General features: G+C 30.4%; 53 protein-coding genes and 1 other RNA gene (2 of these 54 cut by a window edge). 20 read left to right on the plus strand and 34 right to left on the minus strand.

Annotation, left to right across the window (positions count from 1 at the left end):
• Together recN and H0I29_RS12415 are read left to right on the plus strand one after the other, a co-directional pair.
• Nucleotides 1–320, plus strand: partial view of a DNA repair protein RecN gene (recN, locus tag H0I29_RS12410; protein WP_218752589.1) — the 3' portion only. The gene continues 1,333 nt to the left of window position 1, outside the view; 320 of the gene's 1,653 nt are visible here — the last part of the coding sequence; its start codon lies beyond the left edge, outside the window; the stop codon is at nt 318–320.
• Between the two features lie 86 nt (nt 321–406).
• Nucleotides 407–1,213 carry an enoyl-ACP reductase gene (locus tag H0I29_RS12415; RefSeq protein ID WP_218732989.1) on the plus strand — a complete coding sequence of 269 codons (807 nt, stop codon included), beginning with the start codon at nt 407–409 and terminating at the stop codon, nt 1,211–1,213.
• Nucleotides 1,214–1,456: 243 nt separating this feature from the next.
• Here the strand turns inward: H0I29_RS12415 and H0I29_RS12420 are convergent, their stop codons facing one another.
• Entirely contained in the window at nt 1,457–3,775 is a 2,319-nt protein-coding gene (locus tag H0I29_RS12420) for a DUF1566 domain-containing protein (protein ID WP_218752590.1), read from the minus strand.
• A 549-nt stretch (nt 3,776–4,324) separates the two neighbouring features.
• On the opposite strand from H0I29_RS12420, the gene leuC reads away from it, so the two are divergent.
• From leuC to leuB, 4 genes are all read left to right on the plus strand, one after another.
• Nucleotides 4,325–5,731, plus strand: a complete 1,407-nt coding sequence (leuC, locus tag H0I29_RS12425) for a 3-isopropylmalate dehydratase large subunit (protein WP_218752591.1) — start codon at nt 4,325–4,327, stop codon at nt 5,729–5,731.
• A gap of 11 nt (nt 5,732–5,742) precedes the next feature.
• Nucleotides 5,743–6,342: a 3-isopropylmalate dehydratase small subunit gene (leuD, locus tag H0I29_RS12430; RefSeq protein WP_218752592.1), complete on the plus strand. Its 600-nt coding sequence runs from the start codon at nt 5,743–5,745 to the stop codon at nt 6,340–6,342.
• A 20-nt stretch (nt 6,343–6,362) separates the two neighbouring features.
• Nucleotides 6,363–7,883 carry an alpha-isopropylmalate synthase regulatory domain-containing protein gene (locus tag H0I29_RS12435; RefSeq protein WP_218752594.1) on the plus strand — a complete coding sequence of 507 codons (1,521 nt, stop codon included), beginning with the start codon at nt 6,363–6,365 and terminating at the stop codon, nt 7,881–7,883.
• A gap of 112 nt (nt 7,884–7,995) precedes the next feature.
• Entirely contained in the window at nt 7,996–9,051 is a 1,056-nt protein-coding gene (gene leuB / locus H0I29_RS12440; RefSeq protein ID WP_218732994.1) for a 3-isopropylmalate dehydrogenase, read from the plus strand.
• Between the two features lie 152 nt (nt 9,052–9,203).
• Here leuB and H0I29_RS12445 read toward each other — a convergent pair whose 3' ends face one another.
• The 7 genes from H0I29_RS12445 to H0I29_RS12475 form a co-directional block, all read right to left on the minus strand.
• The gene (locus tag H0I29_RS12445; protein WP_218752596.1) at nt 9,204–11,417 is read right to left on the minus strand and encodes a DNA mismatch repair protein MutS; all 2,214 of its coding nucleotides are present in this window, start codon (nt 11,415–11,417) and stop codon (nt 9,204–9,206) included.
• Nucleotides 11,418–11,429: 12 nt separating this feature from the next.
• Entirely contained in the window at nt 11,430–12,173 is a 744-nt protein-coding gene (locus H0I29_RS12450) for a LytTR family DNA-binding domain-containing protein (RefSeq protein ID WP_218752598.1), read from the minus strand.
• A gap of 1 nt (nt 12,174) precedes the next feature.
• Complete coding sequence (locus H0I29_RS12455; RefSeq protein ID WP_218752600.1) at nt 12,175–15,021, minus strand: histidine kinase; 2,847 nt, start codon at nt 15,019–15,021, stop codon at nt 12,175–12,177.
• A 103-nt stretch (nt 15,022–15,124) separates the two neighbouring features.
• Nucleotides 15,125–16,054 (minus strand): CPBP family glutamic-type intramembrane protease, encoded by a 930-nt coding sequence (locus tag H0I29_RS12460; RefSeq protein ID WP_218752602.1) that lies wholly within the window; start codon nt 16,052–16,054, stop codon nt 15,125–15,127.
• A 59-nt stretch (nt 16,055–16,113) separates the two neighbouring features.
• Nucleotides 16,114–16,701 carry a hypothetical protein gene (locus H0I29_RS12465; RefSeq protein WP_218752604.1) on the minus strand — a complete coding sequence of 196 codons (588 nt, stop codon included), beginning with the start codon at nt 16,699–16,701 and terminating at the stop codon, nt 16,114–16,116.
• A 10-nt stretch (nt 16,702–16,711) separates the two neighbouring features.
• Nucleotides 16,712–17,461: a prolipoprotein diacylglyceryl transferase gene (locus H0I29_RS12470; RefSeq protein ID WP_218733000.1), complete on the minus strand. Its 750-nt coding sequence runs from the start codon at nt 17,459–17,461 to the stop codon at nt 16,712–16,714.
• A 249-nt stretch (nt 17,462–17,710) separates the two neighbouring features.
• Entirely contained in the window at nt 17,711–21,142 is a 3,432-nt protein-coding gene (locus H0I29_RS12475) for a T9SS type A sorting domain-containing protein (RefSeq protein WP_218752606.1), read from the minus strand.
• 194 nt (nt 21,143–21,336) lie between these two features.
• Here H0I29_RS12475 and ung point away from each other — a divergent pair, with 194 nt between their 5' ends.
• A complete protein-coding gene (gene ung / locus H0I29_RS12480) occupies nt 21,337–21,999 on the plus strand; it encodes a uracil-DNA glycosylase (RefSeq protein ID WP_218752608.1) in 663 nt (220 codons plus the stop codon).
• Here ung and H0I29_RS12485 read toward each other — a convergent pair.
• The 11 genes from H0I29_RS12485 to H0I29_RS12535 form a co-directional block, all read right to left on the minus strand.
• Nucleotides 21,983–22,996, minus strand: coding sequence for a glycosyltransferase family protein (locus H0I29_RS12485; RefSeq protein ID WP_218752610.1), 1,014 nt, complete (start codon nt 22,994–22,996; stop codon nt 21,983–21,985). The genes ung and H0I29_RS12485 overlap by 17 nt on opposite strands.
• 6 nt (nt 22,997–23,002) lie before the next feature.
• Nucleotides 23,003–23,881, minus strand: coding sequence for a UDP-2,3-diacylglucosamine diphosphatase (locus tag H0I29_RS12490; RefSeq protein WP_218752611.1), 879 nt, complete (start codon nt 23,879–23,881; stop codon nt 23,003–23,005).
• A 283-nt stretch (nt 23,882–24,164) separates the two neighbouring features.
• Complete coding sequence (locus tag H0I29_RS12495; protein WP_218733005.1) at nt 24,165–24,305, minus strand: hypothetical protein; 141 nt, start codon at nt 24,303–24,305, stop codon at nt 24,165–24,167.
• A gap of 18 nt (nt 24,306–24,323) precedes the next feature.
• The gene (locus tag H0I29_RS12500; RefSeq protein ID WP_218733006.1) at nt 24,324–25,184 is read right to left on the minus strand and encodes a substrate-binding domain-containing protein; all 861 of its coding nucleotides are present in this window, start codon (nt 25,182–25,184) and stop codon (nt 24,324–24,326) included.
• Nucleotides 25,185–26,054 (minus strand): nucleoside phosphorylase, encoded by an 870-nt coding sequence (locus H0I29_RS12505; RefSeq protein ID WP_218752612.1) that lies wholly within the window; start codon nt 26,052–26,054, stop codon nt 25,185–25,187. It abuts the gene before it with no gap.
• Nucleotides 26,055–26,999 (minus strand): DUF1835 domain-containing protein, encoded by a 945-nt coding sequence (locus tag H0I29_RS12510; protein WP_218752613.1) that lies wholly within the window; start codon nt 26,997–26,999, stop codon nt 26,055–26,057. It abuts the gene before it with no gap.
• A 50-nt stretch (nt 27,000–27,049) separates the two neighbouring features.
• On the minus strand, nt 27,050–27,373 hold the full coding sequence (locus H0I29_RS12515) for a translation initiation factor (protein WP_165730137.1): 324 nt from the start codon (nt 27,371–27,373) through the stop codon (nt 27,050–27,052).
• Nucleotides 27,374–27,450: 77 nt separating this feature from the next.
• The gene (locus H0I29_RS12520) at nt 27,451–28,398 is read right to left on the minus strand and encodes an isopenicillin N synthase family oxygenase (RefSeq protein ID WP_218752614.1); all 948 of its coding nucleotides are present in this window, start codon (nt 28,396–28,398) and stop codon (nt 27,451–27,453) included.
• Between the two features lie 61 nt (nt 28,399–28,459).
• On the minus strand, nt 28,460–29,167 hold the full coding sequence (locus H0I29_RS12525) for a DUF6048 family protein (protein ID WP_218733010.1): 708 nt from the start codon (nt 29,165–29,167) through the stop codon (nt 28,460–28,462).
• Complete coding sequence (locus H0I29_RS12530) at nt 29,148–29,621, minus strand: DUF6452 family protein (protein WP_254712623.1); 474 nt, start codon at nt 29,619–29,621, stop codon at nt 29,148–29,150. Before H0I29_RS12530 ends, H0I29_RS12525 begins: the two co-directional genes overlap by 20 nt.
• Entirely contained in the window at nt 29,611–29,901 is a 291-nt protein-coding gene (locus tag H0I29_RS12535) for a 4a-hydroxytetrahydrobiopterin dehydratase (protein ID WP_218752615.1), read from the minus strand. The genes H0I29_RS12530 and H0I29_RS12535 overlap by 11 nt, the downstream gene beginning before the upstream one ends.
• Nucleotides 29,902–30,328: 427 nt before the next feature.
• Between H0I29_RS12535 and H0I29_RS12540 the strand changes: the two genes are divergently transcribed.
• On the plus strand, nt 30,329–32,911 hold the full coding sequence (locus H0I29_RS12540; protein ID WP_218752616.1) for a sulfatase-like hydrolase/transferase: 2,583 nt from the start codon (nt 30,329–30,331) through the stop codon (nt 32,909–32,911).
• The gene (locus H0I29_RS12545; RefSeq protein ID WP_218752617.1) at nt 32,908–33,369 is read left to right on the plus strand and encodes a DUF6702 family protein; all 462 of its coding nucleotides are present in this window, start codon (nt 32,908–32,910) and stop codon (nt 33,367–33,369) included. The genes H0I29_RS12540 and H0I29_RS12545 overlap by 4 nt, the downstream gene beginning before the upstream one ends.
• 86 nt (nt 33,370–33,455) lie before the next feature.
• Here the strand turns inward: H0I29_RS12545 and rlmD are convergent, their stop codons facing one another.
• The 3 genes from rlmD to H0I29_RS12560 form a co-directional block, all read right to left on the minus strand.
• Nucleotides 33,456–34,910: a 23S rRNA (uracil(1939)-C(5))-methyltransferase RlmD gene (rlmD, locus tag H0I29_RS12550; RefSeq protein ID WP_218752618.1), complete on the minus strand. Its 1,455-nt coding sequence runs from the start codon at nt 34,908–34,910 to the stop codon at nt 33,456–33,458.
• Nucleotides 34,911–35,010: 100 nt separating this feature from the next.
• Nucleotides 35,011–35,706, minus strand: a complete 696-nt coding sequence (locus H0I29_RS12555) for an OmpA family protein (RefSeq protein WP_218733013.1) — start codon at nt 35,704–35,706, stop codon at nt 35,011–35,013.
• Between the two features lie 16 nt (nt 35,707–35,722).
• Complete coding sequence (locus H0I29_RS12560; protein ID WP_218752619.1) at nt 35,723–36,199, minus strand: lipocalin family protein; 477 nt, start codon at nt 36,197–36,199, stop codon at nt 35,723–35,725.
• Nucleotides 36,200–36,487: 288 nt separating this feature from the next.
• Here H0I29_RS12560 and H0I29_RS12565 point away from each other — a divergent pair, with 288 nt between their 5' ends.
• Nucleotides 36,488–36,646, plus strand: a complete 159-nt coding sequence (locus H0I29_RS12565) for a YqaE/Pmp3 family membrane protein (protein WP_082864245.1) — start codon at nt 36,488–36,490, stop codon at nt 36,644–36,646.
• Nucleotides 36,647–36,785: 139 nt separating this feature from the next.
• Here H0I29_RS12565 and H0I29_RS12570 read toward each other — a convergent pair whose 3' ends face one another.
• Genes H0I29_RS12570 through H0I29_RS12580 form a run of 3 tightly spaced genes read right to left on the minus strand, consistent with a single transcriptional unit; the run spans nt 36,786 to nt 38,138 of the window.
• Nucleotides 36,786–37,124 (minus strand): tRNA-binding protein, encoded by a 339-nt coding sequence (locus tag H0I29_RS12570; protein WP_218733015.1) that lies wholly within the window; start codon nt 37,122–37,124, stop codon nt 36,786–36,788.
• Nucleotides 37,125–37,127: 3 nt separating this feature from the next.
• On the minus strand, nt 37,128–37,592 hold the full coding sequence (locus H0I29_RS12575) for a DUF962 domain-containing protein (protein ID WP_218752620.1): 465 nt from the start codon (nt 37,590–37,592) through the stop codon (nt 37,128–37,130).
• A 9-nt stretch (nt 37,593–37,601) separates the two neighbouring features.
• Nucleotides 37,602–38,138: a YfiT family bacillithiol transferase gene (locus tag H0I29_RS12580; RefSeq protein ID WP_218752621.1), complete on the minus strand. Its 537-nt coding sequence runs from the start codon at nt 38,136–38,138 to the stop codon at nt 37,602–37,604.
• 682 nt (nt 38,139–38,820) lie between these two features.
• On the opposite strand from H0I29_RS12580, the gene H0I29_RS12585 reads away from it, so the two are divergent.
• Nucleotides 38,821–39,783 carry a glycosyltransferase family 2 protein gene (locus tag H0I29_RS12585; protein ID WP_218752622.1) on the plus strand — a complete coding sequence of 321 codons (963 nt, stop codon included), beginning with the start codon at nt 38,821–38,823 and terminating at the stop codon, nt 39,781–39,783.
• Between the two features lie 55 nt (nt 39,784–39,838).
• Here the strand turns inward: H0I29_RS12585 and mazG are convergent, their stop codons facing one another.
• The 4 genes from mazG to ruvX form a co-directional block, all read right to left on the minus strand.
• Nucleotides 39,839–40,618: a nucleoside triphosphate pyrophosphohydrolase gene (gene mazG / locus H0I29_RS12590; protein WP_218733019.1), complete on the minus strand. Its 780-nt coding sequence runs from the start codon at nt 40,616–40,618 to the stop codon at nt 39,839–39,841.
• A gap of 66 nt (nt 40,619–40,684) precedes the next feature.
• Nucleotides 40,685–41,104 (minus strand): DUF5606 domain-containing protein, encoded by a 420-nt coding sequence (locus H0I29_RS12595; RefSeq protein ID WP_218752623.1) that lies wholly within the window; start codon nt 41,102–41,104, stop codon nt 40,685–40,687.
• 102 nt (nt 41,105–41,206) lie between these two features.
• Nucleotides 41,207–41,797 (minus strand): peptide deformylase, encoded by a 591-nt coding sequence (gene def, locus H0I29_RS12600; protein WP_218733021.1) that lies wholly within the window; start codon nt 41,795–41,797, stop codon nt 41,207–41,209.
• A 251-nt stretch (nt 41,798–42,048) separates the two neighbouring features.
• Complete coding sequence (gene ruvX / locus H0I29_RS12605) at nt 42,049–42,459, minus strand: Holliday junction resolvase RuvX (RefSeq protein ID WP_165730167.1); 411 nt, start codon at nt 42,457–42,459, stop codon at nt 42,049–42,051.
• A gap of 380 nt (nt 42,460–42,839) precedes the next feature.
• On the opposite strand from ruvX, the gene H0I29_RS12610 reads away from it, so the two are divergent.
• The 3 genes from H0I29_RS12610 to H0I29_RS12620 are packed head-to-tail and all read left to right on the plus strand — an operon-like array spanning nt 42,840 to nt 45,381.
• Nucleotides 42,840–43,655 (plus strand): 2,3,4,5-tetrahydropyridine-2,6-dicarboxylate N-succinyltransferase, encoded by an 816-nt coding sequence (locus H0I29_RS12610; protein WP_218733023.1) that lies wholly within the window; start codon nt 42,840–42,842, stop codon nt 43,653–43,655.
• 12 nt (nt 43,656–43,667) lie between these two features.
• Complete coding sequence (locus tag H0I29_RS12615; protein WP_218752625.1) at nt 43,668–44,432, plus strand: glycosyltransferase family 2 protein; 765 nt, start codon at nt 43,668–43,670, stop codon at nt 44,430–44,432.
• The gene (locus H0I29_RS12620) at nt 44,419–45,381 is read left to right on the plus strand and encodes a stealth family protein (protein WP_218752627.1); all 963 of its coding nucleotides are present in this window, start codon (nt 44,419–44,421) and stop codon (nt 45,379–45,381) included. The genes H0I29_RS12615 and H0I29_RS12620 overlap by 14 nt, the downstream gene beginning before the upstream one ends.
• Nucleotides 45,382–45,413: 32 nt before the next feature.
• On the opposite strand, the gene H0I29_RS12625 is transcribed toward H0I29_RS12620, so the two are convergent.
• The gene (locus tag H0I29_RS12625) at nt 45,414–47,432 is read right to left on the minus strand and encodes an LTA synthase family protein (RefSeq protein ID WP_218752629.1); all 2,019 of its coding nucleotides are present in this window, start codon (nt 47,430–47,432) and stop codon (nt 45,414–45,416) included.
• Nucleotides 47,433–47,794: 362 nt separating this feature from the next.
• Here H0I29_RS12625 and H0I29_RS12630 point away from each other — a divergent pair, with 362 nt between their 5' ends.
• Together H0I29_RS12630 and H0I29_RS12635 are read left to right on the plus strand one after the other, a co-directional pair.
• The gene (locus H0I29_RS12630; protein WP_218752630.1) at nt 47,795–49,213 is read left to right on the plus strand and encodes a CCA tRNA nucleotidyltransferase; all 1,419 of its coding nucleotides are present in this window, start codon (nt 47,795–47,797) and stop codon (nt 49,211–49,213) included.
• 7 nt (nt 49,214–49,220) lie between these two features.
• Nucleotides 49,221–50,018: a glycosyltransferase gene (locus H0I29_RS12635; RefSeq protein WP_218752631.1), complete on the plus strand. Its 798-nt coding sequence runs from the start codon at nt 49,221–49,223 to the stop codon at nt 50,016–50,018.
• 6 nt (nt 50,019–50,024) lie between these two features.
• Here the strand turns inward: H0I29_RS12635 and H0I29_RS12640 are convergent, their stop codons facing one another.
• The 4 genes from H0I29_RS12640 to H0I29_RS12655 form a co-directional block, all read right to left on the minus strand.
• Nucleotides 50,025–51,854 (minus strand): ABC transporter ATP-binding protein, encoded by a 1,830-nt coding sequence (locus H0I29_RS12640; RefSeq protein WP_218752632.1) that lies wholly within the window; start codon nt 51,852–51,854, stop codon nt 50,025–50,027.
• The gene (locus tag H0I29_RS12645) at nt 51,854–53,569 is read right to left on the minus strand and encodes a phospho-sugar mutase (RefSeq protein ID WP_218752633.1); all 1,716 of its coding nucleotides are present in this window, start codon (nt 53,567–53,569) and stop codon (nt 51,854–51,856) included. The genes H0I29_RS12640 and H0I29_RS12645 overlap by 1 nt, the downstream gene beginning before the upstream one ends.
• Nucleotides 53,570–53,611: 42 nt before the next feature.
• Entirely contained in the window at nt 53,612–54,568 is a 957-nt protein-coding gene (locus H0I29_RS12650) for a glycosyltransferase family 2 protein (protein WP_218752634.1), read from the minus strand.
• A 64-nt stretch (nt 54,569–54,632) separates the two neighbouring features.
• Nucleotides 54,633–55,154 carry a DUF4199 domain-containing protein gene (locus H0I29_RS12655; protein ID WP_218733032.1) on the minus strand — a complete coding sequence of 174 codons (522 nt, stop codon included), beginning with the start codon at nt 55,152–55,154 and terminating at the stop codon, nt 54,633–54,635.
• Nucleotides 55,155–55,329: 175 nt separating this feature from the next.
• Here H0I29_RS12655 and ffs point away from each other — a divergent pair.
• The 4 genes from ffs to menD form a co-directional block, all read left to right on the plus strand.
• Nucleotides 55,330–55,428: signal recognition particle sRNA small type (ffs, locus tag H0I29_RS12660), an RNA gene on the plus strand.
• A gap of 157 nt (nt 55,429–55,585) precedes the next feature.
• The gene (locus tag H0I29_RS12665) at nt 55,586–56,389 is read left to right on the plus strand and encodes an SDR family oxidoreductase (RefSeq protein WP_218752635.1); all 804 of its coding nucleotides are present in this window, start codon (nt 55,586–55,588) and stop codon (nt 56,387–56,389) included.
• A 293-nt stretch (nt 56,390–56,682) separates the two neighbouring features.
• Nucleotides 56,683–57,336, plus strand: coding sequence for a fructose-6-phosphate aldolase (gene fsa, locus H0I29_RS12670; RefSeq protein WP_165730188.1), 654 nt, complete (start codon nt 56,683–56,685; stop codon nt 57,334–57,336).
• A gap of 119 nt (nt 57,337–57,455) precedes the next feature.
• A protein-coding gene (gene menD / locus H0I29_RS12675; protein WP_218752637.1) for a 2-succinyl-5-enolpyruvyl-6-hydroxy-3-cyclohexene-1-carboxylic-acid synthase crosses the window boundary here: on the plus strand, nt 57,456–57,671 show its 5' end (the start). It continues 1,443 nt past the right edge of the window; only the first 216 of its 1,659 coding nucleotides appear in the window; the start codon lies at nt 57,456–57,458; the stop codon falls past the right edge of the window.

The raw sequence follows: 57,671 nt of genomic DNA on the forward strand, positions 1-57,671 counted from the left end.
TATCAGAAAACACACAATTACCAACCATAATTTTTGATGAAATTGATACTGGAGTTTCTGGTGAAGTTTCAAATAAAATAGCCGCAATTATGCAAAAAATGAGTGCTAATATGCAAGTAATTGCCATTACGCATTTACCGCAAATTGCTGCAAAAGGAGCAAATCATTACAAAGTGTATAAACAGGAGGTAAAAGGAGTAACCACAACTAATTTAAAACTTTTATCTACTGATGAAAGAGTTAAAGAAATTGCAGAAATGCTAAGTGGTAAAGATATTTCCGACTCTGCTCTTACCCACGCAAAAGAATTATTGAATTAGTTTATTTAAAACTTAAAAGTTAGAGTGTCATTTTAGAATGAGTTTTTTAACCATTCAGAAATTTCATAAAACAAAAATATAATAGCATGTACAATTTACTAAAAGGAAAAAAAGGAATCATTTTTGGTGCTTTAAACGAAAATTCTATCGCTTGGAAAACAGCACAAAGAGCACATGAAGAAGGAGCAGAATTTGTGTTAACGAACGCACCTGCTTCTATTAGAATGGGTGAATTAGATGTTTTAGCAAAGAACACAAATTCTCAAATTATTCCTGCAGATGCAACTTCAATTGAAGATTTAGAAAATTTGATAGAAAAATCTATGGAGATTCTAGGCGGTAAAATAGACTTTGTTTTGCACTCTATTGGTATGTCTGTAAATGTTAGAAAAAAGAAAGCGTACACAGATCCAAATTACGATTTCACTCAAAAAGGGTGGGATGTTTCTGCGGTTTCGTTTCACAAAGTTTTAAATGTTTTGTATCATAAAAAAGCCATGAAAGAATGGGGTTCTATCGTTGCATTAACCTATATGGCAGCGCAAAGAGTCTTTCCAGATTATAATGATATGGCAGATAATAAAGCTTATTTAGAGTCTATTGCACGTAGTTTTGGCTACTATTTCGGTCGTGATTTTAAAGTTCGAGTAAACACCATTTCTCAATCTCCAACACCAACAACTGCCGGAAATGGGGTAAAAGGTTTCGATGGATTTATCAATTTTTCAGAAAAAATGAGTCCGTTAGGAAATGCTTCTGCAGCCGATTGTGCAGATTATACCATTTCGCTATTTTCAGATTTAACAAAGAAAGTAACGTTGCAAAATTTATTTCATGATGGTGGATTTTCTAACATGGGGGTAAGTGATGCTGTTATGGACAAATTTGAGTAAACATATTGTCAATCTAAATCTACTCTAGATTGACAGTATATAAAGTGTTTTTATTTGAAGCTATTTCCTGCTTTCCGCACTCGCTTTTTTTAGTTTGTTCTCGATACAAATTTTTCATTCTTCAAAATTCACTCGATTCCAAACTAAAAAAGAGCTCAAACAACTGCTACAATCAGGGCTAAAATTGTTTGACAATACATAGAAAACGTAGTGTTAAATAGTCCTTTTTTTGAGCGAATCGTTTTATCTATTTCCTCTTTTGCTCATTTCATCTTCAGTAAGATAACCATCTCCGTTTTTGTCCCTTTGATCAAAATTTTCTTTCAATTTCCCTTTAACTTCAGACTTACTTAGTTTATGATCTTTATTCGAATCCATTTTTGTTAACAGTTCAGAAAAAGATGGAGGTGTATTGTTGCTGTTATTGTTTCTTTGAGTAGGTTTTTGTCTATTTTGTGTGGTAGTTTTTTTTGTTTGTGGCGTTGTAATTTTGGTATTTATTTTAGTGGTAGGTGTTATATCTCTAACGGCTCTTACGTAATTATAAACGTATCTTACATCACCTTGAGGACCAAAATATTCAGGGTAATTTTCTTTAAAACCGCTCTTAGGATCACTTCTTTGTGCACCTGCACCGTGTACATCCATTATTTCATTTCTCATTTTTCCTTGAGATTCTCCAAAAGCAATATACACAGCTCCTGCATTGGGGTTTTTACCATCTAAATGTGTGGTGCTTGTCCAAAAATAAGGATATTGTTTTTTACCATTTGGGTCTTTAATTTCGGTAGTTTCAAAAAGAGGGTTAATAGCCGCAGAATTGGTAGTTTGTGGTGAACGATTATAATCTACAATACTTTGTAATTCTTTAGCATTGGGCAAACGCCAATCAGCATAATTAGTGAGGTTTAAATTTTCCGCATAACTTAAAGCATCTTCCCAATTTCTATCAATACCATCATCGGCTTTTTGCCACATTAAACCCGTAGCATAATCACTTACAGTACCATCTTTATTGTCTATAAAATTATTTTTTCCATAATCGGTATTTCCACGTACCAAACGAAAATACATTTTGTTATCAGTACCCGTTCTAGGTTGGTCTTTCGGATAGCCTTTTATTCTACCATCAACAAAATTAACACCAAATATAGTTTCATTATTTTTCATGGTGCGTCCAACATATTCAGTAGATGACCAAGTTTGTGCATCAATTTCTCGCTCGTTATTTTGAGTGTTTCCTAAAGGCTGTTTAAAATAATTGGTGTCTATAAATAGTTCTATAGCAGTAGCTCCTTTTACTTTTCCTGTAAATAATATCAACGAATACAACTCTTTAAGAGTAGGAACTCTCCAATCATTATAACCACCCAATTTAGAGTTCTTCGCTTTTAAAACAGCTTCGTTAAGCGTCATTTTAGTTCCCATATCTTGTTCCCAAACTAATCCTGTAACAGTATCTGTTATCGTACCATCTCCGTTATTAATATATGAAGGCTGATTGCCGTTATAGTTGGCATCTTGTCCGTAGAAAGAAACTCCTTTTGTAGGTGTAGTAATTTCGGCACTGTCAGAATAAGAATCCTTTATACCGGTGTCTACAATTGGGTAGCTTACTTTTAAATTAGAAGGCTGGTTTACAGTACTGTTTTCTGTGTAAGGTAAAACCATCAAGTCTTTTCCGTAGAGCACGTTGCCCGAATAGTTTTCACGTATGGCTGCCGTTGTAGCTTCTTCATCTACATCTGTAAAGTTAAAATGGGTCAAGACTAAATTTTTTACGTTCGCTTCTTTTGCCATTTGTGAGCTTTCAGACAAGTTAACGTGTGCGTGTTCTTTTGTATTATTGGTTTTACGGTTTCTGTTGTTGTTACTTTTACCCGTTTTTATTTTTGAACCTAAGGCAATGGCTCCACCAGAATCCATTATTAAATAATCGGCATTTTTAGCCAAAATTGGTAAGGTTTTAGAATAGGTTAAATCTCCAGAAATTACAATGGATTCGTTGCCAACATCAAAACGATAGGCGAGTGTAGCAATGGCATGTTTTACTGGTGTGTAAGAAATTTTAATGTCTCCAATAGTAAAAGTGTTGTTTCCTGTTAAGTTTTTAGCGGTGTAATTCGCAGTGGCATCACTTAGAGTTCTTCCAGATTTTGATAATCGATACGCAATGTCTTCTTCATAACTTTCTAAGATATTATCAATAATTAAAGTGGTTTGTTTTGGACCTGCAATAATGGTTTTATTTCGTCCAAGAAGCGATTGTATAAAAATAGGGGTAAATTCCTCATTATGGTCTAAATGATGATGTGTGAAAAGTAAGCCATCTAAGTCCTTAATTTTTGTATTTATCTTGTTTAGATTGGCTTGGGTTCCATTTCCCATATCTACCAAAATCTGTGTGTTTTTGTAGCTGATTAATACTGAAGGACCAGAGCGTTCTGTATTAAATTTTGGCGATCCAGAGCCAATAATTGTTGCCGTTAAATGGTCGTTGTTTTCTTGAGCGAATAGTTGTATTCCTATAAAAAATAGCAGGAAAGCGAAGTGTCTTTTCATTGTATACCTTTTGTTTCTTTGACACGTACTTTTCTTAATGGTTTAATTGAAAGTAATAAAAATAGTGATATTTAAAATGATTAGGAGGTTTTACGGTCTGAACATGATAATGGAATAAAAAGTAGCATTATAGAAGAATAAAATAAGCCTAGATTTTTTTGTTTATTTTTTCATCAATGGAATAAAGAAAATAGTAAAAGAGAAGATTTCTCGTCATTCATACGTTGTTCTCTCGAAATGACAATAGGTCTTATTTTACGCGTAGTTTGTTATGCTGAAAGAGTCATGAGTAGAGGTTTATTTTAAGATTTTAATAAACATTTTAGCACTTTTATAGAATTAAAATTAAAGAGCTTTTATAAAAAATGAATACCCTATAAAATAAATAGACATCGTATTTTTAAATAGGTTAATTGACTGTTTATCAGTGATGTGAGGAAAGGTTTAACAGTTGGGTATAATGTTTGAAAATATTTACAAGAGCTTAAAGCAGAATATATTCTTATTTTTGGTAGCTGATTATCATTTAAATAATTAAAGAACAAACAAATGGCAAATACATTATTTGACAAAGTATGGGATTCACACGTTGTTCGTCAAGTTAAAGACGGACCAGATGTGTTTTTTATAGATCGTCATTTTATTCACGAAGTTACTAGTCCTGTAGCTTTCTTAGGATTAGAAAGTAGAGGAAACAGTGTTGTATATCCTGAGCGTACATTCGCAACGGCAGATCACAACACCCCAACCATAAATCAACATTTACCTGTAGAAGATCCTTTATCTGCAAATCAGTTAGATGCTTTAGAAAGAAATGCAAAAAAGCATGGTATTTCTCACTGGGGATTAGGAGATCTTAATAACGGAATTGTACACGTTGTAGGTCCTGAAAACGGAATTACGTTACCTGGAGCAACTATTGTTTGTGGAGACTCTCATACATCTACACATGGTGCTTTTGGTGCTATTGCCTTTGGTATTGGTACTTCGGAAGTAGAAATGGTATTGTCTACACAATGTATTATGCAGCCAAAACCTAAAGCGATGCGTATTAACGTAAACGGTAAATTAGGTTTAGGAGTTACTGCAAAAGATGTTGCTTTATACATTATTGCAAAACAAACTACTTCTGGTGCAACAGGTTATTTTGTTGAATATGCAGGAGATGTTTTTGAAGATATGTCTATGGAAGGTCGTATGACTGTGTGTAACTTATCTATTGAGATGGGAGCACGTGGAGGTATGATTGCTCCGGATGCTAAAACATACGAGTATTTAAAAGGGCGTGCTCAAACTCCTAAGGGAGCAGATTGGGACAAGGCTATGAAATATTGGGAAACTTTATATACAGAAGAAGGAGCAGAATTTGATGTTGAGCTTAATTATGATGCAGCTGATATTGAGCCAATGATTACGTATGGTACAAACCCAGGAATGGGTATGGGCGTTACTAAATCAATTCCTACTGCAGAAAGTTTAGAAGGTGGTGTAGAAACTTATAAAAAATCATTAGGATATATGTCTTTTAACGAAGGTGATTCTATGATTGGTAAAGAAATTGACTTTGTATTTTTAGGTTCTTGTACAAACGGGCGTATAGAAGACTTTAGAGGATTCTGTTCTATTGTAAAAGGAAGACAAAAAGCACCTAATGTTACGGCTTGGTTAGTACCAGGATCACATAAAGTAGTAGATCAAATTAAAGCAGAAGGTTTAGATAAAATTATTACAGACGCAGGTTTTGTTTTAAGAGAACCAGGTTGTTCGGCTTGTTTGGCAATGAATGATGATAAAGTTCCTTCAGGAAAATTATCTGTTTCAACATCAAACAGAAACTTCGAAGGAAGACAAGGACCAGGATCTAGAACTTTATTAGCTTCTCCTTTAGTTGCTGCAGCATCTGCAGTAAATGGAGTTGTAACGGATCCAAGAACAATTTTAAACGCTAACGCTTAATAAAGAAAAATATGGCTTACGATAAATTTGACGTACTAACAAGTACAGCATATCCTTTACCTACAGAAAATGTAGATACAGATCAAATAATTCCTGCTCGTTTCTTAAAAGCAACTGAGCGTGTAGATTTTGATGTCAATTTTTTCCGTGATTGGAGATTTGAACAAGACGGAACACCTAAAGCAGATTTTCCTTTAAACAAAGAAATTTATGCAGGTTCTAAAATATTAGTAGGAGGTAGAAACTTTGGTTCTGGTTCTTCTAGAGAGCATGCAGCTTGGTCTGTGTACGATTTTGGTTTACGTTGTGTAATTTCATCTGCATTTGCAGATATCTTTAAAAACAACTGTTTAAATGTAGGGGTTTTACCTGTGCAAGTTTCTGCAGCATTTGCAGATACATTATTTGCTGCAATTATGGCAGATCCTAAAACAGAAATTAAAGTAGATTTACCTAACCAAACAGTAACTTTAGTTGCAACTGGTGAATCTGAATCTTTTGTAATTAATACCTACAAAAAAGACAATATGTTAAACGGTTTTGATGATATTGATTACTTAAAAAACATCGAAAACGAAATTTCTGCTTTTGCTGAAACAAGACCATTTTAAGAATACTTTTTAGGTTGAATATGGCTAAAAGAAAGATTGAAATAATGGATACGACACTACGTGATGGAGAACAAACATCAGGAGTGTCGTTTTCAGTTTCCGAAAAATTAACAATCGCAAAATTACTTTTAGAAGAATTAAAAGTAGATCGTTTAGAAATAGCATCTGCAAGAGTTTCTGAAGGGGAATTAGAAGCTGTTAAAAAAATAACTTCTTGGGCTTCTGAACAAAATTGTTTAGATAAAATAGAAGTATTAACTTTTGTTGATGGAGGAAAATCTATCGATTGGATGGTAGATGCTGGAGCTAAAGTTCAGAATTTATTAACCAAAGGATCTTTAAACCACTTAACACATCAACTTAAAAAAACGCCAGCACAACATTTTGCAGATATTAAAGCAAATATTGAGGCGGCTGCTACGCATAACATTAAAACCAATGTCTATTTAGAAGATTGGTCTAACGGAATGCGTACTTCTAAAGAATACGTTTTTGAATATTTAGATTTCTTAACAGTTCAAAATATAGAACGTGTTTTATTACCAGATACTTTAGGAGTTTTAACACACGATGAAACTTTTAAATTCATTGCTGAAGTTAGAGAAAAATACCCAACAACTCATTTCGATTTTCATGGTCATAATGATTATGATTTAGGAGTTGCCAATGTTATGGAAGCTATAAAAGCAGGTGCCAATGGTTTGCATTTAACCATAAATGGGATGGGAGAACGTGCAGGAAATGCACCAATGGCAAGTGTTATTGCTGTAATTAATGATTTTTTAAAGGATGTAAAAATCACTGTTAATGAAAAAGCATTAAATAAAGTTAGTAAGCTTGTAGAAACTTTTTCTGGTTTTCGTATTCCTGTAAACAAACCTGTTGTAGGTGCAAATGTTTTTACGCAAACTGCCGGAATTCATGCAGATGGAGACAATAAAAACAACCTGTATTTTAATGATTTAATGCCAGAACGTTTTGGTAGAAAACGAAAATATGCATTAGGAAAAACATCTGGAAAGGCAAATATTCAGAAGAACTTACAAGATTTAGGTCTGAGTTTAAATGATGAAGAGCTAAGGAAAGTTACCCAAAGAATTATTGAATTAGGCGACAAAAAAGAAGTCGTTTCTCAAGAAGATTTACCTTATATTATTTCTGATGTTTTAGACAGTAATGCTATAGAAAAGCGCGTTGTTGTAGAAAATTATGTTTTAGGACATGCAAAAGGAATGAAACCATCTACCACTTTACAATTAAGAGTAGAAGGCGTACAATATGAAGCACATGCACAAGGAGACGGGCAGTTTGATGCCTTTATGAATGCTTTGCGTAAATTGTATAAAAAACATAGTAAAAGGGATTTACCAGCTTTAATTGATTATGCGGTAAGAATTCCTCCGGGAAGTAATTCTGATGCTTTGTGTGAAACAATTATCACTTGGAAATTAGAAGAAAAAGAATTTATTACTCGTGGGTTAGATTCAGATCAAACAGTATCTGCAATTAAAGCCACTGAGAAAATGTTGAATATTATTTAAAAAATGCCATTTGCTATTAGCTGTTTGCTATTAGCTAAAAAAATAAATTAATTAAATTATCTGCTGTTTATTGAGCCAACGGCCAATAGCGAACAGCTAAAAGCTTAAACACATGAAATTAAATATCGCATTATTAGCAGGAGACGGAATAGGACCTGAAGTAATTGATCAAGCAGTAAAAGTATCTGATGCAATTGCTAAGAAATTTAACCACGAAATTACTTGGAATCCAGCTTTAACCGGTGCTGCTGCTATTGATGCAGTTGGAGAACCTTATCCAGATGCAACACATGATATTTGTGTCGCTTCAGATGCTGTTTTATTTGGTGCAATTGGGCATCCTAAGTATGATAATGATCCTTCTGCAACGGTTCGTCCAGAACAAGGTTTGTTAAAAATGCGTAAAAAATTAGGTTTGTTTGCCAATGTAAGACCAACGTTTACGTTTCCTTCTTTGTTAGATAAATCTCCTTTAAAAAGAGAAAGAATAGAAGGAACTGATTTGGTTTTTTTACGTGAATTAACTGGAGGGATTTACTTTGGTGAAAAAGGTAGAAGAGACGAGGGAGAAACTGCATTTGATAATTGTGTGTACACAAGAGCTGAGGTTCAAAGATTGGCTGTAAAAGGTTTTGAATTGGCAATGACTCGTTCTAAGAAATTATGTTGTGTAGATAAAGCAAACGTTTTAGAAACATCTCGTTTATGGAGAGAAACGGTACAGGCTATGGAAAAAGATTATCCAGAAGTTGAAGTTTCTTATGAATTTGTAGATGCAGTTGCAATGCGTTTGGTACAATGGCCAAATAGTTATGACGTACTAATTACTGAAAACTTATTTGGAGACATTTTAACGGATGAAGCTTCTGTAATTTCTGGTTCTATGGGATTAATGCCAAGTGCATCTGTAGGAACTGAAAATGCTTTATTTGAGCCAATCCACGGTTCTTATCCGCAAGCAACAGGTTTAAATATAGCAAACCCAATGGCTACTGTTTTATCTGCAGCAATGATGTTTGAAAACTTTGGTTTACAAGAAGAAGGGAAAGCAATTAGAGCGGCTGTTAATAAAGCTTTAGAAGCAGGTTTTGTAACAGAAGATTTAGCAGACGGAGGAAAATCTTATGGAACACAAGAAGTAGGAGACTGGTTAGCTAAAAATATTTAGGATTATTTATATCCGTTAGAGCACAGTTGAGAATTTATTGAGGTTTTAAAACTTTAAACAAGTTATTCTTCTTTACGCAACGAGACAAAAAGTACATATATATATAAAGGTTCGCAATTTGCGAACCTTTTTTAGTTTTAAAATGTATGTTATTATTTTGTTTTTTTAGCTCGTTTTACTAACTCTAGTTTGTCTGTAGTTGTTTTTGTGGTAAAGAAACCATAATTAATAGTTACTTTTTTCTTATCAATTTTATCGATTGTACCTACAGAGTTCGAGCCAATAACTTTTACACTATCATCAATTTGATAAATGTACTCAGATTTTTCTTTGGCTATTTTAGCTTCTTCTATTTTCTTTTCTTTTCTAACTTCTACAACTTTTTGTAATACTTCTTTTTCTACTTTTTTAATAATTTCTTGCTGTTGTTTTTCTGCAACTTTAGCTTTTTGTTTTTGCGCTTTGGTTTTAGGTGCCAAAGGTTTTTTCATTACTTGTTTTACCTTTAAATCTGCAACCCATTTATTAAAATTAGTATTTAATTCCTTTTTATTATTGGTTTGAAAGTATTTATTAAGCAGTTCATTTGTTTTTCTACCTAAAGAAAGCATTCTTTGATTTTGATCATATAATTCTTGAAAACCAGATAATTTATCTTGAACACGTTGTTCTTTTTCCTGTAAATTATCTAAATGTTCTTGCCCTTTAAATTTTTGTTGTTCTAAATTATCAGAATGTTTTTGCAATCTATTACGTTCTTTTTGAAGCTTAGAAATCGTTTTATCTAAACGTACTTTCTCTGTCTCAACACGTTTTTTAGCTTTATTTATAATACTAAACGGAATTCCGTTTTTCTGAGCAACTTCAAACGTAAAAGAACTACCTGCTTGCCCTATAAATAACCTATAAAGCGGTTCTAAAGTACGTTCATCAAACTGCATATTTGCATTGGTAACATTCTCTAATTCGTTGGCTAAAACTTTTAAGTTGGAGTAGTGGGTAGTTATAATTCCGAATGCTTTTTTATAATAAAACTCTTCTAAGAAAATTTCAGCCAAAGCACCACCTAATTCAGGATCTGAACCAGTACCAAATTCATCAATTAAAAATAAGGTGTTTGCGCCACATTTACGTAAAAAATTACGCATGTTTTTTAAACGATAACTATACGTACTAAGTTGATTTTCTATGGATTGATTGTCTCCGATATCAGTTAGAACGGTATCGAAAATATACGTTTGACTGCGCTCATCAACAGGAATTAAAATACCACTTTGCAGCATTATTTGCAATAAACCAATGGTTTTTAAAGTGATACTTTTTCCACCAGCATTAGGACCCGAAATAACAATAATTTGCTGTTTTTCGTTCAGTTCTATACTTTGAGAAATGGTAGGTAAATCTTGTTTTTTATTTTTTCTCCATAATATGGGATGATATGCGTTCTTAAAATAGATCTTTTTTTCTCTAGAAATTTTAGGCAAAACGGCATTCATTTCTACGGCGTATTTTGCTTTTGCTCCAACTACATCAATATGGATTAAAAAAGAAAGGTATTCTTCTAATAAATAAACATAAGGACGAACAGTAGCAGATAATGCACGTAAAATCTTTACAATTTCTTGCTTTTCATCATAAATTAAATTTTGATATTCTCTAGAGTATGCAAGTGTTGCTTGTGGCGCAATATAAACAATGTTACCAGATTTTGAAGAACCTAATAAACTACCAGCAACCTTTTTTCTATGCATTGCAGAAACTGCTAATACACGCTGATTGTCTACAACAGTTTCTTTGATATCATCTAAATGACCCGCAGAAATTGCTCTAGATAAAGCACTAGAAAAACTCGCACCAATTTTTCCACGTACATTATTAATGTCTTTTCTTATTTGTCTTAAAGCGTCTGAAGCGTTATTTTTTACTTCACCAGAAATATCAATAATTTTTTTGATTTCATCATCTATAAAAGTGGTGAATTCAATTTCTTGTGAAAGCTCGAAAAAAGTAGGGAATTGCACATTAAATTTCTTGAAAAACTTAATCAATTCGTTTACAGTTAAAGAAGTAGTGGCAATTTTTAAAAATGCATCGGTTTCTACAAAGCTATTTTCTATAGCCAAACGTTTTACATTTTCTGTAATATTATCGAAACTATGGTTAGGAATTCTATTTTCACTTTCAAAAGAAGAAACGTATTCGTTTACCAAATACAACTCTTTAAAAAGTGCTTTTTTATTAATGATAGGTTCAATTTCAGTAACCTGTTCTTTACCCAAACCAGAAATACAATGTTCTGCAACATGTTGTAAAACTGTAGAAAATTCTAAATCTTGTAATGTCTTGGATGATATATTATTGTTCAAAAAAAGTCGATTTTATTGCGAACACAAATCTATAAATTCTTTTCGTTTGGTTTTAGAAACTGGCACTCTTTTTTTGTTCTCTAATACAATATATCCTTCATTCTCAAAATGACGCACTTTTTCTAGGTTTATAATGTGAGATTTATGGCATTTGTAGAAGAAGTTATTCATCATCTTTTCATACTTCCCTATATTATAAGAGCTTACGATTTCTGTGTTGTCTATAAGATGAATCTTGGTATAACCGTCAAATCCTTCTATATGTATCACTTCTTTTTGAGGAATAAAAGAAACACCTTTAATAGTTGGTATAATTAATTTGTTTGAGTTAGAATTTGTTTCTGCAATAAACTGTAAAAGGTTTGTATTTTTTTCGTTCTCGTGTTTTAAATTGATACTTTCTTTTGCTTTATGAACAGCTTTTATTAAATCATCATCATCTATTGGTTTTAAGATATAACCAATAGCACATTTTTTAAAAGCTTCTATAGCATATTCGCTAAAGGCGGTGACAAAAATTACTTGAAAATTGATTTCTCTTAATTCAGATAACAATTCAAAACCATCAATTCGGGGCATTTCTACATCCAAAAATAAAATATCAGGTTGTTGTTTTTTGATGTTGGAAATTGCTTCTTCTGGTTTTTGGTAGGTACCAATGATGGTTATATCTGGAAACAAATTGGCCATCTTTTTCTCCAATCCTTTTAGGTTAGAAATTTCATCATCAACAATAATAGCAGTGATTGTATTCATCTTATTTGCTTTTAATTATAAAAGTAGATATGTTTCCTTTTTCGTCGTTTTTAGGGTGTAATTCTTCTGTAAAATACAAGATTTTCCATTCTTCTAAGTTGTTTAAATACGTTAAACGTTGTTGTAAAACGCTAGAAGATTTTATTTTTTTACTTTTCGATTTAGTGTTTACAAATCCAACACCATCATCAATAATTAAAACTTTATAAGTAAAAGCATCTACTTTTTTAAGGTTGATGGTAACGGTTCCTGTATCAAATTTATTAAAAATTCCATGGTTTACAGCATTTTCTACAATAGGTTGTAACAACATCGTTGGTATTTTAGTTTTTCTGAGATCAATAGCATCATCAATATTAATTTGATATTCTAGTTTTTCTCTAAAGCGTAGTTTTTCTATTTCTAAATAATTGCTGAGCAGTTTTATTTCTTCTGTTAATGTGATAGTCGTTTCTTTAGAAAGTTCGAAAAAACGTCTAATTAGTTTCGAAAATTTAACCAAATATTTTTCTGAGGCTTCAAAATTATTTTCATTAATAAAATATTGAATAGCTGCTAAAGAGTTGAAAACAAAATGCGGATTCATTTGCGAGCGAAGTGCTTTTAATTGAATCTCAGAAAGTTGTTTTTCTTGAAAAAGCTTTTTACTTTTTTGCTGTTGGTTTCGTTTACTTAAATACCAAACAGCTCTAAAAAACAAAGTTGTTAAAGTTAAAAGAACGATGGCTTTAAACCAAAATGTTTGATGCCATAAAGGAGTGATTGTAAATTCAATTTTTTGTTTAAAATCTTGTGATTCAATTTTTAAAATATAGGTATTGGGCTGTAAATCATTAAAATTAATATTGGTTGTTTCTGTCGTTTTCCAATCACTTTGCAGTGGTTCTAATTTGTAATTATAAGTAAAGTGAGTATTGTTCTCAGAAAAATCTATCCTAGAAACGGCAATACTAATGTTGTTGTTCTCTAAGTATTTAAAAGTATTATTATTTTCAGTTATTGTTTGGTTGTTGTACGTTAATTTATCGATATAAATATCTAATAACTGATTGACGTTTTCTTGTTTTTTGGGCAAAATAGCAATTCCATTATTTGTACTTACAATAAGCTCATTTTTATGAATAAAAATATCATTAACTTGTTGAGAAGGAATGCCGTTGGCGATTGTTAATTGTTTTTCTAAAGTATATTTATGATCATTTAAAACATATTTAAAAATACCGGAGTTACTTGCCAACCAAATATTTTTATTCTCCACAAAAGCATTATTCACAATTAAAAATTCTGATTTTGGTAATTGATATATGTTATTCAAATCGGTAATAAAGGATCCAAAGCCATCTGTATTTAATAATATATGGGTTTTAGATACTTTTGTAACACTTAAAATAGATTTAGAAAATATTTGTTTATTAAAAGTAACTTCACTTATTTCTTCATTTTTAATTTGCTTTAAACCATTTGTGGTTGCAACCAATAATCGATCATTAAAAACCATTAAATTGGTAATTCCTAGTTGGGGATAAACTTTAAGAATTTTCAGGTTGTTTGTATCAATTTTATTAATTCCTACAGTAAAATCGCCATATAAATACTTGTTAAAATAAATTAAGTTTCTAGCAGTTTGATTTTTATAATAAGGGAATTCTGTAAAATTAAACTCCTCGGTGTCTTTAGTGTTTTTTTTACGTATAATTTTGTTTTCCGAAATATAGAACGCTGTTTGTAAGGAGTCTATATAATTAGAACTAAAAATGTAATTATTTTGTTTAATAAACGGTATAAAATCTTTTTTGTCAGTTTGATATTTGAAAAAACCTTTGTTATAAATATTTGCAATTATGGTATCGTTTATTTTGTTGGTTTTAAGAATCTTTTCGTGTTGAAAAGCATATTTAATATTTCTTTTAGATTTACTAAGTTTGTATACACCATTTAAAAAAGTAGCAATCCAAACCGTTTCTTTTTTATCAATCATTGCAAAATGTGCATCTAATTTTTTAGGAATTAAAACTGTTTTTGTAATGTGATAATTAGCATCTAAAACACCTACAAATCCTCTTCCTGTAATCTGAATTTGATTGTTAATGAGATGTATTCTGGTGTGTTGAGATTTATTGATACCTACTTCATCTTCAAAATTGCGTTTATATAGTTTTAACGTATTTAAGTTTAATATTGAATAATATTTATCTGCTGTCCAATAAAACAAGCTATCTGTTATTTGGCCTCTATAATGGATGGTTGTTAAAATATTTTTAAGATTAGGTACCTTTTTTATATTTCCGTTTTTGTAGGTTAATTTTATAGTATCTAAATTAGTACTAGTCTCATAACAAGAAATAGTTGGGTGTTTAATATATACAGGTGTTAACTTTTTTAAGGAAGTTTTTTTTAATACTAATTTCCATTTATTATTGATTAATTCATGTGATCTAGAATTGCTGGTTAGTATAACTTGGTTGTCTATTTGACTGGTATAATTCGGTGTAAATATTTCATTTTTGACTTCACTTTCAAAAGCATAAACACTATCATTTTTTATATAGCCTAATTTAGATGTTTTAGATAAATACCATAAATTACCATCTGGTGTTGGATGAATTCCCCATATATCATTGGTAGACAAACCTTTTCTTGTCGTAAAATTTTTTAAGGTGTTACCATTGTATTTTACTAACCCTTTGTCTGTAGCAAACCAAATAAAACCATAAGCATCTTGTACAATTTTATAAATATGATTGCTAGGTAAGCCATCCTTTACAGTAATATTTGTGTACTGTTGAGAATAGGAAAAACTCCATAACATAATTATAAATAAAGTGATATGTAGTTTTAAAAATTTCAAGTTTTATTTTTGTTTATCAAAGATACAATTATCCTTTTCGTTATTTATAAGGGATTTCTTATCATTATAGTATGTTCTATAAAGAATATTCTTTTTAATATATTTAAAAAAAACGATCAATGTTTTGAAGTATAGCCATTGCATCCATTAGAAGTGCGACACCTATATGAATTACGATTCCGCCTATTATAGATTTGCTATACATAGAAATTACGCCTAATACATAACCACCAAAAGCAGAACCTATAATTTCTCCGGTAGGTTTGCCTATATGAAAAAAAACATACAAGGCTACCATTGGTAGAATTGCTTTAGATCCTAAGTTTTTTACCATTCCTAATATTAAAAAACCTCTAAAAAACCATTCAATAGAAATAAAATCTAATAAATATATTGGCTCGTATATTACTAAAGCAAACCATTTATTTATAAAAGTTCCTGTATTTCCAATTGAAGGATATTGCCTTAAAAAACTTGGTTGATAAGATGCAAAAACAATAAAAGGAAAAGCAATTAATAGTAACAATAAATATGGTTTCCATTTCACTTTTTTAAATGAAAAACCATAAAAATTTTCATTGTGTTTTTCAATCAATTTATAGAAAACAATAATTCCGATTGAAAACATTATAAAGCGAATAGTTCTAGCAATTACCTTTGTATAAAAACCTACTTTTTTAGGCGCTATATTTTCTTGAATCCAACTGTAATGATCTAAAAATCCAAACCGAATACTAACCAATAGAATTGCAAATAAACTTGTAATCCAAAAGGATGATTTTTTAAGAAAACCAAAATCGGTCTTTGTGGTTGCAATTATTGCAATTGTTGAATAGTATGCAAAACCAAAAAATAAAAAGTAATACCCATATATATAAGTTGAATCATGATGCTGTCTAAAAAATAATGTAGGAATATTTGTGGTATGATTTAGGTAAATTATAATTCCTAAAAATAAGAAAAATAGTAAATAGGTAGTAATTTTATAATCTTCAGAAAAATGTTTTTTTAGGTAAGTTAGTATTATTGCCATTTATAATAGTACTAATAAACGAGTGTTAGAATTAACCCCCGTTTATTTAATTAAAAAAATTAGTCCGTAGTAAAGGTGAAATAAATTTTAGGTATACCATTATTAGCAACAGGACCACCTCCATTACTTCCAGTATCTACAAAATTAGAGCTCACAAAAGTAAAGTTGCTACTAGTAAAAGGAAATGTAACAGCTGCAGTATGACCATTAGAAGTATTTAAACCATCGCCACCAGTTCTTTTAATTGTATAATTTACACCTGGTACAATTTCATAAGGAGTTGTAAGAGAAATATATTCTATACTCGAATTAGAAAAGGTACTACTAATGGTTGGTCCACCTACAATTTCTATTTCATAACTCACAGCACTATTATCTACAGCGTATGGTGTAGTTTGTGCAAAACTTTGATAACCTATAGCACAAATACTACCTGGCTCACTAGTTGTAAATACATATTCATGTACCTGTAAATCCATAGATTTATTACTTAAATCAGATAATGCAGTTTCTATTGTAGTGTCGGCATTATCACAAATATCACCTGAAGGTGTTGGTGAAAGTCCATCACCACAACCAGCACCAATGATAAGTACAGCAGTAATTAATAATACAAAAGGTAATGTGTTTTTTAATAATTTTTTCATGATTTTAGTTTTAAAGTGTTATTGTTTTTGATTTTAATTTGAGATATAAATAAGTTGTTATACTTATAAAAATAAATGCAATAAATTGAGAATGTGAAAGGTAATCTTGTATAATAAAACCTCTTGAATCTCCTCTAAAAAGCTCTAACAGACTTCTTGCAATTCCATATAATATGATGTATGAAAGAAATACTTGTCCATCAAATTTCTTGTTTTTTCTGATAATAAAAAGCAAGCTCATAATTATTAGAATAGAAAATACTTCGTATAATTGAGTAGGATGGACGGTTACCGAATTTGTACTTGGAAAACTAATTCCGAGAATAGAATTTGTTGGTTTTCCATAACAACAACCTGCAAAAAAGCAACCCATTCTACCAATTGCATGTACAATGGTTGTGGTAATAGCTAGAATATCCATTAAAGGTAAAATGGTTATTTCATGTTTTTTTAAATACCAAAAAGTAAATAATATTATGCAAATAAAAGAACCATAAAAAACAAATCCACCAGAAAAAATACTGAATATATTTTTTGGGTTTTGTATGTAATAAATAGGTCTTTCAAAGAATAAAAATAATTTTCCACCAACATAACCAGCAATAAAAATTAAATAAAAAAAGATGTTTGGTAAAACGAGATTTAGTCTTTTTTTAGTTTGCCATTTTGTATATAAAATGGCTAATAGTGTACCAAAAACAATACAAATTGCATACGTATAAATAGTAATGTTTTGATATTCTAATAGCTTTGGATACATTTTTACAGTTTTTTAATCTAGTATTTCTACCAATTACTTTAGTTAATAATTCGACTACATGACCAGAGATGCATCAAAGTATTTATTTTTAAGTCTTTTATAAGGTGTTATTTGTATAAATGATGAGCTCATTTAAGATAAGTTGGTTTTCATTAAAGGAAAGAAAAACTCCATATGATTTTTTAAAGAATATGGAGTTTTAATATTGAAAATCTAATTTCTCTTTTTCAAGGATGTTTTAGAGAGTGATTAATTTACAATCACTTTTTTAGTAGATGATTTTTCTTTGCTTATCAGTTTAAAGAAGTAAATCCCTTTTGATAAATTTAAATTAGAAATTATATTCTTACCGATGTTTACGTCTCTTTTTTTAATTTCTTTTCCAGTAATCGAGTAAATGAATAATTCAGACTTCTCTAAAGTGATAATATTCATTTTTCCGTTAGTTGGGTTTGGATATAAAGAAAACTCAAGAGTATTATATACATCAGTACTTAATGCAGTACATTCAGCCTGATTATTCACAAAGTTTGATGTTGTATCAATATTTGTCCAATTGTCTGCACTCCAAGTAGCATTATCAACCTCTATACAAGTTAAACTGGGATTGTTAATTGCATTAAAGAGTGTAAAAAGAGCGTTATTTCCGTTTTTTACATTTAAAGAAGTTAGCGCATTAGACTGTATATCTAAAGAGGTTAATAAAGTATGTGCACTTACATCTAAATTTGTAAGGTTATTATAGCTAACATTTAAAGTAGTTAAGGCTGTAAAATCGTTTATACCCGTTAAGTCTGAAATATTTTTACTGGAAATATCTAAATTAGATATAATATTTATATTGTCTGTAAACACTTTGCTATCTGGAGTTCCTTTATCTAAACCAGCATTTATTAATGCCATTTCAAAATTGTTATCAGGAATCGTAGTTTCTAGAGAAACTGTAGTATTGTATGTATTTGTTATTACAGGCGCATTATAATCGAAATAAATATTTGCAGTGGTATTAAAAGTATCACCAATAACTGCAGTGCTTTTTGGTTTTATTTTATAAAATAACCAACCATGACTAGCAGGTTCATTACTGGTACTATCTGCCAATTGTATGTTTTCAAAAATAAATTCTACTTTATTTGAGTTGGTAATTGCAGTTCTGTAAGAATGACTAGCTGCAATTGGTTGAAAAGTAGCCATGTCTAAACCTGCATCAATAATGTCTTTTACTACAATATTTATTGCAGATGCGGTACCTGTATTTTGAAAACGAACTCTATACGTTAAATCATCTGGTACTTGTGAGGTACTAATTTTATCACCTTCAAAACAAACCACATCATTGGGGTCGTAAGCATTTACAATAATATCAGAAAAAATATGAGTGTTATCTGTTGGTGTTGCATCACCTGTTAAAGGTGTAATAGAGGTGGTGTAGGTAATTGTATCTCCTCCATTTACCGGGTTTATAGGGTCTGTAGGTGTATTTATTGTAAAGTAGACGTCAATATAACTTTCTTGAAAAGGTAGAAGGTTTGTATAATTCCAAGTTAAAGAATTACTTGTTTGAGTGTCTGGAGTGGTACTCGCATTATTAAATGTTTCTTGATTTTCATTAAAATTTAAAGTAACCGCTCCGGACGGAATAATTGTAGAACCATTATTTCTGTAGAACACTCTTAATTGCGTATCAAAACCTGGTCTAGATTCCGATGTTGTAAAAGAATATATTTCTACGTCGTCTATTTGAGTATTTGCTGTAATACAAAAATCGATAGTTTCTGTGTTTCCAGAACCCGTAAAATTGGTGGTTTGTGTAGTTGGAGTTGCTGTAAAATATGAAGGGAAGTTTGGTATTAATTCAGTTGTTACAGAAGTGTCATTAATATAAATTGTGTAGGTGCCATCTACAGCACTAAAAGCAGCCGCACTAACATTGGTACTTGTACTGTTAATTCTAGTATTTACAGATTTTGTATCTGCAGCATCACAACCATCATTATTAAAATCAAAAGATACTGTACCAGTTATTGTATTAGAATTTACAGGCACAAAAGAACAATATTCTGTAAAGTTGGTTTGCGAATCTATGTTTGCATAGATTCCTGCAGCAACGGTAGCATCATCAACACAAATAGAAAATAAATTTGGATTGTTATTTGCCACTAAATTATTACTAGAAATGCTAGATGTATTTCCATTTTTAAGATTTAAACTGCTTAAATTAGGATTAGAGTTACAGTGTAAAGCATTTAAATTTGTAAAACTTGATAAATCTAAATCTGTTAAAAGGTTACCTGTACAATATAGATTATTTAATGTTGTACTTGTTGTAGTATCTAAACTTGTTATTTGATTTCCATTACAACCAAGGGTAGATAAAGAAGTGTTAGATAATGTATTTATGGTTGTTAAGTTATTGTTACTACAAGAAAGGTTAGACAAGCTTGTATTTAAGCTTACGTCTAAAGAATTTATAGCGTTATCACTACAAATTATAGTAATTAACCCTGTGTTTAAACTTGTGTCTAACGTTGTTAATTGGTTATTGCTACATATTAATGTTACTAAAGTAGCTGTAGAAGGTAAGGTTAAACTTGTTAATAAATTATTGGCAGCGTTTATAGAGGTTAGTCCAGTTGATACGGAGGTATCTAAAGTTGCTAATTGATTAATGCTGCAGTTTAAAGTTTTTAAAGATGATGATACTGGTAAAGTTAAACTTGTTAATGCGTTGTTAGAGGTGTTTAAAGTAACTAAGCCTGTAGCCATGGATGTATCTAAAGTTGTTAAGTTATTTTGATTACATGACAGTTTTGTTAAAGTAGTACTAGCAGGTACTGATAAATTAGTTAAAGAATTAGAATATACAGAGATTTCTATTAAACCTGTGGAAATAGAAGCATTTAAACTGGTAATACTATTACTCCAAGAATGTAAATGAGTTAATGTATTAGAAGAAGGTAGTGTTAAACTAGTTAAGTTATTGTTATAACTTTTTAAGGTGATTAGGGAGGTGTTGTTTGTAGCATCTAAACTTGTAATCTGATTTTGAAAACATTCTAGGTTCGTTAAGGCTAAAGAGGATGAGGTGTTTAATGATGTAAGTTGATTATATTCACATTTTAAACTTTCTAATAGAGGTGTATTTGTTATGCTTAAATTTGTTAATACATTATTATTTGTGATTACAGATGTTAATGCCGTTTGATTAGAAAGGTCTAAGGTAGATAAGTTATTATAAGAAGTATTTAATGTTGTTAATGTTCCTGTATTCGGAAGTATAAGTGTTGAAATACCTATGGACATTCCACTAAAATCATTATAATTAATATTTGAAGCACAATCCAAATATGTTAGATGAGATAATGCAGATAGGTCTAAACTAGTTAAATCATTATTACTACATGTTAAAGAGGTTAAATTAACAAAAGCTTCTATTCCTGTAAAATCTGAAAGACCGCCTTCTAAAAACCCCATAATTTCAAAACCTTGATAGCCAGAAATAATTAATTCCGTAACAGCAGCGGCTTCGGATACCTGTATTTCATTATCATTATTAGTATCTATACTTGGTGAGTAGTTTAGAAGAGCTTGTTTAAATTCAGTATCTGGGATATTTACAATCTGGCTAAAAATTGTACTAGAAATAAACAAAAAAGTAAGAGAAAGTAGTTTTAGTTTCATAAAGTTGATTTTTTTTAAGTTAAGACTTGTTTTTAGCGGAGTAAAAGAGGTAAAACATTGTTTTTTAATAGTTAAAAGACGTATAAAGCTAAGCGTTTTTGAGTTGTTTCTGATAGTGCATTAGAGTAAATAAGGGGTTGGTTAAAGGAAGCGTCTATTTAGTTTATTCTAATAAAAGAAGTATTTTTGTTGTTATGAATACAATACTTACCAAAAGTTGGCAACCTCTTTTAGAATCAGAATTTCATAAACCTTACTTTAAAGAATTAACAAATTTTGTAACATTAGAATATGAAAATCACCAATGTTTTCCGAAGCAAGAAGATATTTTTGCTGCGTTTAACTTTTGTTCTTTAGATGATTTAAAAGTAGTTATTATTGGGCAAGATCCTTATCATGATGAAGGACAGGCAAACGGATTGTGTTTTTCTGTAAAAGACGGAATGAAACAACCACCTTCATTAAAAAATATTTTTAAAGAAATTGCAACAGATTTAGACCAAGAAATTCCACAAAGTGGGAATCTAGAAAAATGGGCAAAACAAGGTGTTTTATTATTAAATGCGACTTTAACGGTAAGAGCACATGAGGCCGGAAGTCATCAGAAAAAAGGATGGGAAGACTTTACAGATGCTGTTATTAAAAGCATTTCTGAAGAAAAAGAAAACGTTGTTTTTTTACTTTGGGGTAAATTTGCAGAGAGTAAAATAAAATTAATAAATTTAGAAAAACATACTATTTTTACCGCTCCACATCCGTCTCCTTTAGGCGCTTGGAGAGGTTGGTTTGGTTGCAAACATTTCTCTAAAACTAATGCCATTTTAAAGAACTTAGATAAACCTACGATAGAATGGTAGGGAAAGCAGTTTGGTTTTCATAAGGTAATAAAATAGCATCTAAAATGTCTTCTGTTGTGTCTGGGTAATCTACTGGGATAAAAACATCACTCTGAATCCATTTGGCTATTTTAAGAACTTGTTTTTTATTTAATTTTTTTAATACAGAAACCCCCATTTTTTTTAGTGCTAAAGCATTACATTGTTGTTCATATTGATTTTTCATAGGAATTACCATTAACTTTTTCTTTAAAAATAAAGCTTCAGAAGGTGTCTCAAAACCTGCCCCACAAAGAACTCCTGCAGAAGAAGCCATACTTTTTATAAAATCGAATTCGTTAATTGGGTAAATGGTAATGTTTTTTTTAAAGATTAAACGTTTATTTTCCTTAGAAAAAATATGCCATTTTATAATAGGTATTTTAGATAAGACCTCTACAATTTTAGCCACATTATAAGATGGTAAATAAACTGTTATATGCCCTTTGTTGCTTATTTTTTTAGCTCGAATACTTTTTCTTATAATCGGTGTAAAAATAGCAGAACTATAAGGTTTAAAATGAAAACCAAACCGAAGACTTGCAGGTGCGTAGTGTTTTAAAATTAGTTTTTCTATTTTGTGTTTTCCATATTTTGGAGAAGCAATATCTAAAACTGCGTTTTGGTGACTTAAAGATACAATGTTTATATTATTTATCTTTGCGGCCCAAGCAGAAACAGGCTCAAAATCGTTAACTATTAAGTTGTACTTTTTTATGGGAAAGTTTTTAATTTCATTATAAAAACGAGTTAATTTCATTTTTTTGTAGCTTTCCCAAAAGTCAATACCTCCTTTTTTCCCGAAAGTGAAATTTAAGCCATGGAGTTTGTATTTTATGTCGAAACCCATATCTAAATTACTCTCATTTCCACTAATTAAAATATCTAAATCTCCTTTTTCTTGAAGAATTGGTATAATTTCTTTAGCTCTAGTGATATGGCCGTTTCCTGTACCCTGAATGGCATATAATATTTTCATGATTAATTATTTTAAGGGTTTTTGAATATCAAATTCTTTCAGTAACTCTTCAAAAAGAAAATTGTTCTTTTCTTCTTTATTTGCATTCTTTAGCTCATTTTTACTAAGTTTCTTGTCGGTGTTTTGAGCTATTTCATCATTTGCGTATTCATATAAACTCCATTTGCGATTTTTGTATTCTAAAGCCGTTAAATTTTCAATCCAATCTCCAGAGTTTAGATAGGTTGTTTTTCCTTTTTGGTTTTCAATTTCTCTAATTTCTGGTTGATGAATATGTCCGCATATTACATAGTTATACTCATTTTCAATGGCAATGTCTGAAGCTGTTTTTTCAAAATTGTCAATAAACTTAACGGCACTTTTTACACTGTTTTTTATCTTTTTAGAAAGTGATAACTTTCCGTAACCAAAGAGTTTACTAATCCAATTTATAAAGGTGTTTATTAGAATTAAAAAATCGTAGCCTTTTCCGCCTAATTTTGCTAACCACTTAGAATGTTTCATGGTGATATCAAAAACATCTCCATGAAAAATCCATGCTTTTTTATCATCAATGTTTAAAACGAGTTTGTTTAAAATTTTAAAGTTTCCTAATTGAAAACCTTTAAATTTTCGAAGCATTTCATCATGGTTTCCGGTAATGTAATAAATGGTTGTTCCTTTAGAAAGGAGAGAAGTAATGTGTTTAATTACATTCATATGAGACTTTGGGAAATAACGTTTGTTAAATTGCCATATGTCTATAATGTCACCATTAAGAATAAGAACTTTTGGCTGAATTGTTTTTAAGTAATTTAATAATTCTTTTGCTCTACAACCATAAGTACCTAAATGTACATCTGAAATTACAACATAATCTAACTTTCGTTTTTTTTGTTTTTTCATTTTGTTTCATAAAAAGAAAAAGAATTGTTTCTTGTGTAAACAAGTTTATGAAGAAAATGATTTTCTAAATATATGTAAACAATTATCTTATTTCTAAGTTCTTTCAAACATAAAAAGAGAATGTGTTGTAAACGTAAAATAAAAATGAAAAAAAGGTAAGATAAACTTTATGAAAAAGTTTACGAATAGTTAGCTAACTATTAAGAGGCGTAGCGGTTTAGAGTAAAAAAAATCCGCAGTAAACGCGGATTCATTGAATTTGAAATTAAGAAACAATTAGATTTTAAGTTAAATCTACTTGCTTTAAGGTTGTTTGAATAGTTGTGGTGTTATCTGCTAAACCGCAAGATTTTGAGGTACTTCTACAAGAAGAAAAACAAAGGATTCCTAAAATACAAACTGCAATAAATATTACTTTTTTCATAGATAATGGTTTTTCGTGCTAAATGTACATATTTTTTATGAAATTGCTCGAATTTTTCTTCTCTTCAATAACGTTAAACTGTACCATTTTATTTTGTATGCGTGTAATTTTATTTTTAGAAATAGGTTTTCCGTCATTCCATTCAGTAATTTTTAACCATTGCTGGATGTCTTCTAATTGCTGCTCGTACCTAGCTGCCAGAATTTTATCAATAGCATCAATTTTTTTAAAGTCTTTTGTTTTGCCATTAATAATGTCTAAAACTTTTTTAACTTCTTCAAAATTATTTTCTAAAACTTCATCTCTAACTGCAATTACAAAACATGGCCAAGGAGTGGGGCAGTCGTCAATTAACCTAAAAGTACCATTGTCTACTAAGGGTTTTGTGGTAAAATGTTCCCACATAAAATAGTCTGCTTCTCCGTTGGTTAAAGCATCAATTCCACCTTGTAAATTACCAATTACTTTAAATTTTAAATTTGCAATATCCCAACCTTGGTTGTATGCGTTTACGATAGCCATTAAATGAGAACCAGAACCAAATCTACTAATGGCAATGGTTGCATGCTCTAAGTCTTCAATATTTTTAAAAGATGATTTTGCGCCTACATGAATTCCCCAAATTAATGGAGATTTTACAAATGTCTGTACAATCTTAGAAGGGTTTCCGTCTGCAATATCTTTAATAATTCCTTCGGTTAAAACAATAGCAATATCTACATCACCAGCACGTAAAGCTTTACACATGGCGCCTGTTCCGCCAGGGAAATCTTGCCAACGTAGATTGATGTTGTGTTTTTTGTATTCTTTGTTTTTTAAAGTTAAATACCAAGGATAATTAAAATGTTCTGGAACTCCGCCAATTGTAAGGTTTGTCATCTACTTAACTAATTTTTCAAGTGTATATTCTATTAAATCGGCAACTACTTTTCCTGGGTTTTCACTAAAAGATCCATTGGCTCTATTAGCTATAATTGCATTAATAGAACAAGCTTTGTGACCTAAAAGTTTAGATAAACCATAAATAGCTGAGGTTTCCATTTCTAAATTGGTAATTCTATGTTGGTTAAAACTAAAACTATCAATTTTATGGTTTAGTTCATTGTCTTGTATCGCTAAACGTAAAATTCTACCCTGAGGCCCGTAAAAACCTCCAGCAGTAGCTGTAATACCTTGATGCGTTTTATCAGATTTTAATCTGTCTTCTAATTCTTTACTATTTTCAATAACAATAGGATATGACTTTTTAGCACTCCAATTGGTATGCTTTACAAAAGCATCTTCAATTTCTGGATTAGAAATAGCATCAATTTGATAGGAGTGAAGCAACCCATTTAAATCTAACCCGTGAGAACCAATTACAAAAGAATCAACCGGAATATCATCCTGTAAAGAACCTGAAGTTCCTATTCTTACAATATTTAAAGATGTTAAATTCTCTTTAGGTTTTCTTGTTTTAAGATCGATATTTACAAGTGCATCCAATTCATTTAAAACAATATCTATATTATCTGGACCGATTCCGGTAGAGATAACTGAAAATTGTTTGTTCTTGTAAGTACCAGTAGTTGTTTTAAATTCGCGTTTTTGAGTAGTAAACTCGATAGAATCAAAATGTTTTGAGATTTTATCGACTCTATCTTGATCGCCAACAAAAATTATATTTGTGGCAATATGTTCTGGTCTTAAATTTAGATGATAAATACTTCCATCCGGATTTAAGATAAGTTCAGATTGTTTTATAGACATTTAAGATGTAATTTGTAATAGTTTTTCTGATTGATGATTGTAAAGAAAACTATATTTTTTTGCTCCACCAAGATACGAATTTTCATTGCGAAGTTCGCCATAAAAATTTAGCTGGTTTTCTAATACTTTTTTTCCTTTTCTAGATAATTTTACCGGATCGAAAGAGGTAAATAATTTTTGAAGTTGTTCTATATGATGTTCGTACTGTAAATCTCCCAAACCATAAACAGTTTGTGTTTTTAGTAATTGCTGTACTAATTGATTTTTAGAAGAAAATTGTTGTGTGTTTGCAGTTTCTAAAATAGTATTTTCAACTTTATTTAATCCATTTTTAATGGAAGGAAATCTTTGTAAGTGTGCTTCTAAAGCTTCTACTAGATAAGTAAAAGGAGACATAGGATTGAATTTGTAGACCGTTTCTAATCTAAGCGGACTGTCTGAGCAGTATAGTTGCCAAATATAGTCTGCGTACTCAATATCATCTTGAGATAAATCTATTCTGTTTTTATAATGTTGCTGAATTTGATTTTCAGTAAGATCAGACAAACTCTTTAGTTTCTTATTTCCTTTTATTTTACCATTAGTTACTAAAGAAATATGATAGCCACTTCTATAGGTTTTTAACCAACTAATAACGGCAATCATATTAATTTGACAGAACAAGTCGTGATCAAACCATAAGACTATTTCTTTAGATTCCTTCTTACTACAAAGGGTTCTATATTCTTTTAAAGTAAAGTCTATAAATTTCCTTTTGCTAATATTGTAGGAAGTTTTTAAAAAGTCGAACCTGTTTTTCCAAAAAGTTTCACTGCCAACATCTACAGTAGTTTTTCCTTCACATAACATTTCTCTCCAAGTAATAAAACTTCCAGAGAAATGAAGTTTTTTTAGATAGTTTGTAGTACTATCTCCATTTGTAATATGTAGTATAGACGAGTTCATAATTTATTAATAACGTTTACAGGAATTATTTATTGTAAGAGTACTAAATTTTATCCACCAACTCGCTTCACTTTAAAGCCTTTATCTTTTAGCATGGTCATTATTTGATCTCTAAAGTCACCTTGAATAATAATTTTATCATCTTTAAAACTACCGCCAACAGATAGTTTGGTTTTAATCTCTTTTGCAAGTTTTTTAAAGTCTGATGTTGCACCTGTATAGCCTTCTAAAATAGTAATTGGCTTTCCTTTACGTTTTTCGTATTTGCAAATAATCGGATCGTCTTGTAACCAAATATCCGATTTTTCTTTTACAGGTTCTACAGTTTCCTTATGCTCTGGAAATAAATTTTTTAATTGATCTTTGAAATCCATGTTTTCTCAGTCTTCAGTCTTTAGTTCTCAGTCTTCAGTTAACTTGTTACTGCCAACTGAAGACTGAAAACTGCAAATTATTTCTTTAATCCTAATTCTCTTAATCTTTCGTCTAAAAATTCACCCGCAGTGATATCTTCAAATTGTTTAGGGTTGTTTTCATCGATACAGTTTTCTAAAACATCTAATTTCATATCAGAAACAGGATGCATAAAAAATGGAATTGAATAGCGTGATGTTCCCCACATTTCTTTTGGTGGATTTACAACTCTGTGAATGGTCGATTTTAGTTTGTTATTACTATGACGAGATAACATGTCTCCAACATTAATCATTAATTCGTCTGGTTCGGCCATCGCATCAATCCAATCTCCTTTATGGTTTTGCACTTGTAATCCTTTACCTTGTGCCCCCATTAATAAGGTAATTAAATTAATATCTCCGTGGGCTGCAGCTCTTTCTGCTCCTTTAGGTTCTGTTTGTATTGGTGGGTAATGGATTGGGCGTAGAATACTGTTTCCGTCTTTAATATAATTGTCAAAATACGTTTCTTCTAAACCTAAATGCAAGGCTAAAGAACGTAAAACATATTTAGCTGTTTTTTCTAACATTTGATACGTTTCTTTACCAACTGCGTTAAAGTTAGCCAATTCGTTTACAGTTACATTATCTGGATATTCTTTAGCGTATTTAGAAGCTGCGTCTACATACTGACCAAAATGCCAAAATTCTTTTAAATCTCCTTCTTTTTTTCCTTTCGCAGATTCTTTTCCAAAAGAAACATAACCACGTTGTCCTCCAATACCTGGAATTTCATATTTTTCTTTGGTTTCTATAGGTAAATCAAAAAAGTTTTTAATTTCTGTATATAAGCTTTCTACTAATTTGTCATCTAAAAAATGACCTTTTAAAGCTACAAAACCTATGTTTTCGTAAGCATGACCAATTTCATCAATAAATTGTTGTTTTTTGTTTTTATCCGAAGATAAAAAGTCTGCTAAATTTACACTAGGAATTTTATTCATGATGTTTTGTTTAAAAAATAAGGATGATAAAGTTACTAAAAAATACTAAGTTGTAATAAAATTACTTTTTCTTAAAAGGAATTAAGTACGTAAGTGTGTAGTTAAAACCGAAACCTGTACCACTATCAAAGACTCTATTAAAGCCGGGTGCGTAAAGAGTTTCAAAATTATCTGGTTCTTTTACACTCAGAGCAATCTTGTAAGAACCGCTAAAAGAAACAAAGAAGTTTTTAAAGGTTTCTACTTTTAAACCTATTATAAACTCTGTCCAATGTACATTTAAATCTGTAGCCGATACAGATGAGGTTATTTCGTCTGCAGGGAAATATACTGAATTAACGTTGGGTGTGTAAGTGTTTAAAGTTTGATCGAAAATACTAAAACCATAACGAGCTCCTATAAAGATTTCATTGTTCATGTCTAACCAATTTTGGTAGACATTATAGTTAACACCAAGTCTTATATAACTTCCTTTTACGGTAGAGTTTGTGTAGTCTTCAGTAGTTGTTTCTTCTTCAAAACCAACTTCTGCAGCAAGGTATAAGTTTTTTTTAATTCTATAATCTCCTACAATTTCTAATCCAGAATAAGAACTATTAAATTGTGCCAAAATGGGTTTGCTAATGTCCACACCAACTCTTAATCCATATTTAGATTTATAGACAATAGAATCTTTTTCAGCATTTATAAGTGTGTCCTTTTTCTGTTCTTGAGATTGCCCATTAACAAAAACAAAAAGGAAACAGATGCTAATGAAATATTTGTACATGTGCTGTGTTTTGATTGTCTAGTGTTGTTAATGTTGATGGTGTAAATTCTTTTATCCAAGTATTATCAGAAAAAAAAGTAACATCATTAAAAGTAATTTTATATCCACAAGAACGAGATACATATTCTTCTTTTGGAGTATAAGTTATGGTAAAAGTATCTACATCTGTTCCGTTAGAAAGTTTATAAACTGTTTCTGTTGTTAAACTATTTAAAGGAATATAAATAGAGTCTAAACTAGTACCATTAAAATCTGCGATGGTATCTTTCCCTTCTGCCCAAACATATAAAGTACTCACATCTTTTGTAGACTCCTTATTCGTGTCATCATAAAAACGCAATACCAAATTAGGAGTAACAGGGTTTTGTAGACAGAAATCATCTTTAGTACAAGAGGTGTTTATAAGCAAACCAATTACTAAAATAACTGTTATTTTATAGATACTATTCTTCAACTTCTACAATTTTATTGATGGCTTTAGCCAATTTAAAGTCTAGTTTTGTAACACCATCTACATCATGTGTGGTCAACTTAATATCTAAAGTATTATAGATGTTTGTCCATTCTGGATGATGGTTTAAAGCTTCACACTCAAATGCAATTCTATTCATTGCAGACATACAATCTTTAAAGTTATCGAACTCAAAATCTGTATGCAAAGCATCGTCATAATAATCCCAATCTTGTAATTTTTCTAATTTTCTATTGATTTCGAAATCTGTTAGTTTTTTCATAGTGAAAAAGGATTTATGTTAATAAAAAGGTTCATTATAATTTCGTTTTGTACATAAAAAATGAATTTTAAAACGAAAGATAATTATTTGTGATTTTATAAGATGCTAAAATAGTTTGATTTTCATAAATAAGCTTTAATTCTTTAGAAATTATGAACGGATTTAACATTTTTGTAGTAAAACTAGAGGTAATTGTGATAGTCAAGTTTTTTCTTTTGTCCCTTTTCTCTTGTAAGAACTTTGGATTCTTTTTTTTATTTAGAGATTGATGTTTTTAAAAACGTTACATTATTATCAAACTCTAAAAAAAAGATCAATTAAACCATTTTCAAAATAATTGGTCTAAAATTTAGAAATGTGATTTTATAAGTTTTAATTACTATTTCTAATCAACTACAACTTTCTAATCAACTACAACAATTAATATATGAGAATATTAAAAACCATTCTATTAGTGTTTTTTTTCAAAACAACAATTTATAGTCAACAACAATCACCAAACATATTATTAATAATTGCAGATGATTTAGGAATAGATGCTGTTTCTGGATTTGGAGTTAGTGAAGACTTACCTGTTACACCAACTTTAGACTCATTTAGAAAAAAAGGCGTGTCTTTTACCAATGTTTGGGCAGCACCACAATGTTCGCCAACTCGTGCCGCAATTATGAGTGGGAAATTCGGAATTAAAACAGGAGTGATGAGCCCCCCTTTAATTTTAGATGCCAGCCATACTTCTTTATTTACCAAAATAAAAGAACAAAGTAGTACAGATTATAGTATGGGGCTTATTGGTAAATGGCATATTGGTGGAAATAGTAGTGCTAATTACAGTCATCCAGAAGATTCTGGAGTACCTTTTTATGAAGGCGTATTTACGAGTCAGGTTGATGATTATTATAATTGGACAAAATTAAATTCAGACGGACAAGAAGAGCAAGTAAACGAATATATTACGACGCATTTAACCAATAGTGCAATATCCTGGATAGACAATCAAACGAAACCATGGTTTTTATGGTTAGCGCATATTGCTCCACATATTCCTTTTCAAACACCACCAGAAGGTACGTATACAACTTCGCCTACAGATGATAGAACTACCTATTTAGCAATGGTTGAGTCTTTGGATTATGAAATTGATAGACTTCTTAAAAGTATGGATGAAGAGACGTTAGAAAATACAGTTATTATTTTTATTGGAGATAATGGTACTCCAGGGAAGGCAAATAATTATTTTCCCAATGGACATGTAAAGTCTTCTTTATATGAAGGCGGAATTCGAGTACCTATGATTATTACAGGGAAGTCTGTAGAAAGAGTAAATGAAGTAGAAGCAAGCCTTGTGCAAACAACCGATTTACATGCTACAATTTTAGAGTTAGCTGGTCTGCAATTAAACGGAGGAACTGAGAATAGTTTAAGTTTAAAACCTGCATTGATATTTGAAAACCAAATAGGAAGACAGATAAATTATACGGATTATGAAAGTAATGGTACAGAATCTTGGGCTACTAGAAATGCTACTTATAAGTTAATTGAAGATGAAAATGGAGGGGAGGAGTTTTATAATATTGTTGATGATTTTAAAGAAGAAACTAATTTAATAGGAAGCTTAACAACTGAGCAAGAAACAATAAAAACAATGTTGCAACAAGAAGCTCAAATAATAAGAACTGATTGGTCTTGTAGTGATGGAATTAAAAATGGAGCAGAAACTACTTTAGACGACTGTAATGATACTTGTGGTGTTACAGATGTGTTGAGTTATGACTATATTGCTTGTACTGATATACCCACAAGCCCTAGTATTTATTACGAATATGTAGAAGGAGACCAAAGAGTTGTGTATTCTAACAATTATCCAAATCATAATTTTTCCTATGTTTCACCTAGAACTCCAGAACCTTATTATAGAGTGTATAATTTTGATTTAGCACCAAAGTTATCTGGAGAAACAACTAGTATCTCTAGAACAAACGGAAGACCTGTTAATTATTTTGGAATCAGTTTAAATGGAGTTTATATGATGCCAGCTCCTGCAACACCATTTATTTTTGAAAACACAAATACTGGACAATATAATTGGGATTGGGTATTTGAACCTACAACCAATATTGGGGATGGAAGAGATTTTGTTGCTTTAGATTGTGCTTCTGCTCATGTAAACCCGAATTCAGGTTATCATTATCATGGAAATATGTTTGGCTATGTAGAGGTACTAAAACCAGGTATTTCTTCAACAAATACAATTCCAACAGAACTTTTACAAGTAGGTTGGGCTTCAGATGGTTTCCCTATTTTATATCGATTTGGCCCTGATAAGGATGGAAATGTCAAAGAAATGCTTCCTAGTTTTCAATTAAAAAGTGGTCTAAGACCTGGAGATGGAATTAGTGCTCCTTGTGGGCCTTATTCAGGAAAATACACTAATGATTTTGGGTATATAGCAGGTAAAGGAGATTTAGATGAATGTAACGGAATTGAAGCTTCGGTTACGTTAACGACCGCTCAAGGTGAAGAAACTTTTGAATATTATTATGTAGTAACTCAAGATTTTCCGCAGATATCAAGATGTATGAAAGGAAATTTTAATGATAGTTTTATTAGCAGTGCAGGTGCTTTAAATGATGTTGATGCAGATTCAGATGGCTTTGTGAGTGCTTATGATTGTGATGACACCAATGCGAATATCAACCCTTTTGCAATAGATGATCCAGCAACGAGTGTAGATGAAAGTTGTGGGTCTACTTTAAGCATTGATAAACCTGAGTTAGATGAATTAGGTTTCTACGTAAATTCAAATCCTAATAATGGCAGTTTTTCTGTAATATCCACCCATGTAGAAAAATACAGGGCAGAATTGTTTTCTTTGAAAGGGCAGTTAATTAGTCAAAATTCAGGTATTGGTGTCATAGAATTTAAGAATATTATAAGTGCAGGCGTCTATCTTTTAAGGATTACAATAGATGGACAATTAGTAGGGACTTCTAAAATAATTGTAAAATGAGAATTTTAATTATTACATTTTTATCTTTTTTAAACTTTGGCAATACCAATGATTTTCATGAGGCTGTTTCAGCCACTTTTAATGTTGTTGAAAGAGGACATGTTTTAATGCTTGAAATTGATTTTGATACCTTCAACTTTTTAAAGTTGGATGCTTCAAAAAGTATTAAAGTAACTAAAGATGATTTTAGTGCATACTTGAATAAAACATCGAGTTGGAAATTTGATGGAGAAAAAATAACACCTCAAGTTTTAACTATAAAATCGGAAAATCATCATACAAAAGTGATTTGTTTTTTAGCAAAGTCTAGAAAAAACATAAAAAAAGTTGAAATTAAAAATGAGTTTTTATTAAATGTTGAAACGCATTCTAATATCGTTGAGTTAGATATAAACGAAACTTTTAAAGATTTTAGGATGTATAAGGATAGAAAAGAAATTGTGGTGAATTATAATTAGAATTATCTTCAAGTTGATGTAGACTAAAAAATCTCAGGTTAATTATTAACCTGAGATTTTTAATATATATTGTTTATGAAATTTAGTTATTTCTTCTCAAACAAAACCACTGTTTCAATATGACTAGTATGTGGGAATTGATCTACCAAACTAATCTTTTTAATAAAATAACCAGCTTCTGCTAACAGTTCTGTATCTCTAGCTTGAGTTGCTGGGTTACAAGAAACATACACCATTCTATCAGCATTTAGATTAATGATTTTTTGTAATGTTTTTGGCGCAATTCCTGCTCTTGCAGGATCTAAAATAATTGTCTTTATTTTATCTTTATATTCTGGATGTGCAACTAAGAATTTACCAACATCTGCTGCATAAAATTTTAGGCCATCAATATTATTTCTTTTGGCATTTTTTTCAGCATCTTCTATAGCCGAAGCCACGATATCTACACCAACAATTTTTGCGTTTTCACTTTTAGAAGCTACAATCTGACCGATGGTTCCTGTTCCGCAGAATAAATCCATTACCACAGTATTGTCTACCTTCGTTTTATCTTCTAAAACATATTCAACAACTTTTGAGTATAACTTTTCGGCACATTTAGGGTTCGTTTGAAAAAAGCTTTTCATGCTGATTTCAAAATTCAAACCTAATAATTCTTCTACAATTTTATCTTTACCATACACTAAGTCTAAACTACCCGCTGTTGCAATAGTTCTATCGCCCGTCTCATCATTAATAGTATGTAATAAACCTGCTAAACGATCTCCAAAAATATCCTTTAGAAAAGAAGCAAATTTCTGTAAATCAAAATTCTCTAATTCAGGAGAAGTAGTTACCAAATTACATAATAATTCGTCTGTTTTAAAAGATTTTCTTACAACAAAGTATCTAAAGAAACCGGTCTTTTTTGGACCATGCCAAGGCTCTAAACCAGTGTCTATACAATATTGACGAATGTTTTTTAAATTGTCTTCTAATTGCTTGTCAAATAAGCCAGAATCTTTTTCTAAATTATCTCCCATCCACCAAACACCACGTCTTTTAAAACCTAATGTAAACTCATCTTTATCTCTTTTTGTAACTCTATCATATCCAATAGCAGAAAAACCATATTCCATTTTATTTCTATAATGAAATACGTTTGGAGAGGTTACAAATTCATCAAATAGATCTTCGATATTAGCTACTTTTCCAATTTTTTTAAATAAGGTTAAAGTACTTTCTTTTTTATATTGATGTTGTAAATCTATAGGTAATTGAATATAAGGCGCACCAGGAATGTCTTGATAAGGAACTTCTACCTCATCTTCAGATGGTTCTAAAACATCTATCAACTTTGCTTCTGCATAGTTTTTACTAGACTTACTTATTTGTGCTTTTACTAATTGACCAGGCAAGGTATTCGGAACAAAAATAACAAAACTACCTTCATCAGACTGGATTCTTGCAATCCCTTTTCCGCCAAAAGCGTAATCTTCAATTTTTAATTCTAAAACTTGATTCTTCTTTACAAATTTATTTCGTTCTCTACGTGGCATTCTTAATTGTTTATGTGGTGCAAAATTAGGGAAAATATAGTTTGATGAAACAAAAAAGGCCACTCATTTGAGTAGCCTTTTTATTAAAGTAAGATTATATTTAGTTTCCTGCTTCTTTTTGTGCTTCTTGAATCATTTGTTCATTGGCAACAATAGCAAACTCTACACGTCTGTTTTTACTTCTTCCTTCTGCAGTTTCGTTTGTTGCAATAGGATCATTAACACCTAAACCTTTGGTTTCAAATCTTGCATTTTCAAGACCTTTAGTGGTTAAATACTCTTTTACAGAATTCGCTCTTTTTGCAGATAAAGTTTGGTTGTATTCAACTCTACCAGTGCTGTCCGTGTAACCATAAATAACAATATTAGTATTTTCGTAACTATTAAAAATAGGAACTAATTTTTCTAAATTTGCTTTTGCTCCTACAGATAATGTAGCTTTATTAGTATCAAATCTAACGGCATTTTCACCTAAAGTTAACATAATACCTTCACCAACTCTTTCTACTTCTGCACCAGGTATTGCTTCTTCTATTTCACGAGCTTGTTTGTCCATTTTATTACCAATTACACCACCGGTAACACCTCCAATTACACCACCTAAAACAGCGCCTAATTCAGAATTTTTACCATTTCCAACATTGTTTCCAATTACGGCACCTAAAATAGCACCTGCTGCAGTACCAATACCAGCACCTTTTTGTGTGTTGTTTGCATTTTTAACAGCTTCACAAGAGGTTAGCATGCTTGCTGTTATAAATAATACTGATAAACTATAAATTATTGATTTTTTCATTGTGTTTCTTTTTTAATTATTTTCTTTGAAAAGAGTAAGTAATATCTTTTGTTTGTCCTGCAACGTTAATTTGGTCTACCAATTGGAAGCTTGATTTTGTTACATTTATAATATCTAAAACAAAACCATTATTTACTTCTTTTGCTTTGTAGTCGTTAATGATTTTTAAAACAAATTTTCCATCTTTATTTAGGTACCAAGTTATTGGAGAACTAAATTCTTTACAAGAGGTGCTTAGACTAGTAAGTGCCATTTCTCCTTTGTTGTTATTTGAAACAAAACTCCAGTCACTACCAACAAAACATTTAGAGTCTGCTATGTAAAAAGAAGTTACATTTAAAAAGTCTGATCCAGGAAAGTCAACAGCAGTCATTGTAAAATTTCCTTTTAAAATACGTTCGGTTTTATTGTCTAATTTGGTACTAACTGCAGAGGTAGATTTACATGCAATAGCTACTGAAATAAATAAAACAATACATAAAATTTTTTTCATAAGTAATATAGATTAGTTTTTTGCAAAGTTAAGAATACTAGTTAGCATATTCTTTATTTTTATATGCTATAGTTTAAGACACGTTTTTATAAAGATAGTCACTTTTATTGATATATTTTTTGAGTTTTTTTACAATTTATTTTAAATAAAGTCTATTCTGTTATTTAATGTTGATTTTGTTGAGGTTATAAATAGAAAATAACATATTTAAACTTTATTTTTTTAGCATTTCTCTGTAACAAATTTATTTTTGGTTCGTCTTATTTCTGTAACCAACTAAATATAAAAATGAGTTTTATAAGGGTATTACTTGCTATTTTCTTTCCGCCACTTTCTGTGATAGATAAAGGTTGTGGTTCTTTCTTTATTATTTTTTTACTGACGCTTTGCGGATGGATTCCTGGAGTAATCGGAGCTTTAGTCATTTTAAATAATCCGAAGAATTAATTTTTATGGCATTGACATAAATTAGTTTTACAGATTTCAAGAAACTTGAAACCTGAAACTATTGTACTTCTTGCGTAAAATAAACCTATGTTTCTATGTGGAGGTGCTTTAAATTCCTTAAACCTTAAACCTTAAACCACTAATTAACTTGCTCTCCGTTTTTTATCTCTTTAGAGGCTTGTAATAAAATCACATCTCCTGCAGTATTATAAACACCAATTACTAAGCATTCACTCATAAAGTTGGCAATTTGTCTAGGTTTAAAATTTACAATTACAGAAACTTGTTTGTTTAGTAAATCATCTTTTGTATATAAATCAGTTATTTGCGCACTAGACTTTTTAATGCCCAATGCGCCAAAATCAATTTTTAGTTGATAGGCAGGTTTTCTTGCCTTAGGAAAATCATTGACTTCAATAATAGTTCCTATTCTAATATCAACTTTTAAAAAATCTTCAAAGGTAATTTCTTCTTTCATTCCTTATTTTTTCTTTCCTAATTTTTGTATTACCCATAAAGGACCAATCAATAAAAATTCTAAATCTTTTAAGAATGATGGTTTTGCACCTTCTACTTTATGTCCATAAAACTGGCCAATCCAAGCTAAAATAAAAATAATTAAAGATGCGAAAAGCAGGTTTACTTGATTACTTAGCCAAAAATTGGCTGCAATTGTTATTAAAATTATCAAAGACATTTCTATAAAATACCAAAAACCTAAACGCAAATAAAAAATAGAAATAACAAGACCAACTATTACAGCCCAATTTTCTATTAAAGGATTAGATAAGTTTAATGTGTTTTCTAAAAATGTTGTTGGTATACTCATGAGTAAACCAATAACACTAAAAAAAATTAAAGGAACACAAATGTAATGTATCGCTTGGTTTGTTTCGTTTTGATGACTAACTGCATATTCATCAAAATATTCTTTAGCTGTTTTCATAAGTCGTTTTTATTTCCAACCTTCACGAATCATCAATTCTTCTATATGTGCAAAATGGTGCTTACTATGCCAAGCATAGATACAAATGTTTTCTTTTAAACTAACTTCTTTATTTCCAGATGGATGAATAAATATTTTGTTTAACTGTGCATCCGTCAATTTACGTAAGAAATACACCCATTTAGAATGTAAGGCTTTTAAAGCATCAATTGATAAAAATACAGGGTCAGATTTAGAATCTTCTAATTCTGCCCAACGTTCTTCATAATAGGCTTTTATAACAGGTTTGTCTTCTGTTAAAGCCCATTTAAAACGCGTATATGAATTATGATGACTGTCATAACAATGATGTATTACCTGTCTAATTGTCCAGCCGCCCTTACGGTACGGTGTGTCTAATTGTTTGTCAGATAGGTCTTTGGTTAGGAATTCTAGTTCTTGAGGAAATCTTTCCAAAATAGAAACCCAATCTTCAATATTTTTATTTGTGATGTTTTTTGGAATATTTGTTCTTCCTATCGGATATTTTAGTTCTTCTAGTGTCATTTATTTCTTTGTTATTTTCTTTAAAAAACGTTCAGAATCTTTATTTTCTGGTTTAATAGCTAACGCTTTTTTAAAGTTGATAATTGCATTGGCAGTATCTTTTTTCAAAAAATAGGCTTCTACCATGCTATCAAAAACGTTTGATTTATTTGGGTATAATATAGCGTTTATTTTGAAAAGCACGATTTTCAAATAAAAAAATATCCTTTTACTTCTTATTTTACCAATTTGCTAAATTCAATAATCTTTTTGATCGTTTTTTCTCTAATGGATAAACAAATCTATTTGCTCATCTAACTAAATAAATCGTATGTTTTTAGATATATAAAATTGATGTTTTTTTTTACCTTCTTTCCACTGTTTATTAATCCTTTAGAAATAGAAAATCCAGGGCTTTTTTTTTATTAGGTTTTACATTTACGCCTATTGGTACAGTTTGGTATTTAGGATTGTCTTTTTTTGCGAGTCTTTTTTCTCAAAAGTTACAGAGTAATCCTAATTTTAATGTTTGGTTAAATAAAATTAGTGGTTTTATTTTTATTCTGATGGCATTTTCAATTATACTAAGCTAAATCTATCTGTTTTTTTTGTTGTTTTTTTGATTTATGAGCGTTCAATTTTTTACATTTACAAGATTGTTTTAAATTAGTTTAACATTTAAAACGTTGAAAATATTTATAATTTGAGTCTCAATTTTTCCTTAATAATTCCAGTTTACAATCGTCCTAATGAAATAGAGGAGTTGTTAGAAAGTCTTACAAAACAAGATTTTTCTGATGATTTTGAAGTTTTAATTATAGAGGATGGTTCTACTGATAAAAGTGATTTAATTGTTGAGAAGTATAAAACTGAATTAGATTTAAAATACTTTTTTAAAGAAAACAGTGGGGCAGGAGCGAGCCGTAATTTCGGAATGCAAAATGCTTCAGGAAATTATTTTATTATTTTGGATTCTGATGTTATTGTTCCAGTACAGTATTTATCCGAAGTACAAAAAGCCTTAGAAACTAATTTTACAGATGCTTTTGGTGGGCCAGATACAGCGCATAAAAGTTTTACTTCGTTACAGAAAGCAATTAATTACTCGATGACTTCTGTGTTAACTACAGGTGGAATTAGAGGTAAAAAACAAGCTGTCGGCAAATTTCAACCAAGAAGTTTTAACTTGGGGTTGTCTCAGATAGCTTTTAAAAAGACACAGGGTTTTTCTAAAATGAAAAACGGAGAAGATATCGATTTAACATTCCGACTTTGGGAAAACGATTGTGAAACACAGTTAATAGAAAAAGCTTTTGTGTATCATAAAAGAAGAAGCTCTATTCAGCAATTTTTTAAACAGACCTTTGGTTTTGGAACAGCTAGACCTATCTTGAATAAAAAATATCCCACAACTGCAAAACCGACCTATTGGTTTCCTTCTTTGTTTATAATTGGAATTGATGTGAGTATCATTTTAGCCATTTTGGGCTATAACCAATTGTTGTATTTCTACGGATTTTATTTTCTGCTTGTCTTCTTAGATTCTTTAGTGCAGAATAGGAGTTTGTATGTAGCTTTCTTGAGTATCTTAACTTCTTTAACCCAGTTTTTAGGATATGGATTAGGGTTTTTAGAATCGCAATTTTACCCGAAGAAGAATAAGTAAATTAAGGTTTCGACTGTAATCATCAACTTGATATAGAAAATAGTCTAGTTTTTTTTTACTTAAAAAATTCTTTAGATTTCTCCCAATACACATCCATTTCAGTTAAAGACATATCAGCAAGTTCCTTGCCTTCTTTTTTAGCTTCTTGTTCTAGAAATTGAAAACGATTAATAAACTTCTTATTCGTTTTTTCTAAAGCATTTTCTGGATTTACGCCAATAAAGCGAGCGTAATTAATCATAGAAAACAAGACATCACCAAACTCTTTCTCTGTGTTTTCTTGGTTTCCTGCTTTTACTTCTTCGTTTAGTTCTGTAAGTTCTTCTTGTACTTTTTCCCAAACTTGTTCGGGTTTTTCCCAATCGAAACCAACACCTTTTACTTTTTCTTGAATTCTACTTGCTTTTACAACAGCAGGTAAACTTTTAGGAACACCTTCTAGAACAGATTTATTTCCTTCTTTTAATTTTAATTGTTCCCAATTACGTTTTACTTCTTCTTCTGTTTCAGCAACAACATCTCCGTAAATATGTGGGTGTCTGTGTACTAATTTGTCGCAAATTGCATTGGCAACATCAGCAATATCAAAAGCCTTTTTTTCGCTTCCAATTTTAGCATAAAAGACGATGTGCAGAAGCACATCGCCTAATTCTTTTTTAATTTCTTGTAAGTCATTATCTAGAATAGCATCGGCCAATTCATACGTTTCTTCAATAGTAAGATGACGTAAGCTTTCTAAAGTTTGTTTTTTATCCCACGGACACTTCTCACGAAGATCGTCCATAATATCTAACAATCTATTAAAAGCCGCTAATTGTTCTTTTCTGCTATTCATTTTTTTAGTTTTGAATACTGAATACTGAATACTGAATACTGAATACTGAATACTGAATACTGAATACTATTTTTCAGTTTCTTCAGCAGATACTTCTTCAACTTTAGGAAATTCCATGCCAGCTTTTACTAAAATATTAAACCATTGAATTACTTTTTTTATGTTAGAAGCATATACTCTTTCTTCATCATAACCAGGTAAAACCTCAGAGAAAAATGCAATTAAATTTTTGCTACTTTCTTTATGAGATAAAGCCTCTTTACCTTCTGTTTTTTCATACATAGAAGTAAAAATGTTTAATAAAGGCACATCTTCTTCATACGTGTAAATTGCTATGTTTTCTAACAAGCTAACGTTTTGAGCAGCATTAATTGCTACACGTTTTTTTTCTACTAAAGATTCTGCGATTACTGCATTTTTAGATTGTGAGATTACTTGAAATAATCCAGGTTTACCAGTTACGGCAATAATTTTGTTAAATTCCATTTTTGTATATTTTATTAGATGTCATTTCCAGAACAGACAAACGTTTTCTTAAATCAAAAACAATTAGTTTGTGACTGAGCTAGAAAAAGACATGGTTTTTTGTTATTTACCTTTTTTTGCATTTGGGAAACGCATTCTGTAGTCTGCATTAACTTTCCCTTTAGAAATATTTTCTAATTTCTTTTTTATCAACCTCTTTTTAAGGGAAGAGAGTTTGTCTGTAAACAAGACTCCATCTATATGGTCGTATTCATGTTGAAAAACCCTTGCAGCTAAACCGTCTAAAGTTTCTGTATGAGTTTTAAAATCTTCATCTTGATATTCAATAGTAATTTCTGGCTGACGAAAAACATCTTCTCTAACATCCGGAATGCTTAAACATCCTTCGTTAAAAGCCCATTCGTCACCTTCTTCCTTTAATATTTTAGCATTTATAAATACTTTATTAAAATCCTTTAAAGCTGCTCTATCCTTTTCAGATAAATCCTCATCTTCAGCAAAAGGAGAAGCATCAATAACAAATAAACGGATTGCTTTACCAATCTGAGGAGCTGCCAAACCAACACCAGAAGCATTGTACATGGTTTCTTTCATATTAGAAATCAATTTTTCTAAATTAGGATAATCTGCATCAATTTCTACGGACATTTTTCGTAAAACAGGATCTCCGTAAGCTACAACTGGTAATATCATTTCTTTATTTTTAAGATTGGCAAAAATACAATTTACAATTACGAATTACGAATTTTTTGAAATTGGATTTTATTTTTTTTTGAGTTTTATTTTTTAAACAGTTTTGTCTTTACTCTAATAAGGTTAAAACATCTAAAAAGAACCTATTGTTTAAAGTGAGTTTCTCATTCTTTGCATGAAAAAACTTAATTGTAAAAGTTGCTTAACTAATAGAATAGCATTAGCAAACAATCAAACAATTTTGCGTTTTATTACTTACTATATAAATAAGACTGTAAAATAATGGTAGCACTAATTTCATCAACCAAAGCTTTATTTCTACGTTGCTTTTTATTTAAGCCTCCATCAATCATCGTTTGAAAAGCCATTTTAGAAGTAAAACGTTCATCAATTCTTAACAGTGGAATTTGAGGTATTTGGTTTTCTAGTTTTTTTAGAAACGGAAGTATTAAAACTTCACTTTCACTATCGGTATTATTCATCTGTTTCGGTTTTCCTACCAGAAAAAGATCTACTTTATTTTCAGAAATATATTTTTTCAGAAAAGGAATTAAATCATCGGTGTTCACGGTTGTTAAACCAGAGGCAATAATTTGTAGTTCATCTGTAACTGCAATACCTGTTCTTTTTTTACCAAAATCGATGGCGAGAATTTTACCCAAATTAAATGTTTTTTGCAAAAATAAAAGTTATAATATAATTACTACTGTTTAATTTAAATATTATCAATTAGTTAACGTTTTTTTTGTTTTATGCCATATAAACTCCCAAAATGTCTAGTTAAATTCAATTTTATTCTCCTAGTACCTGCATAGGCATGAAACAATTCAATTTTATTGTCAATCATTTAAAAAACATTTGTTTGTCAGATAGTTACAATCAAGCCTTAGTTCTTGATTCTAAAGACAAAACAGTCTTATGTATTTTCTCTAAGATAAATGATAATTGTATTTTAAACAAGATGTAATAATCTGTTTAAAAAACGTATATTTGTCCACGTTTTTGTGGATAGATTTATATTTGCGAAAATATACATATTACAATGAAAGAAATTAGAGAAATCATAGAGTCAGCTTGGGAAAACCGCGAGTTGTTAAAAGAAGAAAATACAATTAACACAATTAGAAAAGTTGTTGATTTATTAGATAAAGGAGAATTAAGAGTTGCTGAACCAACAACGGATGGTTGGCAAGTAAATGAATGGGTAAAAAAAGCGGTAGTTTTATATTTCCCTATTCAAAAAATGGAAACTTTAGAAGCTGGTATTTTCGAATACCACGATAAAATGCCTTTAAAAACAGATTACGCAGCACAGGGAGTTCGTGTAGTTCCTGGAGCGTCTGCTCGTAAAGGATCTTATCTTTCACCAGGTACTATTTTAATGCCAAGTTATGTAAATATTGGTGCGTATGTAGATGAAGGTACTATGGTAGATACTTGGGCTACGGTTGGTTCTTGTGCACAAATTGGTAAAAACGTTCATCTTTCTGGTGGAGTAGGTATTGGTGGTGTTTTAGAACCATTACAAGCGGCACCTGTAATTATAGAAGACGGAGTTTTTGTTGGTTCTAGATGTATTGTTGTAGAAGGTGTAAGAGTAGAAAAAGAAGCAGTTTTAGGTGCAAATGTTGTATTAACAATGAGTACTAAAATTATTGATGTTACTGGTGATGTACCTGTAGAAACTAAAGGGGTTGTTCCTGCTCGTTCTGTAGTGATTCCTGGTAGTTATACAAAGAAATTTCCAGCAGGAGATTTCAATGTGCCATGTGCTTTAATTATAGGAAAGAGAAAAGAAAGTACCAATAAAAAGACTTCTTTAAACGATGCGTTACGTGAATATGATGTAGCCGTTTAAGAATTAGGTACTATGACAAAAATCACAGCAATTATACCTACATTAAATGAAGAAATTCATATTGCTGATGCTATTAAATCAGTAAGTTTTGCAGATGAAATTATTGTTATAGATTCTTATAGTACAGATAAAACTTTAGAAATAGCTGAAAAGCTACATGTAAAAATCATCAAGCGAAAGTTTGATGATTTTTCTTCTCAAAAAAACTTTGCAATTGACCAAGCAGCACATAACTGGATTTATATTTTAGATGCAGATGAAAGAGTTACGCCAGAAGTAAAAAAAGAAATTTTAGAAGCGGTTAAAAACCCGAATGGTTTTGTCGGTTTTTATGTAAGAAGGACTTTCTATTTTTGCGAAAAAAAGGTAAATTATTCTGGTTTTCAGAGAGATAAAGTAATTCGTTTATTTTTAAAAGAACATTGCAATTATAAAGGAGCTGTTCATGAAAGAATTGCAGCGAATGGAGAAATTGGTTTTTTTAAACATAAAATAGACCATTTTTCATATAGAAATTATGATCATTATATTTCTAAAATGAATCATTATGCAGCAATTAGAGCCAAAGAATTACATGAAAGAGGAGCTAAAGTGAATATTTATCATGTAATGATAAAACCCTCTGCAAGGTTTTTTATTCATTATTTTATCCGCCTTGGGTTTTTAGATGGTTTTACAGGTTTTTTAGTTGCAAAAACACAAGCTTATGGTGTGTTAACGAGGTATATTAAGTTATGGTTATTAAATAATAAGAAGCATTTAAATGGAAGAATCTAAAGGAATTGTTATTGATGCTGTTATTACTTGGGTAGATGGAAATGATCCCCTACATAAAGCCAAAATGAGAAGATATTTAGATGATAAAATTATACTATCTCCTAAGGGAATTAATCTGCGTTATGGGCAAATCGGTGAAATCGAATTTTGTGTAAAGTCTATTTTAAAGTATGCTACATTTATAAGACATATTTATATAGTTACAGATAATCAGACACCTCAATTTTTAAAAAAGAATTCATCACTTTATTCCAAAGTGAAGATTATAGATCATAAAGATATATTTAAAAATCATGAAAACTTTTTACCAACGTTCAATTCTAGGTCAATAGAAACAAGGTTATATAAAATACCCGGTTTATCAGAAAGGTTTATTTATTTTAACGATGATTTTTTTTTACTAAAGAAAACAAAAGTAGAAGATTTTTTTATAGGTGATTTACCTGTATTAAGGGGGAGTTGGTTAAGATTTGATAGTGATGTTTTATATAAAAAAATAAAAAATATTTTTAAGAAACAAAAAAAAGAGAAAAGAGTTGGGCATAAAATTGCACAACAAAAAGCAGCCCAAATCTTAGGTTTAAAAAAATACTTTAAATTTCATCATACACCTCAACCTTTAATAAAGTCGACTTTTGAGAATTTTTATAAAGATAATCAGTCGTTGGAGGTTTTAAATATTAAGCCAAGATTTAGAAGTGATAGTCAGTATATCGCTCAAAGTTTAGCTAATCATTTAGAGATAAAGAATAAAACCTCAATTAAAAAAAATAATTATAATTTGGTTTATTTTCAGAGCTATAAAAAACCTCTTTTTTTTATTAAGAATAAAATTAAAAGAGCTGAGAAAAATCAAAATAAACTCTTTTTATGTATGCAGAGTTTAGACCAATGTCCTTCAGAAAAACTAATTTATATAAAAAATTGGCTTCAAAATAAATACGAGTAATTATTTTGAAGTCCAATTATAGCTTTAAGTATTTAGTCTACAGTTGTAGATTTAGGTATTTTCTTGTTGTTAAAATATAAATATTTGGTTGTATAGTAGTAAGCCGATAAAAGGCTATCCATTTGTTGCGCAACCTCAGGCTTCTCTAACTGAATATCTTTTACTGTATTTGTATCTAAACTGTACAAACTCGTTTTTTTAGAGATGTTTGTTTTCTCGTAATAAAAATTATCTTTTAATATTCCAACTCCTTTTTCTCCTTTACTTTGTAAGTAGACAAAAGCAGCAGTATCTGTGTTGGTACTATCTAATAGGTCTCTTCCTAAAGTATAATTTGTATAGTCTACTTTAGCGATACTTGTTGCCGTAGGAAACACATCTATTAATTTAGCATATTTATCAACTACTTGAGGTTTTACATATTTTGGGGCATGAATAAAAAACGGCACATTATGCACTTGTATCCCTAAATCATCTTGATTATTTTTTAAGAAATTTAGTTTTTTCATACCTCCTCTATGATCGCCAAAAAAGACAAAAATAGTATTGTTATAATAACCAGTTTCTTTAGCTCTTTCTAAAAAACGTGCAACATTAAAATCTAAATATCTAATTGCGTTTAATTGTCCTAAAGATCTAAAACCACCTTTTGACAAGGTTTTTTCGTCTATTTCGTCCTCTAAAATAGGTTTAAAACTTTCTTTTTTGTCAGGTACTGTAAAAGGCATGTGGTTTGTTGCTGTTTGAATGTAAGCAACAAAAGGTTTTCCGCTTTCATGTAGTTTTTTAAATTCTTTGTCAGACTCTTTAAATAAATCGTAATCATCAATTCCCCAAACATCAGCTCTGTTTTCTTCTTCGAAACTACCTTCTTCAAAAATTTGTAAATCTTTTACATTCGATTGAAATACGCCTCTTATATTCGCCCAATTTGCAGAGCCACCTATAAAATATTGTTTTTGATACCCTTCATACTGATCAAAAATAATACGTTGATCTATAATCATAGGGTTTCTAGAAGCCGTTTTTACATCCTCTATATCTGGTAACCCCGTAACACTAGCAAAAACGCTTGCTGCTGTACCTGGTTTATGAACATAGAATTTAGAGAAGCTTAAACTTTCCTTTATAATAGAATCCATTTTTGGGCTAGAGTTTAAAGGATTACCATAATGACTCAATGTTGCCGTTCCTGTAGATTCTAGCATTACATAAATTACATTTGGCTTCTCTTTATATGGTTCTTTAAAAGTTACTTTCTTTGCAAAATTTATAGTGTCTTTTGGTAAGTTTAAGTGTTTTGCAATTACAGGGTAATAAGCTTTAAATTTTTCAATATTAGCACCTTCACTTCTAAATGAAAAACTATCAAAGAAATATAAAACAGGGTTTAATGCAAATTGATTTACGGTAGTGTTTTTAGAGAAAAAAGCCTCACTCCAGCGCAATGGATAGTGTGTAATACTGTTATAGATACCAAAAGATAAAACGAGTATGGTTAGAATAATAATTACTGCTTTTACTTTTTTTGTTATTTCTTGATGTGCTTTTGAAAATATATTATATACAAAATTAGCATATTTATAGATGATAAAACATAAGATTATCAACCCTATAAGTCCTTTATAAATAGGGTAACTTTCAACTAAAACTTGACTAGATATTTTTAAATTACCTAAAAATCGAAGTGAAGAAGCATCTAATCGAATTCCTAAATACTCATAATAACCAAGGTCAAATAAGTAAAATAAAGTTAAGGTCAAATAAGTTAAAACGAGATATGTATTCGCTATCTTTTTATAAATTTTCCTTTCAAAAAAACGAAAATTAGTGATTAAAAGTAATATCGCTAGTGGGAAAAAAGCAATAACGGCAAGTTTTAAATCAAAACGTATACCTAAGAAAATAGCTTTTTGTAATTTTAGTGGATCAAGATCTTCTACTTGTATAAATAGAAGGTAGAAGATTCCTCTAAAAAGTACTGCGAAAATAAATAGAAAAAATACATTTGTAAAAATGTATTTTATGTAACTCGGAATTTTTTGAAACATAGGTATTATATAGGAGCGCAAAGATAGTATTTTTAGAATACACAGTTATAAAGTTCATTTCAATATTTGAGAGAATCTAGCATCGGTTTTAATTTATATTTATTGCTAAAGACTTGAATAAAACAAAGTACTTATAGATACAAATCACTAAGTTGTTTTTATTACTTATTATTTATCCGAGAGATTATTACTATAGTAATTGTATTGCTAACTATTACCTTAGAATCATTTTAAGAAAAAGTAATTCATTTTTTTGTGTAGCATGTTTTATATAGTAAATTTGCGGTAAATTAACATGAATGTAAAATGACCAATTACTTATAGATTGGTGACTTATATTCGAACTTTAAGAGCATAAATTCATGCATAAACAATTCTTTAAAGAAGCCATTTCTCTAGAAATATTTAATGTTATATCCAAAGCATCCAAAGAGTTACAAATAGAGAGTTATGTAATTGGCGGTTATGTCCGTGATTTTTTTTTAAAAAGAGGAAACTCTAAAGATATTGATGTTGTAGCGGTTGGTAGTGGTATTGAGTTGGCTCAAAAAGTATCTAAACTGTTGCCAAATAAACCCAAGGTACAAGTTTTTAAGACCTACGGAACTGCAATGTTACGTTATAATGATGTAGAAGTTGAATTTGTTGGCGCTAGAAAAGAATCGTATTCTGAAGATAGTAGAAATCCTGATGTTACAGAAGGTAATTTACAAGACGATCAAAATAGAAGAGATTTAACGATTAATGCGTTGGCTTTAAGTTTAAATGAAGATAGTTTTGGCGCTTTATTAGATCCTTTCAATGGAATAGAGGACTTGAAAAGTAAGGTGATTAAAACACCTTTAAATCCAGATATTACGTATTCTGATGATCCCCTAAGAATGATGCGGGCCATTCGTTTTACTACGCAATTAAATTTTAATATTGATAGAGAATCTTTAGATGCAATTTCTAGAAATGCTTATCGATTAAAAATTATTACTCGTGAAAGAATTGTGGACGAATTGAATAAAATTTTGTCATCTCCAAAACCATCAATTGGTTTTTTATTGTTAGAACAAACAGGTTTGTTAAAGCAAATATTACCTGAGTTAATGGCTCTAAAAGGAGTGGAGGAAGTAGAAGGGCAGAAACACAAAGATAATTTTTACCACACTTTAGAAGTGGTTGATAATATTTCTGAAAATACAGAAGATGTTTGGTTAAGATGGGCGGCATTATTGCATGATATCGGAAAAGCACCAACTAAAAAATTTAGTAAAAAAGTAGGTTGGACCTTTCATGCTCATGAATTTGTAGGTTCTAAAATGGTGTATAAGTTATTCAAGCGTTTAAAAATGCCTATGAATAACAAAATGAAATTTGTTCAGAAAATGGTCATGTTAAGTTCTAGGCCTATTGTTTTAGCAACGGAAGTTACAGATTCTGCAGTTAGACGTTTGGTTTTTGATGCTGGAGATGATATCAATTCTTTAATGACTCTGTGTGAGGCAGATATTACAACTAAAAACCCCAAGAAATTTAAACGTTATCACCAAAATTTTGAGTTGGTAAGAATCAAGATAAAAGAGGTAGAGGAGAGAGATCAAGTACGTAATTTTCAACCACCAGTTACTGGTGAAGAAATTATGGAAGCTTTTAATTTAAGACCTTGTAGAGAAATAGGTCAAATTAAAGAAGCTATTAAAGAGGCTATTTTAGAAGGAGAAATACCAAATGAAAAGCAAGCATCTTATGATTTTATGATTGAAAAAGGAAAAGAATTGGGTTTGAAAATTTAGATAAAAAATGAAAGTATCTGTAATTATTTCTTATTATAAAAATAAAATTAATCTCAACTTAATTTTAAAAGCTTTACAAAATCAAAGTGAAACTAATTTTGAGGTCATTGTTTCTGAAGATGATTATAATGAAGATACATTTACTTTTTTAGAAAACTGTAAAAAAGACTATAATTTCCCAATAAAGCACACAAATCAAGATAAAGATGTAGGGTTTAGAAAAAACATGATGCTAAATAAATCTACTAAATTGGCTCAAGGTGATTTATTGGTTTTTATTGATGGAGATTGTGTTCCTCATAAACATTTTATAAAAGCCTACATAAAAAATTTTGAAGAAGACGTTATGTTAAAGGGACGTAGGGTGATGCTTTCAGAAAGACTTACATCAAAGCTTAAAAAAACATTTAATTTAAAACTGTTAGATTTGCCTAATGTTTTATTTTCAAAAAGCAAAAAGAAAAAAATTGGAGTTTATAGTCCATTTTTAAATTTGTCTTACAATAGTGATAAAAAATGGCTGCTTGGATGTAATTGGGGAATCTCTAAAAAGACAATTTATAAAGTAAATGGTTTTGATGAAGATTATCAAAGAGCGGCAGTAGGTGAAGATAATGATATTGAATGGAGGCTTAAGTCTATTGGTATTAAAGGTAAATCTGTAAAAAACAAAGCTATTGTTTATCATTTATTTCATAAAGAAAAATATTCTAAAGAAGATTTATTATTTAATAAACAGATTCTTAAGAATAAAAAACTAAAAAAAAACTATTACTGTTTAAACGGATTAGATAAGGTAACTTAGTTGGCACTATGATAAACTCTGCATAGTAACCAACTTAAAGTACTCTCCTTTTTTAGCAAGTAATTCGTCGTGTTTACCTTGCTCTACAATTTTACCTTTTTTAAGTACTACAATTTTATCTGCTTTTTGTATAGTAGATAGTCTGTGTGCAATTACTAAAGATGTTCTGTTTTTCATCATTTTTTCTAAAGCAAGTTGTACCAATTGTTCCGATTCTGTGTCTAGGGCAGAAGTAGCCTCGTCTAAAACCATTATTGGAGGATTCTTTAAAACTGCTCTTGCAATAGACAAACGTTGTTTTTGTCCGCCAGAAAGTGTGTTTCCACTATCACCAATATTTGTATCGTATTTTTCAGGTAAATTCTGAATAAACTCGTCTGCATTAGCAATTTTTGCAGCTTCTAAAACCGCATCATCAGTTGCCTGCTGTGTTCCTAATTTAATATTATTGGTAATCGTATCATTAAATAGAATAGAATCTTGAGAAACAATACCCATTAAATTTCTTAAAGACTTTTTAGTAATGTCTTTAATATTGTTGTTATCAATAAGTACATCCCCTTTATTAACATCATAAAAACGAGTGATTAAATTTGCCAAGGTAGATTTTCCACTTCCAGATTGCCCCACTAAAGCAACGGTTTCTCCTTTATTAATCGTTAAAGAAAAGTTTTTTAAAACATATTCATCTTTATACTTAAAAGAGATATTTTTAAATTCTATTTTATTTGTAAAGTCTTGTTTTATAATTGCGTTCGGCTTGTCCTTAATGGTGTTTTCTGTATTAAGAACCGTCATAATTCTTTCTGCAGAAGCCTCTCCTTTTTGAATGTTATAAAAGGTGGTCGTAATTAATTTTATAGGATTTAAAACAGTGTAAAAAAGTACAATGTACCCTAAAAACTGACTCGCTTTTAAATTACCTGTATTAGACAAAACTTCTGTACCACCATACCAGAGAATCGCTATAATTGTTGCCGATCCTAAAAACTCACTCATAGGTGAAGCTAATGTTTGCCTGTGATAAACACTTGTCATTAATTGCTTAAAATGAAGTGTTGAGTTATTGAATTTTTTTGCGATTACATGTTCTGCATTAAAGCCTTTAATAATTTTTAATCCAGTTAATGTTTCTTCAATAAAAGATAAGAAATTACCAGTTTCCTTTTGTGCTTTTGCCGATTTCGATTTTAACTTTTTACTAATAGATGATATTATAAAACCAGAAACGGGTAATAAAACAAAAACAAACAATGTTAATTTTAAACTCATGTACAGCATAATTGTTATAGAAATAACAACTGTTAAAGGTTCTCTAACAATGGTTTGTACAGAGCTTATTATTGAGTTTTCTACTTCTTGCACATCTCCAGTCATACGAGCTATAATGTCTCCTTTTCTTTTTTCTGAAAAATAGGCAATAGGGAGTTCTACAATTTTATTGTACAAATTATCTCTTAAATCTTTTACAATTCCTGTTCTTAAAAAAGCAATTGCATAAGAAGCTAGATATCTAAATAAATTTTTAAAAAAGAATAATGACAGTGATAATAAACAAATAAATAAAAGCACGTTTATTTCGCCGTCATTAATAATTTTTTGAGAAATAAAGTAGTTAAATTCATTTTCTAGATAACTACCAATATTTCCGATACCCGTATAAATCGGCTTTGAAACGGCTACTCTTTCTTCTCCAAATAAAATTTTTAGAACAGGAATAAACGCCAATACAGAAAGCACATTAAAAACTGCGTAAAGTATATTAAATAGAATATTTAAAATAGTAAATTTTCGATACTTTTTCTCATATTTTAGAATGTCCTTAAAATAGCCCATTAATTCAATTTCATTTCTTTAATAATTCTTTGAATTTTTGCATCTAAAGCAGCTTCTATAGAAGTAGCGTTTTCTTTAGTATCTAAAGATGTATTCACACTAAAGTAAAACTTTATTTTTGGTTCTGTTCCACTTGGTCTCGCCGCAATTCTTGTTCCAGATTCGGTTTGATAAATTAAGACATTAGATTTTGGTAAATCGATGTTTGTTACCTCACCAGTTATTAAGTTTTTTCTAGTTGATGCGTCGTAATCAGAAAGAGATTCTACTTTTTCTCCATCAATTTCAGTCAATGGATTGTTACGCATATCGCTTAACATTTGCTGAATTTCTGCAGCACCATCCATTCCTTTTTTAGTAATTGAAATTAAATGCTCTTTATAGAAGTTGTTTTTAACATAAATAGCTAATAACTCTTCGTAAAAAGAACTTCCGTTTTGTTTAGCATACGCAGCAACTTCACAAGCTAAAAGTGTTGCAGTTACTGCATCTTTATCTCTTACAAAACCACCAACCATGTATCCAAAACTTTCTTCACCACCACCAATAAAGTCTAGCTCTGGAAAATCTCTAACCATTTTAGCGATCCATTTAAAACCAGTTAAACCAACTTTGGTTTCAACACCATAACTTGCAGCAACATCATTAACCAACTCCGTAGAAACAATAGTTGATCCTACAAATTGTTTTCCGTTCATTTTGCCTTCTTCTTTCCACTTCTTCAACAAGAATTCAGTCATAACAACCATTGTTTGGTTCCCATTCATTAATTTCATGTTTCCGTCTGTGTCTCTAATAGCTACACCTAATCTGTCGCAATCTGGGTCGGTACCAATAACAATATCTGCACCAACTTTGTTTGCTAAATCAGTTGCCATTTTTAAAGCTTCTGGCTCTTCTGGGTTTGGAGATTTTACAGTTGGGAAATCTCCATCTGGTTCTCTTTGTTCTTCAACAATATGTACATCTGTATATCCTGCTTTAGCTAATGCATCAGGCACAGAAACTATAGAAGTTCCGTGTAAAGATGTAAATACAATTTTTAAATTTTTACGATCTACTTTATCAGATAAAGAACCATTTTTTACAGATGCTTCAATAAAAATATCATCAACTTCTTTACCAATTACTTCAATTAAACTTTCGTTTGCATCAAATTTAATTTCAGAAAAATCTAATGCATTTACTTTTCCAATAATTCCACCATCATGTGGAGGAACAATTTGTCCTCCATCTGCCCAATATACTTTGTAACCGTTATATTCTGGCGGGTTGTGAGAAGCCGTTAAAACGATACCAGCATCGCAACCTAAGTGACGAACGGCAAAAGACAATTCTGGAGTTGCACGTAAATCTTCAAAAAGAAATACTTTTATATTATTTGCAGATAAAACATCTGCAACTACTTTAGCAAACTTTTTACTGTTATGTCTACAATCGTACGCAATTACTACGCTTAATTGTTCTTTTTTTACGTTTTCTATTAAGTAATTAGACAAGCCTTGAGTTGCTCTACCTAATGTATATTTGTTAATTCTGTTGGTTCCAGCACCCATAACTCCACGCATTCCTCCAGTTCCAAATTCCATGTCTTTGTAGAATCTATCTGCTAAGGCATCAGGATTATTGTTAATTAATTCTTGAATTTCAGTTTGAGTTTCAGCATCAAAAGTAGCTGTTAACCATTGTTTTGCTTTGTCTAAAATATTATCCATCGTTTAAAATTATGTTGCTTAGTTGAAATACAAATATACTATTTAGAAATTGAGTTTTTCTTTAATTGTATAGTGTTTTTCGTTACTTTTTGTTTTTATAATGAGTTCTCCAATAAATCCTGCTAAAAATAATAGTGTTCCTAATATCATAGAAGTTAATGCTATATAGAACCAAGGATTGTCTGTTATTAAAATTGTTTTAATACCGTTAAAAAGTTTGTAAAGTTTATAGGCGCCAATATAAAATGCAGATGTTGTTCCAAATAAGAACATTAAAGTTCCCCAAAGACCAAAAATGTGCATAGGTCTTTTACCAAATTTTGATAAAAAAGAAATGGTAATTAAATCTAAAAAACCATTTACAAAACGGTCCATTCCAAATTTAGTTTCTCCGTATTTTCTTGCTTGGTGTTGTACTACTTTTTCTCCTATTTTAGTATAGCCTTCGTTTTTGGCTAAAACAGGAATGTATCGATGCATTTCTCCGCTTACTTTTACTGCTTTAATAACCTCGTTTTTGTAAGCTTTTAAGCCGCAGTTAAAATCGTTTAGTTTTAAACCAGATGTTTTTCTGGCAGCAGCGTTAAATAATTTTGAAGGGATGTTTTTAGTGATAACGTTGTCATAACGCTTCTTTTTCCAACCAGAAATTAGGTCGAAATCTTCTTTAATGATTAAATTATATAATTCAGGAATTTCATCTGGATTGTCTTGTAAATCGGCATCCATGGTAATTACAACAGCTCCTTCTGCCATGTCAAAACCAGCATCTAAAGCTTGCGATTTTCCGTAATTTTTTTGAAACTGAATTCCTTTTACCTCGGTATGTGCAGCGGATAGTTTTTCAATTACACTCCAAGAATTATCTGTACTACCATCATCTATAAAAATGATTTCATATAAATAACGATTGGATTGCATAACTTTTGCAATCCAATCGTATAATTCTTGTAAAGATTCATCTTCGTTAAGAAGTGGTATTACTACCGAAATATCCATGTTTGTTTTATTCAATATTTATAATTCAAAGTTTAATTTGTACAAAAACCTCAAATATTAAAATTTAGTATGTTTCTTCTTCAGTTTTTTTCATGATTGCAGAAGCAATTGCAGAAATAATAAAACCTAATATTGCAGCACCAATAATTGAAATAGCAGCTATAATGCCCGGAGATTGAAATTTCTGTGCTATTTCATTAGCACCTTCAATTTGCGCTTCTGTCATTCCACCATCTAAATATGCTTGATTTTGAATTTCCATAGCTTGTTGCATAAAATCAGGCTCTATAACAGTCATAAAAATATACTGATAAATGGCTGTAATTAATGCAGAAAGTATACATATACCAACACCAATTTTAACACCTTGTCCCCAAGAGATAAAACCACTATTAATTTCTTTATATTTTTTTATACCTAAAACAACTAAAGCTGTGGTTAAACCAATAGATATAACTGAAATTGACCAGTGAGGTTTAAGGTGTTCACCCATTGCATAGGTAATAACACTCAATAATATTCCAGCTACTGCTAAAATAACACCATAATTTACAATTAGACTTTTACTGTTTGCTTGATCTTCCATTTTTTTAATTTAGTTAGTTATACAAATATATTGTTTTCATTGTTGATAGTTTTTAATTATTTATAAAAGTTTGTTTACTATCACAACAATTCATTAGTATTCAGAGTGTTGAAAATGTTACATAAAATTTACACTTTTTTTATTGTCAATATCAAAAAAGCGTGTAAATTTGCATCGGCAAGTCCTACACAACTAGCTCCCTTTGAATCCTCCAGGGCGGGAACGCAGCAAAGGTATTAGGTTGTAGCGGTGTGATGTAGGTAGCTTGCCATTTTTTATTTCTCTCTATTTAATTCTGAATTTCTTCAGAATTTTTCTTTTTTAGAGCAATTATTAACTTTCTCCTTTTTAGTTTCCTTCGTTTTCTTTTAAGATATTTGTGGCAACATTTAATTATTAAGTATTTTTAATTTTTCAAGCATTTATTATTTATGTCTAAAGTTGTATTAATTACTGGAGCTTCATCCGGAATAGGGAAATCTATTGCTACGTTTTTATCTGAAAAAGGATATAAAGTATATGGTACAAGTAGAAATCCTAAAAACACTGCCAATTTTTCTTTTGAATTAATTGCTTTGGATGTCTTAAAGGTTGATACTATTAATGCAGCAATCGATTTAATCATTCAGAAAGAAGGAAGGTTAGATGTTTTGGTTAATAATGCAGGAATGGGAATTACGGGTCCAATTGAAGATACGCCGACTGATGAAATGAGAGCTGTTTTTAATACCAATCTTTTTGGTGCTGTAGATGTAATGAAAGCTGCTTTGCCACAAATGCGCAAACAAAAATCGGGTACTATTATTAATGTAACTTCTATTGCTGGTTATATGGGCTTACCTTTCAGGGGATTGTATTCTGCTACAAAAGGTGCTTTGGAAACCATAACAGAAGCAACAAGTATGGAAGTAAAACCATTCGGAATAAAAGTAACTTGTGTTGCACCCGGAGATTTTGCAACCAATATTGCTGCGGGAAGATATCATACGCCAGTTTTTGATGATTCTGCTTATAAAGAGAATTATCAAATGAATTTAAATTTGATGGATGCGCATGTAAGTGGCGGAATGGATCCGATAGAAATGGCAAAGGCTGTACATAGGATTATAAAAACTAAAAACCCGAAGATTCATTACAAAGTTGGTGGGTTTATGGAAAAGTTCTCCATTGTTTTAAAGCGAATTTTACCAGACAGAATGTATGAGAAAATCTTAATGGATCATTATAAATTATAATTTTATAAGGATTTGTTTTTATGTTTATAAGTAGTAAAAAAATATTTTTATTTCACTTCTTATACTTACTAGCAAGTAACTATCTTTGCGTTAGGGATTGAAGTGGAAATCCTTTTTATAGTTCTTGTTAACAGACGTCATTGCGAGGAACGAAGCAATCTGTTAGTCAATTATGAGATTGCCGCATAAAGCAGAAAAAACTTTATTAGCAATGACAACTATAAAAAGATTGCAGCGTAAAGCCCGCTCGAACGCCCAAAATAAATAGAACAATTACAACTAAATATATACAAATGAAATTTTTTATTGACACTGCAAATTTAGAGCAAATTAAAGAAGCGCAAGCTTTAGGTATTTTAGACGGAGTTACTACAAACCCATCTTTAATGGCTAAAGAAGGTATTACTGGAGAAGTAAACATTATTAACCATTACAAAGAAATTTGTGAATTAGTAGAAGGTGATGTTTCTGCAGAAGTAATTTCTACAGATTTTGACGGAATGGTAAAAGAAGGTGAAGCTTTGGCTGCTTTAAACCCTCAAATTGTTGTGAAATTACCAATGATTAAAGACGGTGTAAAAGCGTGTAAATATTTTTCTTCTAAAGGAATTAAAACAAACGTAACGTTAGTGTTTTCTGCAGGTCAGGCTTTATTGGCTGCTAAAGCAGGAGCAACGTATGTTTCTCCATTTATTGGACGTTTAGACGATATTTCTACAGACGGAATGAATTTAATTAAAGAAATTCGTTTAATTTATGACAATTACGGTTTTGAAACTCAAATTTTAGCAGCTTCTGTACGTAATACAATGCACATCATTAACTGTGCAAAATTAGGATCTGACGTTATGACTGGACCTTTAAGTGCAATTGAAGGTTTGTTAAAACACCCATTAACAGATAGTGGTTTAGCTACATTTTTAGCAGATTACAAAAAAGGAAACTAGCCAACATAGTTGGTTTTTATATAATAAAGTCAGAAAGTAGAAAAATATTTTACTTTCTGACTTTTTTGTCTTTAATAACTTTTGGACTTTGTAACTTTGTCACCTTGTAATTTATAGTAATGTACCCAAAAAAAGAACTCGCACAAATTGTAATTTCAGCATGTAGTCAATTTAATATTGATACGGTTGTTATTTCTCCAGGCTCACGTAATGCTCCTTTAACAGTTGGTTTTTCTAATCATCCAGAAATAACCGCATTAAGTGTAGTAGATGAGCGTTGTGCTGCTTTTTTTGCATTAGGTATTGCGCAACAAACTCAGAAACCAGTTGCAATT

Source organism: Polaribacter sp. R2A056_3_33 (assembly GCF_019278485.1).
Lineage (GTDB): Bacteria > Bacteroidota > Bacteroidia > Flavobacteriales > Flavobacteriaceae > Polaribacter.

Excerpts from the sequence above, each read along its gene's own strand:
- H0I29_RS12610 (WP_218733023.1), top strand. The coding sequence starts at position 42,840 with ATGAAAGAAATTAGAGAAATCATAGAGTCAGCTTGGGAAAACCGCGAG.
- leuC (WP_218752591.1), top strand. The coding sequence starts at position 4,325 with ATGGCAAATACATTATTTGACAAAGTATGGGATTCACACGTTGTTCGT.
- leuB (WP_218732994.1), top strand. The coding sequence starts at position 7,996 with ATGAAATTAAATATCGCATTATTAGCAGGAGACGGAATAGGACCTGAA.
- H0I29_RS12420 (WP_218752590.1), bottom strand. The coding sequence starts at position 3,775 with ATGAAAAGACACTTCGCTTTCCTGCTATTTTTTATAGGAATACAACTA.
- rlmD (WP_218752618.1), bottom strand. The coding sequence starts at position 34,910 with ATGCCACGTAGAGAACGAAATAAATTTGTAAAGAAGAATCAAGTTTTA.
- H0I29_RS12535 (WP_218752615.1), bottom strand. The coding sequence starts at position 29,901 with ATGAAAAAACTAACAGATTTCGAAATCAATAGAAAATTAGAAAAATTA.
- H0I29_RS12620 (WP_218752627.1), top strand. The coding sequence starts at position 44,419 with ATGGAAGAATCTAAAGGAATTGTTATTGATGCTGTTATTACTTGGGTA.
- H0I29_RS12625 (WP_218752629.1), bottom strand. The coding sequence starts at position 47,432 with ATGTTTCAAAAAATTCCGAGTTACATAAAATACATTTTTACAAATGTA.
- H0I29_RS12545 (WP_218752617.1), top strand. The coding sequence starts at position 32,908 with ATGAGAATTTTAATTATTACATTTTTATCTTTTTTAAACTTTGGCAAT.
- def (WP_218733021.1), bottom strand. The coding sequence starts at position 41,797 with ATGATATTACCAGTTGTAGCTTACGGAGATCCTGTTTTACGAAAAATG.
- H0I29_RS12630 (WP_218752630.1), top strand. The coding sequence starts at position 47,795 with ATGCATAAACAATTCTTTAAAGAAGCCATTTCTCTAGAAATATTTAAT.
- H0I29_RS12595 (WP_218752623.1), bottom strand. The coding sequence starts at position 41,104 with ATGGAATTTAACAAAATTATTGCCGTAACTGGTAAACCTGGATTATTT.
- H0I29_RS12505 (WP_218752612.1), bottom strand. The coding sequence starts at position 26,054 with ATGTCTATAAAACAATCTGAACTTATCTTAAATCCGGATGGAAGTATT.
- H0I29_RS12575 (WP_218752620.1), bottom strand. The coding sequence starts at position 37,592 with ATGAAAACAGCTAAAGAATATTTTGATGAATATGCAGTTAGTCATCAA.
- H0I29_RS12580 (WP_218752621.1), bottom strand. The coding sequence starts at position 38,138 with ATGACACTAGAAGAACTAAAATATCCGATAGGAAGAACAAATATTCCA.
- H0I29_RS12475 (WP_218752606.1), bottom strand. The coding sequence starts at position 21,142 with ATGAAACTAAAACTACTTTCTCTTACTTTTTTGTTTATTTCTAGTACA.
- H0I29_RS12555 (WP_218733013.1), bottom strand. The coding sequence starts at position 35,706 with ATGAAAAAATCAATAATTTATAGTTTATCAGTATTATTTATAACAGCA.
- H0I29_RS12655 (WP_218733032.1), bottom strand. The coding sequence starts at position 55,154 with ATGGAAGATCAAGCAAACAGTAAAAGTCTAATTGTAAATTATGGTGTT.
- mazG (WP_218733019.1), bottom strand. The coding sequence starts at position 40,618 with ATGAATAGCAGAAAAGAACAATTAGCGGCTTTTAATAGATTGTTAGAT.
- H0I29_RS12640 (WP_218752632.1), bottom strand. The coding sequence starts at position 51,854 with ATGGGCTATTTTAAGGACATTCTAAAATATGAGAAAAAGTATCGAAAA.
- H0I29_RS12490 (WP_218752611.1), bottom strand. The coding sequence starts at position 23,881 with ATGAAAAAACAAAAAAAACGAAAGTTAGATTATGTTGTAATTTCAGAT.
- H0I29_RS12525 (WP_218733010.1), bottom strand. The coding sequence starts at position 29,167 with ATGTACAAATATTTCATTAGCATCTGTTTCCTTTTTGTTTTTGTTAAT.
- H0I29_RS12515 (WP_165730137.1), bottom strand. The coding sequence starts at position 27,373 with ATGGATTTCAAAGATCAATTAAAAAATTTATTTCCAGAGCATAAGGAA.
- H0I29_RS12565 (WP_082864245.1), top strand. The coding sequence starts at position 36,488 with ATGAGTTTTATAAGGGTATTACTTGCTATTTTCTTTCCGCCACTTTCT.
- H0I29_RS12485 (WP_218752610.1), bottom strand. The coding sequence starts at position 22,996 with ATGAAAATATTATATGCCATTCAGGGTACAGGAAACGGCCATATCACT.
- H0I29_RS12665 (WP_218752635.1), top strand. The coding sequence starts at position 55,586 with ATGTCTAAAGTTGTATTAATTACTGGAGCTTCATCCGGAATAGGGAAA.
- H0I29_RS12510 (WP_218752613.1), bottom strand. The coding sequence starts at position 26,999 with ATGAACTCGTCTATACTACATATTACAAATGGAGATAGTACTACAAAC.
- H0I29_RS12450 (WP_218752598.1), bottom strand. The coding sequence starts at position 12,173 with ATGAATACAATCACTGCTATTATTGTTGATGATGAAATTTCTAACCTA.
- H0I29_RS12495 (WP_218733005.1), bottom strand. The coding sequence starts at position 24,305 with ATGAAAAAAGTAATATTTATTGCAGTTTGTATTTTAGGAATCCTTTGT.
- H0I29_RS12470 (WP_218733000.1), bottom strand. The coding sequence starts at position 17,461 with ATGTATCCAAAGCTATTAGAATATCAAAACATTACTATTTATACGTAT.
- H0I29_RS12415 (WP_218732989.1), top strand. The coding sequence starts at position 407 with ATGTACAATTTACTAAAAGGAAAAAAAGGAATCATTTTTGGTGCTTTA.
- H0I29_RS12645 (WP_218752633.1), bottom strand. The coding sequence starts at position 53,569 with ATGGATAATATTTTAGACAAAGCAAAACAATGGTTAACAGCTACTTTT.
- H0I29_RS12560 (WP_218752619.1), bottom strand. The coding sequence starts at position 36,199 with ATGAAAAAAATTTTATGTATTGTTTTATTTATTTCAGTAGCTATTGCA.
- leuD (WP_218752592.1), top strand. The coding sequence starts at position 5,743 with ATGGCTTACGATAAATTTGACGTACTAACAAGTACAGCATATCCTTTA.
- H0I29_RS12460 (WP_218752602.1), bottom strand. The coding sequence starts at position 16,054 with ATGGCAATAATACTAACTTACCTAAAAAAACATTTTTCTGAAGATTAT.
- ung (WP_218752608.1), top strand. The coding sequence starts at position 21,337 with ATGAATACAATACTTACCAAAAGTTGGCAACCTCTTTTAGAATCAGAA.
- H0I29_RS12570 (WP_218733015.1), bottom strand. The coding sequence starts at position 37,124 with ATGAAAGAAGAAATTACCTTTGAAGATTTTTTAAAAGTTGATATTAGA.
- H0I29_RS12615 (WP_218752625.1), top strand. The coding sequence starts at position 43,668 with ATGACAAAAATCACAGCAATTATACCTACATTAAATGAAGAAATTCAT.
- H0I29_RS12650 (WP_218752634.1), bottom strand. The coding sequence starts at position 54,568 with ATGGATATTTCGGTAGTAATACCACTTCTTAACGAAGATGAATCTTTA.
- H0I29_RS12465 (WP_218752604.1), bottom strand. The coding sequence starts at position 16,701 with ATGAAAAAATTATTAAAAAACACATTACCTTTTGTATTATTAATTACT.
- H0I29_RS12435 (WP_218752594.1), top strand. The coding sequence starts at position 6,363 with ATGGCTAAAAGAAAGATTGAAATAATGGATACGACACTACGTGATGGA.
- H0I29_RS12520 (WP_218752614.1), bottom strand. The coding sequence starts at position 28,398 with ATGAATAAAATTCCTAGTGTAAATTTAGCAGACTTTTTATCTTCGGAT.
- fsa (WP_165730188.1), top strand. The coding sequence starts at position 56,683 with ATGAAATTTTTTATTGACACTGCAAATTTAGAGCAAATTAAAGAAGCG.
- H0I29_RS12500 (WP_218733006.1), bottom strand. The coding sequence starts at position 25,184 with ATGACAAACCTTACAATTGGCGGAGTTCCAGAACATTTTAATTATCCT.
- H0I29_RS12540 (WP_218752616.1), top strand. The coding sequence starts at position 30,329 with ATGAGAATATTAAAAACCATTCTATTAGTGTTTTTTTTCAAAACAACA.
- H0I29_RS12635 (WP_218752631.1), top strand. The coding sequence starts at position 49,221 with ATGAAAGTATCTGTAATTATTTCTTATTATAAAAATAAAATTAATCTC.